Genomic DNA, 53,575 nt, shown 5'->3' with positions numbered 1-53,575 from the left:
CAGAATAATGACCGGCCTCACCCATATCGGCGCTTCCGGCGAGGCGCATATGGTCGATGTCGGCGACAAGGCCGAGACCAGCCGCTCGGCGACCGCCGAGGGTTATGTCCGGATGCTGCCGGAAACGCTGGCAACGATCCGCGAGGGCAATGCCAAGAAGGGTGACGTGATCGGCACGGCGCGGCTCGCCGGCATCATGGCCGCCAAGAAGACCTCGGATCTCATCCCGCTCTGCCACCCGTTGATGCTGACCAAGGTGGTCGTGGATATCATCGAGGACGAGCAGCTTCCGGGCCTTCGGGTGACCGCAACCGTCAAACTCACCGGCAAGACCGGCGTCGAGATGGAAGCGCTGACGGCCGCCTCGGTCGCCTGCCTGACGATCTACGACATGGCCAAGGCCGCCGACCGGGCCATGGAGATCGGCGGCATCCGCCTTCTCGAAAAGACCGGCGGCAAGTCCGGAACCTATCGCGCAGAGGACTGAGAAATGGCGTTGCTGCCTGTTTCCGAAGCGAAGAACCGCCTGCTCGGCAAGGCCAATCCGATCGGCACGATGGAGACGGTCGCTCTTGGCGACGCAAACGGCCGCGTCCTTGCGACGGACCTCGTTGCCCGCCTCACCCAGCCTCCCTTCGACGCGTCTGCCATGGATGGCTATGCGCTCAAGGCTTCCAACGTACCGGCGATCGGGACCGAACTGACCGTGATCGGTACCGCCGCCGCCGGCCACGCCTTCGAAGGCACGGTCGGCAAGGGTGAGACTGTGCGCATCTTCACCGGTGCACCCCTGCCGGAAGGTGCCGATTCCATTCTCATCCAGGAGGATGCCGAAAAGCTCGAAGGCAACCGCATCCGCACCAGGTTCGAAGTCATCAAAGGCCGGCACGTGCGCCCTCGCGGCCAGGATTTCGCCGAGGGCGAAACCGTGCTCCCGGCCGGCACGCTCATCGACTTCTCGCATCTGACGGTCGCTGCGGCCATGAACCACCCGGAGCTTTCCGTCCATCGCCGTCCGCGCGTCGCAGTCCTTGCGACCGGAGATGAGCTTATCCCGCCCGGCGCCACGCTCGGGAGCGCGCAGATCATAGCCTCCAACACCTTCGGCGTTTCCGCCCTGGTGCGCGACAATGGCGGCGAGGTCCTCGATCTCGGAATCGTCCGCGACCGGCCTGAGGATATCACCGCGGCTATCGACAAGGCCCGTGCGGCCAAGGCCGACGTGCTGGTGACCCTCGGCGGCGCCTCGGTCGGTGATCATGACCTCGTGCAATCGACGCTGAAAGCGGCCGGCATGGAGCTGGATTTCTGGCGCATCGCCATGCGGCCGGGCAAGCCGCTGATGGTCGGCGCGCTGGGCGAAATGCAGGTTCTCGGCCTGCCCGGCAATCCGGTGGCGAGCCTGGTCACTAGCCTGCTCTTCCTCGAGCCGCTGATCCGCAAGCTCGCGCACCTGCCGGAAAAGCGCAGGGAGGTGCAGGGCGTCGCGGCAAGCAAACTGGCCGCCAACGACCAGCGCCAGGATTATCTGCGCGCCAGGCTGACGAGGGACCGCGACGGCAATCTCGTCGCGGAGGCCTTCGCGAAGCAGGATTCATCGATGATGAAGATCTTTGCCCATTCCGACGGCCTCATCATCCGCCCGGCGCACGCGCCGGAGCTGCCGGCCGGCGCCCCCTGCCCGATCCTGCTGATCCGCCCTTGAGCTGACCCGATCCGTCCGGCGGCCCGGTCACTATCCGCGACCCGAACGGCCGCGACGAGACTATTCCTCGTCCTGCTCCCGCTCGCGCTCGGTCAGCACCCAGACATGACCGGCCGGATCGAAGATCGACGCCACCTGGCGACCGTTCATGTCCGTCTGGATCCTGTCACGCGTCATGCCGCCGAATTGGAACGCCGCCTCGACGACGCTTTCGACGTCCGGCACCGTCAGCTGGAAGATCGTGCTGACGGCGCCGTCGTTTTTCGGATGGTAAGGCCCCTGATAGGAAGGTGCTGACTCCCTTTCCGGATCCGATCCGCAGACGACGATGCCGATCGGTCCGAGCTGCAGCTCGATCATCATCAGGCGCAGCATTTCATAGGAATTCGTTTCCGTGGCGCCGAAGACGTTCTTGTAGAACTCGGCCGTGTCGCGTTCGCGTCCCTGTGCCACGAACAGGCTCAAACTCAAGCTGAAATTACTACCCAACATCGTCCATGCTCACCCGTGATTCCCCGGCAGGATAAAGGAGTTATTGTGGTGGTGTCATGTCAGCCGTGGAAGCCTCCGGCCTTTAACGGACGCTATGCACCGGATTCGCCGCCGGGGCCGGTATAACGCGCCCGTGGACGGATCAGATGTCCGCTCTCGACCTGCTCCATGGCATGCGCCAGCCAGCCGGTAGTGCGTGAAAGCGCAAAGATGACGAGAGGTGCGTCTTCCGGGAGCGAAAAAGTTGCGGCAAGCGATGCCAGTGCAAAATCGATGTTGATCGGTTCGCCGAGCAGTTCCTCCCCCGCTTCGGCAAGCGAGGCGTAGAGTGGCGGCGTTTCGAAGCTCGCCATCAGCGCCCGTGCCCGTGGATCGCCGTGCGGATAGAGCCGGTGACCGAAGGGCCTGACGACGCCTTCAGAGGACAGCATGCTACGGATCGCCTCGCGCACGCCGAACGACGCCGCCTTTTCCGCAAGCACCGTGACGCTGGTCCAGGCGCCGCCATGCCGCGGACCTGTGAGCGTCGCAAGGCCGGAAAGCGTCGCAGCGGAAAGTGCGGCGCCCGACGACGCCGTCACGCGCGCCGCAAAGGCGGAAACGTTGAGTTCGTGTTCGGCCGCCAGCACCAGCGCCCTGCGGATCGGTTCGGCCGCATCGGGACGCTGCCAGCCGAGCGCCAGCCGCTCATGCAGGGGCAGCGGTTCCGGCCACGGTGCAAGCGCCATGGCGACGGTGGATAGCACGTCGGCTGCTTCCGTGCGCAGGATGGAGGGTTTTCGCCGCAGCGCCGGCAGGTCGCTCATCACCCGAGCGGCAAGCCCGGCAAAGGCCGCAGCCATGCGGGTGGGGCCGCTCTGCCCTGCCCTGCCTGCGGCGACGGGCACGCTTTCCGTATCCCAGAGAAGTGCTGCGACCTCTTCCAGCGTGGCATGTTCGCACAGTTCGGCTGCATCGCGGCCGCGATAGAAAAGCCGCTCGTTGGAAATCGTCGAGATTGTCGTCGGCAGGACCGGGTCGCCCCAGCGGATCGCGTCCGCTGCCACCGCCGCCGATTGTCGCCGCCCGGCATGTCGTTCCGAGAGGCGCTTGACGTCGTCTGCCTGATACAGGCTGCGGCGCGGATCGGCAGGGTCCGGCTTGGCGCGGATGCGGCCGCGGCTGACATTGGCATAAAGCGTCTGCGGTTTGGTCCCGAGGCGGGAGAGCGCCTCTTCGGCGGTGATCCAGAGCATGTTCATGTTGATCGATTGCATCAAGATTGACGTCAATAAGACTAGGTCGGATCATCAAGCTCGTAAAGGAGAAACACCCATGAAAAACAACGGACTTGAAGATGTCATTGCCGCCGAGACCCGGCTTTCGGACGTGGACGGAGAAGCGGGCCGCCTCGTCATTCGCGGCGTATCTCTCGACCTGCTTGTCGAGCGCGCGACCTATGAAGATGCTGCAGCGCTGCTCCTCGATGGCTTCCTGGAACGTGCCGTCACCGCGGCCGATCTCAAGGTCCGCCTCGGCCAGGCCCGCGCCGAAGTTTTTGCGCATGTACGGGCGGCAGATGCCGCGCTTCTGAGCCTGCCGCCTGTCGATGCCATGCGCGCCCTGATCGCACGATTGCCGGACGGCGAAGATTTCGAAACCACGCTTCGGCTGCTGGCCGCCCCCGCCGTCTTCCTGCCGGCCGTGCTGAGGCTCCAGAAGGGAGAGACGCCGGTGGCGCCCACTCCGTCGCTTTCCCAGTCCGCCGATATCCTCGCCATGCTGAACGCCAGCCTGCCGACGCGCGAACAGGTCGCAGCGCTGGACGCCTATCTGGTGATGATCGCGGATCACGGTCTCAACGCCTCGACCTTCGCCTCGCGCGTCGTCGCCTCGACCGGTGCAGGCCTCACGTCATCGGTGCTGGCTGCCATCAGCGCGCTCAAGGGACCGTTGCATGGCGGTGCGCCGGGACCGGTGCTCGACATGCTGGATGCGATCGGCAGCGAGGACAACGCCAAGGCCTGGCTCGGCCAGGCGCTCGATCGCGGCGAACGGCTGATGGGGTTCGGGCACCGCATCTACCGCGTCCGCGATCCCCGCGCCGACGCGCTGAAAGGCGCATTGCGGCCCTTGGTCATGACCGGACAGGTGGACCCGGACCGCATCCGGCTCGCCGAAGCCGTCGAGCAGGCGGCACTCGCCATCCTCAGGGAGCGCAAGCCGGACCGGCCGCTCGACGTCAATGTCGAGTTCTATACAGCCCTGCTGCTCGATGCGCTGAAATTTCCGCGAGCTGCCTTCACCGGCGTCTTTGCGATCGGCCGCACGGTCGGCTGGGTGGCCCATGCCCGTGAACAAGCGCTGGAAGGCCGGCTGATCCGGCCCCGCTCGGTCTATGTCGGCCCCCTGCCCCAGGCGGCATGACTGGCGATCACATCTGGATAGACATGCCGCCGTCGACGGTCAGCACATGGCCGTTGACGAAGGAGCCGGCGTCGCTTGCCAGGAACAGCGCGGCGCCGGCGATCTCGTCGGGCCGGCCCCAGCGCTGCAGCGGCACGCGCTGGCGCATGAAAGCGATCATGTCGGGTTCCGCGGAAATCGCCGCATTGGTCTCGGTGGCGAACATGCCGGGCGCAATCGCATTACTGGTGACACCGAAGGGACCGTATTCGACTGCCAGGCTTCGCACCAGACCGGTCAGGCCCTGTTTGGCGACGGGATAGATGGCATCGCCCGAACGGGCCATGTTGCCGATGATCGACGTGACCGAGATGAGACGGCCATGGCCCTGAGCCTTCATGATATCCGCGGCTTTGCGGGACAAGGCGATTGCCGAGAGCAGGTCGGTCTGGATCAGGTTGAGGATTTCGGCATCGCTGAACGCTGCAAACGGGCGCCGGTCGCGGGCACCGACATTGTTGATCAGGATATCCAGCCGGCCATGATCTGCATGGAGCTTTGCGATCGCCTCGCGTCCGGCATCGAGATCTGCGACGTCGAAGGCGGCAGCGCTCGCCTTGCCGCCCGCATCGGCGATGGAAGCCACGGCCTCGTCGAGCATGTCGCCGGAGCGGCCGCTAAGTACGACATGCGCGCCGGCCCCCGCCAGAGCCTTCGCCATCTGCAGGCCGAGCCCTCGGCCGCTGCCGGTCACCAGCGCCACGCGCCCAATGAGGGAAAATCTGTCGAAAATGGCCATATCGCACCGCTGAAATGAAAAGAGCAATTCGGCGAAGCATAAGGGATGTTGAAGTAATCCCGCCAGTGCGAAAACAGAAGGTCTCCGCCTGACGGCAAAAAGGCAGGATGCGAAACCCTGCCTTTTTGAATTTGCTCAGACGAGGCGGCTCTGTTCCAGGGCCGCTTCGATGAAGCTCGCAAACAGCGGATGCGGATCGAGCGGCCGGCTCTTCAGTTCCGGATGGTACTGGACGCCGATGAACCAGGGATGGTCCGGATATTCGATCGTCTCCGGCAGCACGCCGTCCGGCGACATGCCCGAGAAGACCAGGCCGCAGTTTTCCAGCCGGTCCTTGTAGTCGACATTCACCTCGTAACGGTGGCGGTGACGCTCGGAAATATCGGTCGAGCCGTAGATCTCCGCGATCTTGGTTTCCTTCTTGAGCGCCGCCTTGTAGGCGCCGAGTCGCATCGTGCCTCCGAGGTCACCCGCGGCCGAGCGGATTTCGAGCTCGTTGCCCTTCACCCATTCGGTCATCAGGCCGACCACCGGCTCCTTGGAAGGGCCGAATTCCGTCGACGATGCCTTGTCGATGCCGGCGAGGTTGCGGGCAGCCTCGATGACGGCCATCTGCATGCCGAAGCAGATGCCGAAATACGGCACCTTGCGTTCGCGCGCGAAACGGGCCGCATTGATCTTGCCCTGCGAGCCGCGCTCGCCGAATCCGCCCGGTACCAAGATACCGTGAACTTTTTCGAGCCAAGGTGCCGGATCTTCCTTCTCGAAAATCTCCGACTCGATCCATTCGAGGTTGACCTTGACGTGGTTGGCGATGCCACCGTGATGCAGCGCCTCGATCAGCGACTTGTAGGCGTCCTTGAGGCCTGTGTACTTGCCGACGATCGCGATCGTCACTTCGCCTTCCGGGGTGCGGATGCGGTTGCAGACCTCTTCCCAGGCGTCGAGACGCGGCTTGGGGGCCGGTTCGATGCCGAAGGCGGCGAGCACCTCACTGTCGAGGCCTTCCTTGTGATAGGCCATCGGCACGTCGTAGATATTGGCGACGTCGAGCGCCTGGATGACCGCGGACGGGCGGACGTTGCAGAACAGCGACAGCTTGCGGCGTTCGGCCTCCGGGATTTCCCGGTCGGCGCGCACCAGCAGGATGTCGGGGGCGATCCCCATCGCCTGCAGCTCCTTGACGGAATGCTGGGTCGGCTTGGTCTTCAATTCGCCGGCCGCCGGAATGAACGGCATCAGGGTCAGGTGAAGATAGATCGCGGTGCCGCGCGGCAGGTCGTTGCCGAGCTGGCGGATCGCTTCCATGAACGGCATCGCCTCGATGTCGCCGACCGTGCCGCCGATCTCGCAGATGACGAAATCATAGTCGTCATTGCCTTCGGTAACGAAATCCTTGATCTCGTTGGTAACGTGTGGGATCACCTGGACGGTCGCGCCGAGATAGTCGCCACGGCGTTCCTTGTCGATGATGTTCTTGTAGATGCGACCCGTGGTGATGTTGTCGGTCTTCGTCGCCGAACGCCCCGTGAAGCGTTCGTAGTGACCGAGATCGAGGTCGGTTTCCGCCCCGTCGTCGGTGACAAAAACCTCGCCGTGCTGCGTCGGGCTCATCGTGCCCGGGTCGACGTTGAGATAAGGATCGAGCTTCCTCAGCCGAACCCGGTAACCTCGTGCTTGTAACAAAGCTCCGAGTGCCGCGGCCGCAATTCCTTTTCCGAGGGAAGAAACCACGCCGCCAGTTATGAATACATATCGCGCCATGGGATTCACCGGATACCTTTTCATTGGTGATTCCGCCAGCCCAAATCGTCTGCTTTATAAAAACGGCTGTGGAATCTTCACAAAATAAAACCGGCAGGCTTTTGGCCTGCCGGATCTTGAAACGTTGACCGAGCCTTATTGGCCGGTCGGAACACCCGTCGGTGCAGCCGGAGCGGCAGGCGCCGAACCGGTGGCGGGGGCCGCAGGAGCCGGCGTTGCAGGGGCAGCACCAGTCGCCGGGGCTGCCGGAGCGGATGCGCCGGAACCGGACGGAACGCCGTTGCCTGCCGGAGCGGGTGCGGGTGCCGGGCCGAGCTGGTCGAGAATGCCGCCGCCGGTGCCCTGCTGGCTCTGCGGGATGCGGTTCAGGATGTCGCTCGGACGGGATTCGTACCGCGCGAGGATGCCGAGCGCCAGCGAGGTGATGAAGAACAGCGTCGCGAGGATGGCGGTCGTGCGGGTCAGCGCATTGGCGGTGCCGCGTGCCGACATGAAGCCGGAGCCGCCGCCGATGCCAAGCCCGCCGCCTTCGGAGCGCTGGATCAGCACGACGCCGACAAGCGCCAGCACGATCATGAGATGAATAACGATCAGAACGGTCTGCATGAATTAAAGATCCCTGCCCCTCGACGAGGCAATAGAAGAAGATTGGCGGCTCTTTACATGAGGCTCGCGTGCATTCCAAGCCCTTATCAAAAAGCTTTAGGCCGTCAGTCCCTCATAGACCCGATAGATGGCGAGAAAGTCCTCGGCTTTCAAGCTCGCGCCGCCGATCAGTGCGCCGTCGACATTCTCGACGCCCATCAACTCCCGGGCATTGCCGGGCTTGACCGAACCGCCATAGAGGATGCGCATCTGTCTGCCTTCATCGCCGAACCGCTGAACGAGTTCTGCCCGCATGAATGCATGGGCGATTTCGATATCCTTGACGGTCGGCGTCAATCCGGTGCCGATCGCCCAGATCGGTTCATAGGCGACGACAGTGTTGGCAGCGTTTGCCGAGAGGGGCAGCGAGCCGAAAATCTGGCGTTTCAGGATGTCGAGGGTCTGGTAGGCGTCGCGTTCGTCGCCGGTTTCGCCGATGCAGACGATCGCCGTCAGGTCGGCGGCATAGGCCGCCTCCGCCTTGGCGCGGACCAGATGATCGGTCTCCGCATGGTCGGCTCGGCGTTCGGAATGGCCGACGATCACGTAAGTGCCGAAGCAGTCGGCGATCATCTCCGCAGAAATATCGCCCGTATGGGCGCCGCACATGTTCTGGTGGCAATCCTGGCCGCCGATTTCGAGCGGGCTGTCGGTCGCCAGGGCGGTTGCGACATAGAGCAGCGTCGCCGGCGGGCAGATCAGCACATCGACCTTTTCCGACAACGGTCCGATCACGCCATCGGCAATCGTCTTGATTTCGGTCAGGAACTCGCGGGTGCCGTTCATCTTCCAGTTTCCGGCAACGAGCGGGCGCACATCAGGCGTCATAGGCAAATATTTCCTCTCCGTTCGGTTCCGACCAGCAAAACCGAGGCCTCCGTCTATTCGGGAAACTGTTTTTAGACATATCCTGCGTGAATTGGTATGCAAAAGACAGGTTTTGGTTCAGGACCTTGGTTAACAACCGGCATTTCAGTGGCCGGTCAGCAGAAAATTCAGGACGTTCCGCCAATCGACCATCCGGATCGGCGTGCCGTGGCTGCCCGTCGCAAACAGCGTGAACCGGGTCGGGTAGCGCGCGGCCTTCAGCTTGCGATGGACCGCTTCCTGATCCTCGAACTTGTAGACGCTGTCGCTGCCGCCATGCGCGAAATAAATGGGCAGCTTGCGCTTTGCCAGAAGCGATTTCGGCAATTCCGGGTCCGGCGGGCCGCCGAGCAGCGCCATGCCCTTCAGATACCGGACGGCCTGCTCGTCGCGGCTGATGCCCTGGCATATGAAGCCGCCCATCGAGGCGCAGGCGAGGATGACCGGCCGCCCGGGCGACTGGTCGAACGCATAGCGGATCAGCGCCGCGATATCGGCGACACCATTGCCGTCGAACGAGGTGACGCTCGGTGAATAATAGGTGCCGCCATTGCCGGTAGCGAGGTTCTTCAGGCGGTTGAAATTGCCGCCGAACGTATAGTCGTTGGCGCCGAGCCGGCGGTCGCCACCGCGCCCATGGATGAAGATCACCGTGAAGGCGGCGCCGTCCGCCTGTCCCACCCTGGTGACATCGATCCGGCGCCCGGCCAGGTTCAGCGTCTCGTTCTGCTGATAGCGCCTGACGCCCAGGGAAACATATTCGTCCTTGACGCGCCGTTCCGGCTCGCGGTCGCGGCCGTTGATGTCGCGCATTTCCTGGTAGTCGATCACCTCGTAGGCGCCGCCGTCCAAGGATTTCAGCACCGTCATCTGGGAAAAAAGTTCATCCTTGAAAGGCTTTATCGGCCCCTCCTGTGCTCCTGCCGGCGCTGCAGCAAGAGTTGCCAGCACAGCAAGAAACGTGCCGAAAACGAAATGAACTGTGGACATGCTTTGTTTCATCCGGTTCCTTCAGCCTCGCAAGCTTGCCATGGCCCGATCGGCGCAGCATTGGTGAAAAACGACCGTTTCCATGCGGCATCGCGAAAAAGCCGGGTTTCTGGCAGAATCGCGAGTGATTCGAAACAGCACGAGATGGGTATGGCTTCCTCTTCCGCACCCCGACAGGTAGTACCGACGCAGCCAATGGATGACAATAACGACCTTTTTGCCGATTTGCCGGTGACAGCCAAGGCGGTCGCCGCCGAACCCGCGCCCGCCCTCAAGGCAGAGCCCTCCACACCGCGCCCGGCGCCGACGACCCTGTCCGGCGACGACTACGGCGCCTCCTCGATCCGCGTGCTCGAGGGCCTGGAACCGGTCCGCATGCGCCCCGGCATGTATATCGGCGGCACCGACGAAAAGGCGATGCATCACCTCTTCGCCGAGGTCATCGACAATTCGATGGACGAAGCGGTTGCAGGCCATGCGGACTTCATCGACGTGCATCTCGATGCCGAGGGTTTCCTGACGGTCACCGACAACGGCCGCGGCATCCCTGTCGAGAATCACCCCCAGGTTCCGGGCAAATCGACGCTCGAAGTGATCATGACCAAGCTGCATGCGGGCGGTAAGTTCGACGGCAAGGCCTATGAGACATCCGGCGGTCTGCACGGCGTCGGCGTTTCCGTCGTCAATGCGCTGTCCGACCTTCTCGAAGTCGAAGTCGCCCGCAATCGCAAACTCTACCGCCAGCGTTTTTCGCGCGGCATGCCGCAGGGCGGCCTGGAGGAACTCGGCGACGTCCATAACCGGCGCGGCACCCGGGTGCGCTTCCATCCCGACCCGCAGATCTTCGGCGACCACGCGAAATTCGATGCCGGTCGCATTTTTCGCATGGCGCGCTCCAAGGCCTATCTGTTCGGCGGCGTCGAGATCCGCTGGAGCTGCGATCCGGGCATGGTTCCCGCCGGCGGTGACATTCCGGAAAAGGCGGTCTTCCACTTCCCCGGCGGCCTGAAGGACTATCTTTCCGCCACGCTTGGCAAGGACTTCACGGTAACGCGCGAAATCTTCGCCGGCCGCACTGAGAAGACCGGCGGCCATGGCGCGATGGAATGGGCGATCACCTGGTATGGCGGCGATCCGGAGCTGCATTCCTATTGCAACACCATCCCGACCCCCGAAGGCGGCACCCATGAGGCGGGTCTGCGCATCGCGCTCACCAAGGGCCTCAAGAACTATGCGGACCTGACCCAGAACAAGCGTGCGAAGGACATCACCACCGACGACGTGATGATCTCGGCGGTCGGCATGCTCTCGGTCTTCATCCGCGAGCCGGAATTCGTCGGCCAGACCAAGGACAAGCTGGCGACCGTCGAAGCCCAGCGCATCGTCGAAAACATCCTGCGCGATCCCTTCGACCACTATCTTGCTGGCAATCCGGCGGAGGCCGCGAAACTCCTCGAATGGGTGATCGAGCGCGCCGAAGAGCGCCTGCGCCGCCGCAAGGAAAAGGAAGTCAACCGCAAGACGGCGGTGCGCAAGCTGCGCCTGCCCGGCAAGCTCGCCGACTGCTCGCAGAACACCGCCGAAGGTGCGGAACTCTTCATCGTCGAAGGTGACTCGGCCGGTGGCTCCGCCAAGCAGGGCCGCAACCGCGCCAACCAGGCCATCCTGCCCTTGCGCGGAAAGATCCTCAACGTCGGCAGCGCCAGCCGCGAAAAGCTGTCCGCCAACCAGCAGATCGCCGATCTCATCCAGGCGCTTGGCTGCGGCACGCGGACGAAATACCGCGAGGAAGACCTGCGTTACGAGCGCATCATCATCATGACCGATGCGGACGTCGACGGCGCCCATATCGCCTCGCTGCTGATCACCTTCTTCTACCAGGAAATGCCCGAGTTGATCCGCGGCAACCACCTCTATCTGGCAGTGCCGCCGCTCTACGTGCTGCGCCAGGGCGGCAAGACCGTCTATGCCCGTGACGATGCCCACCGGGCGGAGCTGATGGAAACGGTGTTCAAGGGCAAGAAGGTCGAGATCGGCCGCTTCAAAGGCCTTGGCGAGATGATGGCGGCGCAGCTGAAGGAAACGACGATGGATCCTGCCCATCGCACGCTGCTGCGCATCGCCATCGACGACGTGGATTTCGAAGGCACCCGCGAGGCCGTCGACAACCTGATGGGCACCAAGGCGGATGCCCGCTTCCGCTTCATTCAGGAGCGCGCCGCGTTTGCTGAAAACCTCGATATCTGAGCCGGATTCCCGGCTCGGATATTTTCAGAGGCCCATATTTTCAAAGATCTTGGGCGGCTACGATCAGCAGGCCGCCGATCACGCCGATATTGGCGGTCCAGCCATTGATCGCGCCGTCGCGCGGAAAGCCGTCCTTGTTCCAGAAGTCGAGCATTATCCACGAGGCGATGAGCGTGAAGGCGACAAGCCCAAGTGCCGCCCAGCCGGCGTAAAAACCGAAGATCACCATCAAGCCGGCAAACGCCTCGAAGATACTGCCGGTGATCAGAACTAGCCCCGGATGAGGTATGCCCCGCGCCGCCATCGGCGCGGTCACCGCGGGAAGGATGAAGAAATGCCGGACGCCGGCCACCACGAAAAGGCCCCCGATGAGCACGCGTCCGAAGACCATCAGGAATTCCGGTGTGGTCATGGAAGTCAACTCCGTTCGCCGAGCACCTTGGTAACCGCGCCGATCAACGCTGCCGCCTCATAGGGCTTGAGGACGACAGGCGCCGAAAAACTTGCCGGGATGATCGACTTGTCGCTGTAGCCGGTCGCGAAAATGAACGGAATGTCCCGGCGGATCAGTTCCTCGGCGATCGGCAGCGATGTGCCGGAGCCGAGATTGACGTCGAGGATCGCGACGTCGAACCTGATTTCCTTGAGCTTGCGGAACGCGTCGGCGACAGAGGGCGTCGTCGTCACCTTGTCGATGCCATGCTCGGCAAGCATCGCTTCCACGTCCGCGGCGATCAGCATCTGGTCCTCGACAAGCAGGAATTCGAGATCCTGAAGCCGCGGCGTAGCCGTGTCATCGCTGACGGCGCTGCTGCTTTCCTCGGTTTCGACTTCCGCCAGCTCATCATCGCCGTGGATGTGTTTCGACGGCACCACGAAGCGCGCCCTCACCCCTTCGGGCGGATATTCGATCTTCGCCTCGCCCTCCAGTTCGTAAGGCACGCTGCGGGTGATCAGGACGCTGCCAAAGCCGGCGCGTGACGGGAGGCTTACCGGTGGCCCGCCGTTCTCGGTCCAGACGAGTTCGCAGTCGTGGTTGGCAAGCCGTCGCCACTCGACATCCAACCGTCCGCCATTGACGGAGAGCGAGCCGTATTTTGCCGCATTGGTCGACATCTCGTGCAAGACCAGCGCCATCACCGAAAAGGCGCGGCTGTCGAGCCATATGCGCGGACCCTTGAGTGTGACGTTGCGCGTTCCCTCCCTGTAGGGCTTCAGCTCCGCTTCCAGAAGATCGGACAGCACGCCGCCGTCGCCGCCGCGCACCACCTGGTCATGGGCGAAGGCAAGTGCCTGGATGCGCCCCTTGAGCGAGCCGACATAATCCTTGAGGCTGACGTCGGCGTCGACCGAGTGCCCGACCAGCGCCTTGATCACCGCAAGGATGTTCTTGACCCGATGGTTGAGCTCCTCGTTCAGCATCCGCTGGCGCACGTCCGCCTTGCCGCGTTCGTCGGCCAGCAGTTCGTTGTGATGCAGAACCACCTCGACCAGCACGGCGCGGATCGCGTCGGCGATCTCGCGGTCGGCATCGGTCCAGGGCTGTGCCTGCTGATGCACCATCTCCTTCCATATGGCGAAACTCTTGCGGGGCGTCAGTCGATCGCCGAGCGGTCCCGTCTCGTAGGATTTTTCAGGATTGCCCGCCCAGTCGAGCGTCTGCACCTTTTCGCGGCGGAAGAAGAACAGGTAGTCGCGCGGCCTCTGCGAAAGCGGGATGGCCAGCAGGCCGCAGATCGTGTCCGGAGAAATGGGCAGCCCCGGCAGATCCAACGAGAGCTGGAAGCTGGACCAGATCCTGCCGCCCGAGGCACCGCCGACAAGTTCGGCGAGCTCTGCTATCAGGTTTTGCGGCGGCACGGCCCCATCGCCGGTCCAAACGCCGTCGAGCAACAGGCCGACGCCGTCACAGGTCAGCATCCGGCTGAATTCCCCAAGCGAGCTGCGCAGCAGGCCGGTGATGTCCGCATGGTGGGAGGCGGCCTGCAGGAAGCGGTCGAGCGAACGTCGCGCCTGGCCCGCGGTCTCCATGAGCTGCCGCTGTTTCAATGCGCTCAGATGCAGCGAGAAAAATTCGCCAAAGGTTTCCGCCGCCACCCGCTGCGGCATCGAGAGCACTTTCGGAGAATAGTGGTGGCAGGCGATCAGGCCCCAGAGTTCATTGTCCACCACGACCGAAATCGACATCGAAGCGGCGACGCCCATGTTGCGCAGATATTCGCAATGGACGGGCGAAACGCTGCGCAGGTGCGCGAAGGACAGATCGAGCGCCTCGCCGGTCTCGTCGGTTTCTGGCACGATCGGGATGCGCGGGTTGCTGGCGTCGGAAATCACCCGCACCGTGTTCTTGACGTAAAGCGCGCGGGCCTGTTTCGGGATGTCGCCTGCCGGGAAATACTGGCCCTTGAAGCTTTCGAGGTCGCGCCTCTTGTATTCGCTGACGACTTTTCCGGCGCCGTCCTCCTCGAAGCGATAGATCATCACCCGGTCGTAGCCGAGCATGGCATAGATCAGCCGCACCGAGCTTTCGATCAGCCGGTCGAGGCTGGCGACGTTGCGGATGCGGCTGATCAGCATGCGCGCCACTTCGAGCGGCTGGTCGGAATCGGTCGATGCCGGCTCGAACTCCAGGATCACCTTCGATTCGAAACGATGGATCGCGACGTCGAAAGCGGCTCCCGAGGCAAACCTGAGGCCATGCCGAAGCGCCGGCCTCGCAGGGTTGTCGGAGGTGGCGAGCGCATTGCGCAATGTGTGAGCCGCCTCCCCGCCGACGATCTCCTCCAGCCGCCGGCCGTTGATGTCTCCCGTGATCGAAAGCATGTCCGCCACATTGGCGGAGTGTTGCACGATCTCCGCGCCAGCGGCGTCGCAGGCGATAAGGCATCCATGGGGTTGAATGCTGCCGGGGATATGGATCGGCTCTCGGTCGCAATTGCTAAGGTCGACCGCATCCCTGTGAGGCATGTTACAAGTCCCTGAAGACAGTCCGGCCAATACAATGGGGACAGCAGACGCTTCGGCATCCTTAAGGTTAGGAAAACGTCATCAAGAAGGTTTGCATCGTATTTCCGGCTCTGCCGGAAGGTGATTTCATATTTCTATCGTATCTGCCGTCTAGGGCAAGGAGTAAGCTTCATTTTAATGGATGACGCATTAGTCTTGTACCAGCGGACCTCATAAGCCATATGATGGTGAAAACGAAAAAAGGAAATTCGGTGAGCGGAAATAACGATCGCAGAGGCCCGAAAGAGCCGCGCTGGCTTGGGCCGGTCGCACCGAGCAGGGTCGCGCTGATCCCGCCGATCTCCGCGGCTCGCTGGCTTCTCGTGCTCGTCGCCGCTGCCGGCATCTATTTCTTCCACGGATTCCTGGTTCCGGTTCTCGCCGCGCTGGTGATCGGCTTTGCCAGCTGGCCGCTTTATCGCGAGCTGCTGCGCCGGACCGGCGGCAACACCACCATCGGCGCCTCGCTCGCCATCATCTTCATCCTGACCTTCCTGATCGTGCCGATCGGCATCGCGATCTCCTATACGATCGGCGAAGTGCGCCAGTGGATCATCTGGGCGGCTGAAGTGAACCGTTTCGGCGCCCCGCCGCCCGCCTGGATCACCGGCCTTCCCTGGGTCGGCGAATGGCTGGGCATCCAGTGGGTCCAGCATGTCGGCTCGCCCGGTGCGGTCGGCGAACTCATCCAGATCGTCTCGGGCGCCAATATCGGCAATATCTACCGCGCCATCGTGGCGGCAGGCGACGGCGCCTTCCATCTGGTGCTGACGCTGCTCTTCATGCTGATCGCTCTGTTCTTCGTCTATCGCGACGGCGGCTCCTTCAGCGAGCAGATCGACCTTCTCGGCGAGCGCATCCTGCCGACCCGCTGGGAACGCATCTCGCGCATCGTTCCAAGAACGATCAGCTCCACCGTCACCGGACAGACGCTGATTGCGATCGGCGAAGGCATCGTACTCGGCATCGCCTACTGGATCGCCGGCGTCCCCTCACCCGTCACGCTCGGCGTATTGACCGGCCTGATGGCGCTCATCCCCGGCGGCGCGCCGCTGTCTTTCACGCTGATCTCGTTTTATCTGGTCGCCAACGGCGCCTATGTCGCCGGCGGTGCGCTTTTCCTCTGGGGCACGGTCGAACTCTTCATCGTCGACAAGACGCTGCGGCCGCGCCTGGTCGGCGGTCCGATCAAGCTTCCCTTCCTGCCGACATTCTTCGGGCTCGTCGGCGGTGTCAGCACCATGGGTTTCCTCGGCCTGTTCATCGGCCCGGTCCTGATGGCGCTGCTCGTCTCGATCTGGCGCGAATGGATCCGGGAAGTGAAAATGGCCGATGTGACCGAGGTCGAATCGGCCGATCTGGCCAAAGGGCCGGCGACGTCCCCGGACCTTCCGCCCGATCTTCCCGTGGTCAGGAAAGTCTCTTCTCCATGAAGATGCTGAGCGGATCGGGCCGGTAGCTCGAGAACGGCCCGATCTCCGAAAAGCCGTAGGCGTGATAAAGTCCGATCGCCTGCGGTTGATGGATGCCCGTCTCCAGCCGGATCGCCGACAGGTGAAGCTCGCCGCCGCGTTCCAGGATCGCATCCATCAGCCGCCTGCCGAGTTTCAGCCCCCGTGCCGCCTCGTCGACGAACATCCGTTTGATCTCCCCGGTGCCGTCGCCCGCCTCGACCAGCGCGCCGCAGCCCAAGATCGTGCCTCCATCGCGCGCCACGAAGAAAGAGACGCCGGGACCTTCGAGTGTCGCGACATCCACCATATGATTGCTCTCGGTGGGATAGAGCGAGGCCGCATAGGCGTCGGAGAGTTCAAGAAGCTTCAGCACGCTCGCCTGGCGTGGCGGTTCGATCGCGATCGTGACGGTCATTCTGCCTCCTGGAGCTTTGGTAAGAGAATGCCTTACCGGATGCGGCATGCCTGTGAAACCTGCCTTGGTCGAGCCAAGATTGTTCGATCTAAGTCATCCACCACATTTTAGGGGACGACATGAACTCCGCACTGATTGTCATGACCATTCTCGGCTGCAACGACGCCGGAACGGACTGCCACTATATTGCCACTGCTGAAAATCGCTGGCCGAGCATCGAATTGTGCAATTCCGTGTCGGAGCAGCAGCTGTCCGGTTATGCCAACCAACCCTATCCGATGCTTATCGCCGTTTGCCAGAAGCCGGAAGCCGCAGAGATTGCCAATGCGCCGGTGCCGCGGGCTCGACCCGAGACGGCGCCGCCAGCACCAGCCGGACAGCCGGCCGCGACGCCTGCTCAGGAACCGGTGACGCAGCAGGAGAAGGAAACACTGGCGGGCCGCGCCATCCAGCGGGTCAAGACCGTGCTTCCGACCACCGAAGGGGTAAAAACGCTGATGACCAGTCCGGTGCGGCTGGTCGAGAACGGCTATTCCTGGGTCGCCAAGAGATTCGAGCGCTAAGCCGGCGGTTACGCCGCCAGCGACACTCCGGTTGCGTAGGACCGTGCGCTCAGCCGGACGTCCAGCCGATGCAGCTTCTCGACCATGTCGAGAAGGTCGGAGACCGGCGAAAGCTGCATGTCCGACCGCTGGAACTTTTCGAGCAGCAGGCCGGCGATATTGTCGAGCGCGCCGGTTGCCGCCGCCTTGCGCCAGAGGAAGACCGCTTCGACGAAGACGGCAGCGATATCCCGTCCGAGGCCCGAGGCTTCGAAGAGCGCCCGCACCGCATGCATACGGCCGGTCGCAAGGATTGCCCGCACGCGGCGGTCGTCGAGGCCGGAAAGCGATACCATCGCGCCTGCGAAGAAATCGACCTTGCCGCTGCAGAGCGCATGGATGAGAAAGGCGGGCGTCAGCCGTCCGGCCGTGCGCAAATGTTCGACCAGGCCGGGAATTTCTGCCTGCAGCACGGTGCCGGCAATGGCGACGGCCGCAGCCTCGCCTGCCTCGCGGGTCATGTGCTCTATCCGCGCCGGCGCCATACTGGTCCGCACCAGTCCCGAGCCGGCAAGTGCTGCGGTAATGTGGTTGACGAGCATGTGGCGGGCGTCCGCAGGCAGCGCGTCGCGCTCCAGCAACAGGTTGCGGATTTCACAGCAATGCCCGAACCGCTCGGCGATCCGCCGGAGCGAAACCCGGGTGATCGAGGCGGTCTCGTTTTCCAGCAGGATGGTGACTTCGCATTCGTCGCCGATCTCGGCGATCGCGGCTGCAACCCCGCGAGAAAGGTTCGGCCTTGCGGCGATCATTCCGCGGGTCAGGCTGTCGCTGCGTCCGGCAAGATCGACAAGGTCGTTTTCGGTCAGTACGGGCGAACAGGCGATGACCGTGCAGGCGATCTCCGGCTGGTCTTCGGCAAGGCACACGATGACGGCCCGCGGCGCATCGGGAGAGTCCGCCAGAGCCTCCGCGAGCGCCAGGCGCACATGCGGCGATGGATCGTCGAGGAGATAGGTCATGGCAAGGCCCGCGGCGCGATGCTGCTCACCGCCCATGGGCGAGTGGAGATAGGCCCGGCCGAGAGCATTGGCCGCCTTCGCCTTCTCGCCTGTTCTTGCCGTTTCTGCCCAACGAAGAAATGCCTGTACGATCACACTCGGCCTCGACTACACATGCCAGTTCGGATCTGGCTGGCTTGATCCGTCACGCTAATGCCAAAAAGTTTAAGATTGGTTCACCACGTTCCTTAACCATGGCGAAGTCCTTGAAAATACGGTCCTGGTTTATCGTCGCCCCGTCTGCTGAGGCCTCAACGGTCCATTCGGCGGACGCGGATGTGGTCGTGCTCGATCTCACGGGCCTTCCTGAGTCGCGGAATGCGGTTGGGGATTTCTGCCGGGCATGGGCCGACTTGGCGCCGGTCGCCGGCCTCTCGTTTCTCCTGCCCGCTTTCTCTTCGGCACGGACGGAGGCCGCCATCGATCTCGCCATCCAATATGGGGCCGCCTCGGTCGTGCTCTCGGGCGTCCGCAACGGGGCCGAAGTCCAGAGGCTCGACATGGCTTTGCGCGTGGCGGAAATCCGCGCGGGGCTGGCGCCAGGCAAGACACGGATCGTCGCGCTTGCCAATGCCTCCGGCATCCTCGCCGCTTCCAGCTTCGAACGCTGCAGCAATCGTCTGGCGGCCCTCGGCTGGGAAGGCGGCTATGGCCCCTCCTCCGATACCGCGCGTGTTGCGGCTGGAACCATCGCGCTCACCGCCGCCGCCGCCGCAGGCATAGCGGCCGTCGATGTCGTCTCGCCCGCGGGGGACGCGGCTGCCTTCCTGTCTGACTGCGAAAGAGCAAGAGCGAACGGCTTCTCCGGCAAGCTCTGCCGCAGCTCCGATCAAATTCCGATCGTCAATCGGATTTTCAGCGTTTAGGCTCGGCGCCGGCCGGCCGGGTCATTTCGAACACGTCCGCGCCGCCGTCGGCGTAATCGCGATAACCCATGCGCGCAATCGGCCGGGCAAGCCCCATGTCGATCCGCCCGCCCCGCAGGATCTCCTCGCTGATATGGATGCCGACCACCTGGCCGAACACCATGTAGGCCTCCGCCGGCTCGCCGTCCAATCCGACCGGCTGGATCACCTGCGTGACGCGGCATTCCAGCACCGTATAGGCTTCGCCGACGTAAGGCGCATCGATGAGTTCTGCCATCTTGGCGGTCAGCCCCGCCACCTCGAACTCGCTGACGCCATAGGGCACCGGCGCCGACGAGGCGTTCATCTGCTCGGCCAGGTGACGGCTTGCGAGGCTTGCGGTGAAGACGCCGGTTTCCTTGGCGTTCTTCAGGCTGTGCTTCCGGCCACTGGAGGAAAACATCACCAGTTTCGGGCTGTCGGAAATGGCGTTGAAGAAGGAATAGGGCGACAGGTTCATGGACCCGTCCCTGCCCTTCGTGCCGATCCAGCCGATCGGGCGGGGCGCGACGATCGCCTTGAAGGGATCGTGCTTCAGTCCATGCTGGTTGGTGTCGGTCGTGTAGAACATCGAAAACCCTATTCGCCGGCGTAGGTGACGATCTGCGACAATTCCGGCCGCGGGCGGTCCGGCGTCGCGAAATCGCTTGAGCCGATATGGATGAAACCGGCGATCTTTTCGCCCGGCTTCACGCCGAGGAGGGCCAGCGCCTCGTCGTCATAGGCGACCCATTCCGTACGCCAGTTGGCGACATAGCCATGCGCGTTTGCCGCCATCAGCATGTTGAAGCAGACGGCGCCGGCCGAAAGCACCTGTTCCCATTCAGGGATTTTCGGATGCGGTGCCGCGGTGCTGACGACGGCGACGACCAGCGGCGCACGGGTGAAGCGCGTCAGCTCCGCCTGCCGGGTAGCCTCGGCCATGTCGGGCGTCTTCTGGAGGGACAGGGCCAGAAACTGTTCGCCGAGCGTCCTGCGCACGTCGCCGCGATAGACGATGACGCGCCAGGGGGCCAGCTTGCCGTGATCCGGAATGCGGGTTGCGAAGGTGAGAATCGCCTCTAGTTCTTCCTGCGACGGGGCCGGCTCCTTCATCTGGGCTACCGGCGTGGAATGCCTGTCGCGCAGAAAATCGATGAGTTTAACGTCATTTTGCATGGTCAAAGCTTTCATTTGGAGCTGGCGGTCGGGAAGGTCTTGAAATTGCCTTGTCATTGGTCTTCAAGTGACGTCTCGGAAAACAAGAGTCAACCGGTACAACAGATGGCAGGCACTTCCCTTGCGGCACGCTGGTTTCTCGCCGGAGCGATGGTTCTCGGCTCAGCTTTCAGCGCATTCGCCCAGGAAGAAGCCTTCAAGAATTTTCGCGCGCTGGACAGCACGGCGAAGATGCCCAAGCTCAATGCCTTCTCGGCTCTGCCCGGCGGCCCGCCCGGCTCACTCTCAAGGGACGTGCAGTTCGACGCCAAGCTGACGTCCGACGGACAGCCCATGCAGGAAGGCCTCACCTGGCGCGTCTTCAGCCCGATCGCCGGCGAAGACGGAAAATTGCCGCTGGTGGCTAGTTCCGAAGGTGGCTCGGCGTCGTTCCAGCTCCCCCCCGGCGACTATTTCGTCAATTGCGCCTTCGGCCGCGCCGGCGTCACCAAGAAACTGAAAGTCCCCGAAAGCGGAAACGTGCCGAAACAGACGCTGGTGCTCGATGCCGGCGGTTTCGTGCTGAACGCGGTTGCCGGTACTGACCAGCGCATTCCGCCCAAGGAACTGAGCTTTTCGGTCTATTCGGCCGATGTGCGCGACAACGGCGACCGGGCGCTTGTGATGTCGGACGTGAAGCCGAATACGGTCGTGCGGCTGAATGCCGGCACCTATCATGTCGTCTCGGAATATGGCGGCGTCAACGCGGTGGTGCGGGCCGATATCCAGGTGGAGGCCGGCAAGCTCACCCAGGCAGTGCTGCAGCATCGTGCAGCGCAGATCACCCTCAAGCTGGTCTCCCAGCCGGGCGGCGAAGCGATTGCCGATACGGCATGGTCCGTCCTGACCGCCGCCGGGGACATCGTCAACGAAAGCGTCAGCGCTTTCTCCACCATGGTGCTGTCAGAGGGCGAATATCTTGCTGTCGCCCGCAACAAGACCAAGATCTATCAGCGCTCGTTCACCGTCAAAGCCGGCCGCAATACCGAGGTCGAAGTGCTGATGCGTGAAACGCCTCAGGTCGCCGGCGCCGTCGCCAATGACAGGAACTAGCCGGGTTTCCGCAGCGATTGCCGAACCTCAGCCAGCCCGACGAAGCCATCTCATCTTATCGTTGCCCTATCGCATTTGACGGCGCCTGCATTCACAGGCGCCGTCATGAGTTGAGTCAGGCTGCTGCCTTTGCCGCCTTCCTGGCTTCGAGGCGACGCAGCACGTCCGGCGGGGTTGCCTCGAGGCTGAGCGAGGCGATCGCCTCCTCCAGCGTCATCGAGGTCTGGGCCTGCGAGCCGAGGCGGCGGATGTTGACCGAACGCTCCTCGGCTTCCTTTTTGCCGCAGACGATGATCACCGGCACCTTGGTGACCGAGTGCTCGCGGATCTTGTAGTTGATCTTCTCGTTGCGGAAATCGGTCTCGACGACCATGCCCGCATCGCGAAGCGCTTCTGCGACCTCGCGGCCGTAATCGTCCGCATCCGAAGTGATCGTCGCGACCACCACCTGCATCGGCGCGAACCACAGCGGCATGTGGCCCGCAAAATTTTCGATCAGGATGCCGAGGAAACGTTCCATCGAACCGCAGATGGCGCGATGGATCATCACGGGCTGGGTCTTTTCCGAGTTCTGGTCGATGTAGAACGCGCCGAACCGTTCCGGCAGGTTGAAGTCGACCTGGGTCGTGCCGCACTGCCATTCGCGGCCGATCGCGTCCTTCAGCGTATATTCGAACTTCGGACCATAGAACGCGCCCTCGCCCGGCAGGATGCCGGTCTTGATGCGGCCTTCCGACTGCGCCTCGATCGTCTTCAGGACATCGAGCATGACGGATTCGGCACGATCCCAAAGCGCGTCGGTGCCGACACGCTTGTCCGGCCGGGTCGACAGCTTGACCACGACTTCCTTGAAGCCGAAATCCTCGTAGACCGACAGGATCAGGTCGTTGATCCGCAGGCATTCGGCGGCCATCTGCTCGTCGGTGCAGAAGACGTGCGCGTCGTCCTGGGTGAAACCGCGAACACGCATCAGCCCGTGCAGCGCGCCGGATGCTTCATAGCGATGCACGAGGCCGAATTCCGCAAGCCGGATAGGTAGTTCGCGATAAGACTTCAGGCCATGCTTGAAGATCTGCACGTGGCCCGGGCAGTTCATCGGCTTCAGCGCAAAGACGCGGTTGTCCGCTTCCTTGTCTTCCGGATGCGTGAAGGCATAGGCAGACTTCACCGCGAACATGTTCTCCTGGTACCAGCCCCAGTGACCAGACGTCTCCCAGAGCGAGGCATCGAGAACCTGCGGCGCGTTGACCTCCTCATAGGTACCGGCGAGCCGGCGGCGCATATAGGCGGTCAGCGTCTGGAACATGCGCCAGCCCTTGCCATGCCAGAACACGACGCCCGGACCTTCTTCCTGAAAATGGAAGAGGTCCATTTCCCGGCCGAGTTTGCGATGGTCGCGTTTTTCAGCTTCGGCCAGCACATGCAGGTACTGGTCGAGTTCTTCCTGCGTCGCCCAAGCGGTGCCGTAGATGCGGGTCAGCATGGCGTTGTTCGAGTCGCCGCGCCAATAGGCGCCGGCAACCTTCATCAGCTTGAAGGCCGTACCGATCTGGCCGGTCGAGGCCATATGCGGACCGCGGCAGAGGTCGAACCAGTCGCCTTGATAATAAATCTTGAGGTCCTGGTCTTCCGGGATCGCATCGATCAGCTCGACCTTGTAGCCCTCGCCCTTGGCTGCGAAGACTTCGCGGGCCTTCTCGCGAGACCAGACCTGCTTGGTGAACGGTTTGTTGCGGCCGATGATTTCCTTCATCTTCGCCTCGATCTTCGGCAGATCGTCGGGCGTGAAGGGCGCGTTGCGGGCAAAATCGTAATAGAATCCGTTCTCGATCACCGGGCCGATGGTGACTTGCGTGCCGGGCCAGAGTTCCTGCACCGCCTCCGCCATCACATGGGCGGCGTCGTGGCGGATAAGTTCCAGCGCTCGGGCGTCTGTGCGGGTGACGATCTCGATCTTTCCGTCGGTCACCGGCTCGGCGAGATCCTGCACGGTGCCATTGATGGTGACGGCGATAGCCTTCTTGACGAGCGACTTGGAAATGCTCTCGGCAACGTCACGGCCGGTCGTGCCGGCGTCGAAAACGCGGACGGAGCCATCGGGAAATGTAAGGGAAACGGATTGGGACATGTCTTTCTCCTGTCCAGTCCCGCCAACGAATGCGGGTGGTGTTGGAATAAATGGCGGTTCGCCCTTAGGGCGCAGCCGGCGTGGCTGATAAATGCTTTTGGCGTTTTAGTAAAGGCGAGCAGCCGCTCAGCCGATCATTTCGGCAAGCCCGGCGACTGTGTTGGCATTGCGGATCGTGCCGATGCCGAGCTTCTTGGTGGTCATCGCCGACAGCAGCCGCGTCTCGCTCGCCTTGCCGCCGAAGTCCACCCAGAGATCGCCGTCGACGATGGAAATCTTCTCCTCGCCGCGGTGGCGCTCGAGCAGGTTGAGGATACTTTCGTCGAGCGGTTGTCGCATCACCCGCACGCCGACCTCGGAACCTTCCCCCAACGGAAAAGGATTGCCGGCCGCGAGCTTCAGCCAGTCGGCACCTGTCCTAGCGATGATATCGACATGCTTGCCGAACTGCTTCTCGAAGGCGGTCTCCAGTCGCTGCTCGAGATCGCCGATCGATGACCTGCCGGTTTCGAAGACGAGATTGCCGGTCGAAACCAGGGTCCGGCAATTCCGATAGCCGAGATCCTCAGCCATGGCGCGCAGGTCGGCCATCACGACCCGCTTGCCGCCGCCGAGAACGATGCTGTGAAGCAGCGCGACATAGGTGATCATCGGTTCCTCATGGAGGCGATGCCGGTTTGACATGACGGCGCCAGTATCTCCATGGCGTCCACCAATGCTGCCGCCCTTCGAGCGCTTCCGGTACCGGGTCGAGACCGCTTGTACCACCAGGCCCGCAGCGCCCCACCCGAAACAGCGTCATCCATCCGCCCGGCCACAGCCCATGCCGCGCCACCGCCTCATATCCATATTCCGAGCAGGTCGGAATATGCCGGCAGGAATTGCCGATGAAGCCTGACAGGGTCAGCTGGTAGAGGCGGATCAGCCCCATGCCGAATAGCCGGCCGGGCGTCTTGGCAAACGGGCCGGTCCAGTTGCGTGAGCGGCCTGCCTTCGGTTCGGATCTGGAATGCCGGCAATCGGGGGCATTGCACATCGGATCAGACGGTGGCCGCTTCGGACCGTTCCCTCGCCTCGATCTGGTCGATCGCATCGACGACCGCTTCGAAGGTCAGCATGGTGGAGGGATGGCGGGCTCGGTAGTCCTTGACCGGCTTCAGGTAACGCATCTCCTCGAACCGGCCGTCCGGCCCCTCGCCGTCTTCCTTCAGCATGGCGAGCATGTCCTGGCGCGCCTTGCGGATTTCTGCTGTCGTTGCGCCGATCACATGCCGCGCCATGATCGAGGACGAGGCCTGGCCGAGTGCGCAGGCGCGGACCTCATGGGCGAAATCCGTAACCCGGTCGCCGTCCATCTTCAGATGCACGCGTACCTTCGAGCCGCACAGTTTCGAATGTTTTTCGGAACTCGCATCCGCATCGGGCAACACGCCCGCATGAGTGATATTGCCGGCGAATTCGAGGATTTTGCTGTTATAGATGTCGTCCATCAAGGCTCGCTTTTGAAACCGCCGTCGCTCGTTGAACACTGCGTCACGTCCGGCGGGCTACCATAAAAGGCTTCCTGCCATTATATGTGATGTCCGGGCGAGATCATCAAGAAAGGATGTTTTCACGAAATCCTACCGAAAACGGAATAGGATATCTTGTAAAAATGTTCGCCGAAGGTCAGATAACCCCAGATTGCCCAAAAATCAGCCGCAGGTGCCCAGCGGCTGGTCAGTCCGTGAGTAACGCCAGTCGGATGCGGCCTTGAACCGCATCAGGAGACGATAGATGGATGCCATAGTGAAGAATTTCCCGGCTTCGAAAGAGAAGCAGGTCCGGCCCTCGCAGCAGGAAGCCGAAGAAGCGGTGCGTGTTCTGCTGCGCTGGGCAGGTGACGATCCGGCTCGCGAAGGCCTGCTCGACACCCCGAAGCGCGTTGCTACCGCCTACCGCGAACTGTTTGCCGGTTACGAACAGTCGCCGGAGGATGTGCTCGGCCGCACTTTCGAGGAAGTCTCGGGTTATGACGATATCGTGCTGGTGCGCGACATCCCATTTTTCTCCCATTGCGAACACCACATGCTGCCGATCATCGGCAAGGCGCATGTCGCCTACCTGCCGAACGGCCGCGTCCTCGGGCTCTCGAAGATCGCCCGCGTCGTCGAGATCTTCGGCCGCCGCCTGCAGACCCAGGAAAACCTGACAGCGCAGATCGCCAATGCGATCCAGGAAACGTTAAAGCCGCGCGGCGTCGCCATAATGATCGAGGCCGAGCACCTGTGCATGGAAATGCGCGGCGTGCAGAAGCAGGGCTCGCATACGATGACGACGACGTTTACCGGCGAGTTCAAGGCGAACGCCGCCGAACAGGCCCGTTTCTTCACGTTGGCCCGCAACCGCTGATACGCGGTTGCCCGGGCGGAGTTTCACCATGCCGCTTTCTTTCGACCCGCCTTCCGCCGACAAGACGGAACTCGAAGGCGCTGGCGCCTTCACGCCCCGCTTCGATCAGAACGGTCTCGTCACCGCCGTCGTCACCGATATCCGCGACGGCGAACTGCTGATGGTCGCGCATATGGATGCCGAGGCGCTGGCGCTGACGGTTGAGACCGGCATCGCCCACTATTACAGCCGCTCGCGTGCCAAGATCTGGAAGAAGGGCGAATCCTCCGGCAATCTCCAGACCGTTCATGAACTGCGCACCGATTGCGACCAGGACGCTGTCTGGCTCAAGGTCTCGGTCGCCGGGCACGACGCCACATGCCATACGGGACGCCGCTCCTGTTTCTATCGGACTGTTACCCAAAGTGATGGCCGGGCGGTTCTTGAAATCACCGACGATCAGCGTCATTTTGACCCGGGTGTGGTCTATTCGGATCAAGGAACCATTTAGGGATCTGCCTCGTTTTTCGGCATGTCTCGACTGAATAAACGATTTCGAAATCTGTTGGTGCGCTAATCGGCAGACCGGGGTTGTTCAGCTGTGGAGGGCGTTTATCGATGCTGAACTGGAGTTGGAACCGTCACGATCCGCAAGCGGCACCTGCCGACGGCGGCGAAACGAACATCCTCGAACCTACCCCTCCTCCCATCATCGAATCCCCCAAAAAAGCAAAGCTTGCCCTCGCCCTCGGCGGCGGTGCCGCCCGCGGCTGGGCGCATATCGGCGTGCTCAGGGCGCTTGACGAAGCCGGGATCGAGGTTGGCATGATTGCCGGCACTTCGATCGGCGCTCTGGTTGGCGGATGTTATCTTGCCGGCAAGCTCGACGAACTCGAGACCTTCGCCCGGTCGCTTACCATGCGCCGCATCGCCGGCCTGCTCGATCTGACGATCGGCGGCGGCGGCCTTCTCGGCGGCATGCGGTTGACCAAGCGGATGCAGGAACATCTCGAAGGCCTGTCGATCGAGGAGCTCGACCGCCCCTTCGTTTCGGTTGCGACCGAACTTCACACCGGCCATGAAGTGTGGATCTCCAGCGGCTCGCTGATCACCGGGCTTCGCGCCTCCTACGCCCTGCCGGGCATTTTCGAACCGGTGAAATGCAACAACCGCACGCTCGTCGATGGCGCGCTCGTCAATCCGGTGCCGACCTCGGTATGCCGCGCCTATGAGCAGCCGCTCGTGGTCGCCGTCAACCTGAACTATGAGATTTTCGGACGGTCGGCTGTCGTCAAGCACAATGCCAGCGTCCAGCCGATCGATGACGGCCGCAAGAAACCCGAGGATGTCCGCGTCGGTCTGACCGGCACCATGGTGCAAGCTTTCAACATCATCCAGGAACGCATCTCGCGGGCGCGGCTTGCGGGCGATCCGCCGGACCTGGCGCTGCATCCGCGGCTTGCCGATATCGGACTGTCGGAATTCCACCGCGCCGGCGAAGCGATCGACCGCGGCTATACGGAGACGATGGCGCAAATCTCGGCGCTGAAGCGCATGCAGGAAGTTTTCGCTCGTTGAGCGGGCATCTCGCCTCGCCACATATGTAAAGAGCCTCGCCCTTCGGCGAGGCTCGGCCAAAAATCAGCCGGCGATATAGGCCTTGATCTGTTCGGCCTCCAGTTCGATCTCGCGGATGCGCGATTTTACCACGTCGCCGATCGAGATGATGCCGGCAAGCTTGCCGTCCTGCTCGACGGGCACGTGGCGGAAACGGCCCGAACTCATCATTCCCATCAGTTCGTCGACGGTCGTTTCGTCCTTGCAGCGCTGCACCGAAGTGGTCATTGCCGACTTGACCGGCTGATCGAGCACGGCGGCGCCCTTGCCGGCAACGGCACGCACCAGATCGCGTTCCGTGAAGATGCCGGCGATGCGGCCTTCCATGCCGATCACCACCACGGCACCGATCTTCTTGTCGTTGAGGATACCGGCGACTTCGAGCAGCGTTTTGTCGGGACCGACGGTCACCACGTCACGCCCCTTTGCATCCAGCATGTTCTTGACGACTATTGCCATGGCTCTCTCCTCGCAACCAGTTCGGCTTGGACATTGTCCGTTCCCGAAAGCAAAGCGCCTGGGTGGAGGAACCGTCCCTGCACGTATGCGGAAGTGTAGAGCGAGGCGGGAAAGAGATCAAGAAAGAGATCAAGGACGCGCGAGCGGCATGACGCGGCGTGGCAAGGGATCGAAAAGACCGAACAGCAGGAAGCCGAACAGGAAGCCACCGATATGCGCGTCCCAGGCGATCGGTCCCATATCCGCGCCGAACAGTGTCACCCCGAAGGCGATCAGCAGGTTACCGGCGAACCACATGGCCGTGAAGATCACCACGGTGCGGTTGCGGAAGGAGCCGAGGATCGACTGACGCGGATAAAGATGGCCGTGGGTTCGGTCATAGCCCCGACGTTCCGGGAAGGCGAAACGGCAGGCGGCCCCCATCAGCGCCGAGACGACCCCCGACGCGCCGATCAGCAGCGTCTCGTTGCCCCAGTTGAGCGCGGCGTGGAAGAAGGCTGCGGCCACCGCCGAGAGAATCCAGAAGATCACGTAGCGCAGGGTGCCAATCCGTCGCACAACCGGCGCCCCGAAGGCCATCAGCCAAAGCGCGTTGAAGAGGATGTGTTCGATGCCGCCGTGCAGAAGCGAGTAGGTGACCGGCGTCCACGCCCATGCAAAACCCTGCTCGCCGAGCGGATAGACGTAACGCAACGGCGTGAACGCCAGATTGACGACCATATAGGCGCGCGTATCCTCGTCCAGCACATAGTCCTGCACGATGTAGATGACCGCAAGCAGAGCCAGCGTCACGACAAGGCTCCGCGGAAGATTGAAAATCGGCTGCGAGCGCTCGGCGTCGTCATCCGCCTCGGGCTGCTCGTTTGCCATATCCGGCCCGTCGTTCATGCCAGTCCCTTCCGTCTTCTCATTCCCCGGCGGAATGGCCGACAGCCATATAGGAGCGGCCGTTCAAATGAAAGCATACCGGGATCACAGTAACGCCAGCGCATCGGCAGATCATGGATCGTTAACCATGACCCCTTTGCCGTGGCACGGATTTCGCTGCTGAAGAAGGACCAGCCGCGCATGAAGCGCGATCTGTCTCGAAATGCAACAGGTAAGATGAATGCGCAACCAGGCCAGCCGGGCGATCTTCGACTACTGGATCAATCTCAAGCACGACGGGGCAGTTCCCCTCAAGACCGAGATCGATCCAGCCGCCTTGCGTCATCTTCTTCCGCATCTTTTCATGGCTGCCATGGACCCTGCCGGCACGCTGGTATTCCGCCTGGCCGGTACCCGCATCTGCGAACTATTCGATCGTGAATTCCGAGGCCAGGCTTTTGCGGATGTCTGGCCGGAAACCGACCACCGGCAGCCGGTGGAAATCGCCCATAGCGTCATTCATTCGCAACAGCCGGCGCTTCTGGACGTTCTCGCCTCGAATGGCCACATCCGCCATGCCTATGAGATGTTGCTTCTGCCAATCCGATCGGCGGAGACGGTAGCGAGCGACCGCATTTTCGGCGCCCTCTTGCCCCGGCTCTCTCCCTATCCCGTAACGGCGACGCCGGCCACGTTCCTGACGCTCGAGAACTGGACGTTCCTGACCGGCAGCGGTTCGCATTTCGGCGTACCGGTCACGGGCGATCGCGGGATTTTCCGCAACACGTCAGGTCGGCTTCCGTCCGACCGCCCTCCCTCATGAGAGCGAATGCCGGTCGCGGCAGATAGCAGCGGCGGCGCCTTCCAAAACCTTCTGTTAACCGAGGCGCGCTAATACTCTTAACGATAGACTTAGAAGAGAAAAGCTCTCTCAAATGTATTCATTTCAGCCGGCTCATACTCCATCTACACCCAGCGTTCCCGCACAGCGTTCCTTCCAGCGCGTGTCCGTCAATATTCCAGGACGGCTGATGCTGGCGACGCATGAGGAATTTCCCTGCAATGTCGTGGACATGTCGCCGGGCGACGTCAGCTTTGCCTGCGTCGGTCGTCCTCTCGTCGGCGAGCGCGTGATTGCCTATCTAGAGCATATCGGCCGACTGGAAGGCATGGTCGTCAGCGTGTCGGATACCGGCTTCGTGATGTCGATCAACGCGACGGACCGCAAGCGCGAGAAACTGGCCGCCCAGCTGACCTGGATCGCCAACAAGCATGAACTCGGCCTGCCGGAAGATCGCCGCCATGATCGCCTGGCGCCGCGCATTACCCGCACGGAGATCACGCTCGACGACGGCCGGCGTTATGCCTGCCGCATCGTGGACCTTTCGCTATCCGGCGCGGCCGTCGATATCGATATCCGCCCGGCTCTCGGCACACCCGTCCGGCTCGGCAACATGCGCGGCCGCGTTGTGCGCCACTTCATGGAAGGCGTGGCGATCGAGTTCAATTCGATCCAGTCGCGCGAAACGCTGACCGAATTCCTCTAAAAGCATTTTTACCATCGCCATCCGGAAGCGTCCCGTTCGGGGCGCTTTTTTGTTGTCCGCCTCCGCCAGCCGTCCCGTTTCGTTGCTGGACAGGCCGGGAAAAACCGGCGGCTTGTGCCGAAACGGGCTTTCTTTCAAAAAAATGTCCCCTTTCGGCACTTTTTTTGAGGCCGTGAATCGACCTTGGTAGGCCCGATTTGGCTGTGGTGCACCCTCACCCTGCCCTTTCCTCTCCTGCTTGAACACAACCAACCGCCGCCATTTCCGGGTTCTCGACGCTCCGGCGACTGCTCCAGCCGTTCGCAAGAAGTGCTTGAATTACAGTTGGATAGCGGGAAAACGGCCATGCCGGCCGTCGCCGATAAAGCGCATTTTATGAAAACCAATGGCAAATTTGCCTTGAATTTTATGAAAGTTCGAGATGCATTTGAGCCATGTTTTAGGCGAATTGAATTCAAATAAGATATTGATTTTACTGCGAGATTTTCCAGTCGATCAAACCCTGTCTGGCAGTGTTCTTCCCACAACGGGGAGACATAAAAATGAAGTACAGCAAGGGACTGGGCCTCGCCGCCATCACCGCCGCCGTGGCGATCTTTACCGCCGGAAGTTCGTTCGGCATGCCGACCGGCTCCGTGCGTGTTCTCGGCCAGGCCAATCCGCCGCTCGGCCACTATGAGTTTTGCAAGACCTATGTCAGCGAATGCGCCGCGACCTACAAGGACGCCGGCCCGTTGGCGCTGACCGAAGACAAGTGGCGCACGCTTCTGGACATCAACTACACGGTCAATTCCTCGATCACGCCGATGACCGATCAGGACATCTACGGTGTCGAAGAGCGCTGGGCCTATCCCCGCACCGTCGGCGATTGCGAAGACTTCGTGCTTCTGAAGCGGAAGATGCTGATCTCGAAGGGCTTTTCGCCGTCCGACCTGCTGATTACCGTCGTCCTGCAGCCGAATGGCGAAGGTCACGCGGTCCTGACGGTCCGCACCGATCGCGGCGACTTCGTGCTCGACAACATGCGCAACAAGGTCATGGTCTGGTCGGATACCGAATACACCTTCCTGAAGCGCCAGGCGAACGACGATCCCGCCCGCTGGGTCAAGCTGCAGGACGGTCGCGCCACCGCCGTCGGCTCGGTCGGCCAGTAATCCCACCTCTCCTATCGGCAGGAGACCGCGGCGACCCGAGCCGCGGTCAATGGGCACGACCGCACATCTGCAGGCGATCGCCCGAACTGTCCCGGACTTGATCTGCTTTACGAAGCGTTAATCATAACGATCCAGACTGCGGCCAAATCGCCTGGCCTCTTCCCGTGTTCCTGTCCCATTCCGGCGCTGGCGAATCCCCTCTCGAACGAGAACATGGAGCGCACGTCATGGCAGGTCCGGCCCGGAACCTCTCGGCTGCAGAAGACGCACCGCTCCTCTCCAATCGCTTCGTCTATCGGCTGACTGTCGTCATTGCCGTCCTTGCTCTGTTGACGGCGGCGATCAGCATCAGTGGCCATTGGTTCGGCCAGCGTATCGCGCTTGCCGGCCATACCGACAGTACCGAAGAATTCCTGATCCGGATCGGCCAGGACAAGCTCAAGCTTCCGGCCAACACGATCCGCTTCCGCGACCAGCGCCGGGCCGGCATCACCGAGCGCGTCGATCTCTATCTCACATGGCCGGAGCTCGAAGGTTACAGTGCCGGCCTGCGGTCTCGTTTCGATGATGTCGGCCAGTCTTCCTCATTGATTTTCCTGCAATTATCCCAGAGCACCATGTCTCGCGACATGTCGGGGCGGCTGGAGCCGATATACTCCAAACTGTTCGAGGGAGCGCCGCAGCAGGCGGCCTTCGGATTGACGCTTCACCGGCTGCGCGCCGATTCGGGCTACGGCAGCGAAATCGTCCTGACGGGGCGGGTCGCCGACGCGCCCGATTACGTCGTGCGCTGCGTGCTGCCGGTTGCCGGCGAGAGGGCGACCAGCGGCGACTGCCAGCGGGATATCCACATCGGGCAGGACCTGACGATACTTTATCGCTTCTCCAGTGCGCTTTTGAGGGATTGGCAACATATTGATGCCGCAGTTCGCCTCTTTGTCGAAAACCGGCTGGCGAAATAAGCCGCCGCGGACGCGTCGGGTCCAAGCCCCAAGTTGATGTCTAAAATGCAGTATATCGAAGCAAGCTGCTGTTCATCATAAACCTCTTGGTAACGCTAATCCCCTAGATTGATGGGTAACGGTCGTGGCGGGGGCGCGTCCGGATATGACTGATGTGATGCAAGCGATGAGTGCGGCAGTGTCGAAAAAAATGTTCTCTGCATTCCCTTCGAAGGGTGATGCGACGGTTCCGGGACGGTTCCTCGGGTTTCTCTTCACATTGGCTGTGGCGATTTCGATGTTTTCGACGCCGGCTGCCGCCGGTCCGAAATATGCCGGTATCGTCGTCGACGCCAAGACCGGCAAGGTTCTCTATTCCGAGGATCCGGATGGTCTGCGTTACCCCGCGTCGCTCACCAAGATGATGACGCTCTACCTGACTTTCGAAGCGCTTGAAGCCGGCCGGATCAGCCTCGACACGCAAGTCCCGGTCTCCGCTCATGCTGCATCCGAGCCGCCTTCCAAGCTCGGCGTTCGCGCCGGCGGCTCGGTCTCGGTCGATCAGGCCATCCGCGCACTCGTCACCCGCTCCGCCAACGACATTGCCACCGCTCTCGGTGAATTCATCGGCGGTTCCGAGGATCGCTTTGCATCGCTGATGACCGGCAAGGCGCGTGCGCTCGGCATGACCCGCACCACCTATCGCAACGCCAACGGCCTGCCGAACACCGCGCAGATGACGACGGCGCGCGATCAGGCGCGTCTCGGCATGGCCCTGCGCCAGCATTTCCCGCAATATTACGGCTACTTCGCCATCCGCAGCTTCAATTTCGGCAAGCAGACGATCGGCAATCACAATCGCCTGGTTGGCAACGTCAAGGGCGTCGACGGCATCAAGACCGGCTACACCCGCGCCGCCGGCAGCAATCTTGCGACTTCGGCCCAGCTCGATGGACGTTCGATCGTCGCCGTCGTGCTCGGTGGCCGCTCCAGTGCCGCCCGTGACGCAACGATGCGCAAGCTGGTCGCGGAATATCTTCCGGAGGCATCTCGCGGCGGCAACAACAACCTGATCGCTCAGGTGGCTCCGGCTGCCCCGGCTGCGCCCGCTCCTTCTCTGCCGGTCCGGTCCGCTTCGCCGGTTGCCGCGTCCCAGTCCGACGCGCGCCAGATGGCTGCGCTCGACCTGCCGCCGAGCGGTCCGCTGCCGGGCGCCCGTTATGCCGAGCAGCAGGCTGCAGCCATGGCTCCCGCCGCATCGGCCTATGCCGCGGAACCGGAACAGAAGAAAGTCATCACCCAGGCGATGAACTCGGCAATGGCCGGTGCCTCCGCCGTCCCGACGCCGGCTCCAGAATATATGCCGGCCAAGACCGAAGTGGCCGTGGCGCACCGGACGAGCCGCTCTGCCGTCGATGAAGTGACGACCGCTTCCACCAAGGCCTCTGCCTCTGCGGCAGCTGCAAAGCCCTCCTCCGAGGCCGCGATAGCAGCGAACGGCTGGGTCATTCAGATCGGCGCGTCGCCGAACCAGAAACAAGCACAGGATCTCCTGCAGAATGCGCAGGATAAAGGCGGCAAGGTATTGCGTTCCGCCAAACCCTTCACTGTCGCCTTCAGCAACAATGGCGAACAGATCTACCGTGCCCGCTTCGGCGGCTTCGACGACCAGAAGACGGCCATCGATGCCTGCAACCTGTTGAAGAAGAAGGGCATCAGCTGCTGGGCGTCGCTTCAGTGAGCGTCGCCGCCGGCGATCAAGGAAATACCCGCGCCGGGTTTTCGGCGCGGAGGGATCTCGAGAGTAACGAGTAGACGGGGTTTCCGATGGCAATGAATGAAAACAGCGCAGAACTGGCCTTCAAGCCGGCGCAGAAGTCTAGGGCGAAGAGCGTCGCCCTCAACCCGCTTCACGAGGCGGCCATGCGGCTTGCCGGTCTCGGCTTGAACCGTTCCAAGGAAAAGACCCGCGATCTGGTCGCCATGCTGCTCAGCCACGGTGCCCGCGCCTGGCGGCATTCCCAGCCGGAGGCCAATGTCCACCTGCATATCGGCATTCGCGCCGGCCGTGCGCCAGTCCGTATCAGGCTTCGCTGATCGAAAGATCAGCCGCTACAGAAGTCCGAGTTCGGCGAGTTCCCGCCGCAGATCTTCCGGAAGCGCCGCCACGTCCTCGCCCAGTTTGCCGAGGTCGCGCGGCGCTTCTTCGCTTTTCAGATACCGCCATCCCTGGAAAGGCCGTTTCGGCTGCGGCGCGGTCTCGATGACCTCGGGCCCGAGCACCAGCTGGCAGCGCTGGATTCCGTCGCCGCCGGTAACCGCGCGGATGTCGAGCAGTTTCTGCCGCGCCATCACCTGCCCCTTGATCACCCAGTAGAGCGATCCGTCGTCAAGCAGTTCCTCCATGCGCTTCGGCGCCATGCGGGTCGTATGGATGCTGTGCGGCTCGAGGCCGGCAGTCATCGCATTGAGCGACCGCTCGGCGACCCAGTCCTGGAGATCCTGGATCGAATCGGCGCCGACGCAGAGTTTGATGAGATGTAGAGCCATGGTTTGGTTGAAGACCCATCCGCACGTGAGGTCAAGCGTTTGCTCGGTTCACTCCACAGCGCGGACGGTTCAGCACTCGACGACGTTGACCGCAAGGCCGCCTGTGGACGTCTCCTTGTATTTCTCGCTCATGTCGTTGCCGGTCTGGCGCATCGTCTCGATACAAGCGTCAAGCGGCACGAAATGCGTCCCGTCGCCCTTGATGGCGAGCGAGGCGGCCGTGACCGCCTTGACGGCCCCGAGCGCATTGCGCTCGATGCAGGGCACCTGCACGAGACCGGCGATCGGATCGCAGGTCATGCCAAGATGGTGTTCAAGCGCGATCTCGGCGGCGTTCTCGATCTGCTCCGGCGAGCCGCCCATGACGGCTGCAAGCCCTGCCGCGGCCATGGCGGCGGCCGAGCCCACTTCGCCCTGACAGCCGACTTCGGCGCCCGAGATCGAGGCATTGTGCTTGATGATGCCGCCGATTGCGGCCGCCGTCAGCAGGAAGTTGTGAACGTCGGCCTGGGTCGCGTCGTCATGGAAATGCAGGTAATAGCGTACCGTCGCCGGGATGACGCCCGCCGCGCCGTTGGTCGGTGCCGTGACCACCCGCCCGCCGCCGGCATTCTCCTCGTTGACGGCCATCGCATAGACGCTCAGCCAGTCGTTGGCGAGCAACGGGTTCAGCCGGTTGCTGCGCCATTCCTCATTCAGCTTGTCGTGGATCACCTTCGCCCGACGCTTCACCTTCAGCCCGCCGGGCATGATCCCGTCGACCTTGAGGCCGCGGTCGATACAGCTCGACATCGCCTCCCAGATGCGGTCGAGGCCGGCATCGAGTTCGGCGGAGTTCATTCTGGTTTCTTCGTTGGCGCGCTTCATCTGGGCGATCGTCAGCCCCGAACCGCGCGCCATGTCGAGCATCTGCCTGGCGGAGGCGAAAGGATAGGGAATGCGCGCATCGCCTGCCGATTTCTTAGGCGTACGCATGGCCTCCAGCTCGGTGTCCGTCACCACGAAACCGCCGCCGATCGAATAGTAGATACGTTTCAGCAGAAGCCGGCCGTCGCGGTCAAAGGCGGAAAAACTCATGCCGTTGGCATGGCCCGGCAAGGGCTGCTTCTTGTCGAAGATCAGGTCGGCCTTCGGCTGGAATTCGTAAGCCGGATGGCCGGGCGGCATGACGCGGCCGCTGCGCTCCACTTCGCCGATGATCTCGTCCATCCTGTCCGGATCGACGGCGTGCGGCTCCTCGCCGACCAGACCCAGTATCACCGCCCTGCCCGTCCCGTGACCGATCCCGGTGAACGCCAGAGACCCGTGCAGGCTTACCTTCAGCGCCGCGACATGTGCCCCGGTTGGCCGCGGCCAGTCGTTGGACAGGATAAGCTCCAGGAATCGGTTGGCGGCGGACATCGGTCCCATCGTATGGGAGCTCGATGGGCCGATGCCAATCTTGAAAACGTCGAAAACGGACAGGAACATGAGAATCCGTGCGGTGATACGAGGATGGGCAAGCTTATGTCAGCCAAACCTATGTCAGAGTGCCGCCATGCCTTGGCGATTGCCCGACATCCGGTGAGCCGGCCGCGACATGGTCTTAAAATAGAAACGGCGCGGTACGAATACCACGCCGAGAACCGAAATTCCGGAATTTCACTGAGACGGTCAGATAGCGCCGAAAAGATATGCGAGGGCCAAGGCACCTGCAAATCCTACCAGCGCCTTGAAGGTCACGCCCCAGCAGGACTTCTGAACGGTATCTTCCATGTCGTCTCCAGGTTCTTGCCGCATTGATAAACGTCCACTTCGGGTCGTCATGGCTAATGGTCTATTAAAATCCCGCCGCCAGCGCAATCCAAAAATGGCGGAAACATGGCGGAACTCCAGGCTGGTCATGTTCGCAACGCCTGCCCGCCCCAAATAGTTCCCTTGCCGATGCAGGAGGCTTGCCGCCGAAACCGAAACAAAGCATGACGGGACGGATCAAGTCCGATTCCGACGGTGAGGCCTATGACGAACGCTGATTATGTTGCGCTTGCCCTCTTTGCCGTGCTTTGGGCCCTTTATTCCTGGATAACCGCCGGCGCCGGCTCGCGGCTGTTTCCGCGCGCCAGCCTCAACCGGGCGATGGCCGAACGGCGGAAGGACTGGATCTACAACTCGCTCCGACGCGACCTGAAGATGATCGACACTCAGATCTTGGCGGGTCTGCAGAACGGCACCGCCTTCTTCGCCTCGACGTCTATCTTTGCGATCGGCGGCTGTTTCGCGTTGCTGGGCGCCACCGAACAGGTGGAAGCGGTCTTCCGCGACCTGCCCTTCGTCGCTTACGGCGGCCGCACCGCCTTTGAACTCAAGGTGGCCGGCCTCACCTTCCTGTTCGGCTATTCCTTCTTCAAATTCGGCTGGTCCTACCGGCTGTTCAACTACTGCACCATTCTCTTCGGCGCCCTGCCGATGCTGCACGATACCCATGCCGACCGGGCGGCGGCCGAGCGGGCGGCCGATCAGGTGGTGCGGATGAACACGATCGCGGCCGGCCACTTCAATTCCGGCCTGCGCGCGCTGTTTTTGTCGATCGGCTATCTCGGTTGGTTCATCGGGCCCTATATGTTCATCGCGATGACCGTCGTCGTGATTGTCGTGCTCACCCGCCGCCAGTATTTTTCCGAGGCCCGGCTGGCGATCATGGACCGTGGGACGCCCTGAGATCTGATCCGGAAAGACAAGCAGTGACCGTTGCCGAAACCGAAAATCCCGCCCTGCGCAGACCCCGCATCACGCTGATCGATACGCTGCGCGGCGTCGCCCTCATAGCCATGGCGACCTACCACTTCACCTGGGATCTCGAGTTTTTCGGCTATGTCGATCCCGGCACGGCGACTCAAGGGTTCTTCAAGGTCTATGCCCGCTCGATCGCCAGCTCGTTCCTGTTCCTGGCGGGCGTCAGCCTCGTCCTCGCACATTTCCCGAAGATCCGCTGGGAGCCCTTCTGGAAGCGTTTTGCGATGGTCGCAGGTGCCGCACTCGCGATCAGTATCGCGACGTTGGTCGCCTTTCCGAGCGAATGGATCTATTTCGGCATCCTGCACAATATCGCGCTGTCGAGCCTGATCGGTCTCGCCTTCCTGCGTCTGCCCCCGTTGCTGACGGGTGCCGTCGTCGTCCTCGTCGCGGCAGCTATGATCGTCGACTACAGTCTTTTCCCCGGCGCGTTTGACTGGGCTTTATTCAACGCCCGTTACCTGAGCTGGCTCGGTTTTGCGGAAATCCCGCCGCGTTCGAACGATTATGTGCCGCTGTTTCCCTGGATCGCGGCACTTCTGGCCGGGGTGGCGGTCGGGCGGCTGGCGCTATCGAAAAACTGGCTTCCGAAGCTCGCAGCGGTCCAGACGCGGCAGAACCTTCTCTCGAAGGCCGGTCGCCACAGCCTGATCGTCTATCTCGTCCACCAGCCGGTACTGATCGCGCTGGTCTATCTCTTCTCGCTGGTGCATCCGGCCCCGCCGCCCGATCCGCGGATCGGCTATGTCAGAAGCTGCGAGGCGGGCTGCACGGGCCAGGGCAACGACGCCGGCCTCTGCCAGAAGTTCTGCGGCTGCACGGCGGACAAGCTGATCGCGCAGTCTCTGATGACGCCGCTGCAGTCCGGCGCCATCGCCGCGCAGGACGAAAGGGTGCAATCGCTCGCCGAACAGTGCTCGATCGAGGCGCAATAGCGGTCGCTTTGAAGATCAGGTGCCGACGCCGATTTCGGCGAGCCGGGTCAGGCAGGCTTCCTCGACATTGTCGAGTTCGCTCAGCGTGTCGTCGATATCCTTGCGCTTCTGGCGCAGGTCGTTGCGCTTCTCGTCGAGGCGCGTCATCAAGAGCTTGAGCTGCCCCAGCTCTCCCGGCGGCTCCTTGTAAACCTGGATGATTTCGCGGATCTCGGCGATCGTGAAGCCGATCCGGCGGCCGCGCAGGATTTCCTGGATCAGCCGGCGATCCGTTGCGCGGAAAAGCCGCGTGCGACCCCGGCGTTCGGGGTGGATAAGACCCTCATCTTCGTAGAAGCGCAGCGTGCGGGTCGACACCCCGAATTCACGCGTCAGCTCCGTAATGCTATAATACTTGTTCACGATCATGTCCTGCTACTCGTCAGCCAAACTAATTGACTTTTACGTAACAGTCAATTTTTTGGGCTCAGGGGAGCATGAACCACCAGGTCGCGAGGCCGAGGAACGAGAAGAAGCCGGTCGTGTCGGTAATCGCGGTCACGAACACCGCCGACGATACCGCCGGGTCAGCCCCGGCCCGGTCGAGAAGCAGCGGGATCGTGATGCCGGCCATGGCCGCCGCAAACATGTTGATCAGCATGGCGGTGGCGATCAGCCCACCGATATGGGCGTCGTGGAACCACAGGCCGGCCACCATGCCGACGAGACAGCCGATCACCACGCCGTTGATCAGGCCGACGCCCGCCTCGCGTCGTGCGACGCGCCAGGCATTGTGGATGTCGAGATTGCGGGTCGCAAGCGCCCTCACCGTCACCGTCATCGTCTGCGAGCCGGCGTTGCCGCCCATGCCGGCAACGATCGGCATCAGGATTGCCAGCGCCACCACCTGCTCGATCGTCGCTTCGAACAGCGAGATCACGGACGCCGAAATGAAGGCGGTGAACAGATTGACCAGCAACCACGGCACCCGCGACCGCGAGGTTTCCCGGACCGAGTCGGACAGTTCTTCGTCGCCGACGCCGGAGAGGCGCATGATGTCCTCTTCCGCCTCCTCTTGGATGACGTCGACCACGTCGTCGATGGTGAGCACGCCGACGAGGCGGCCGTTGTCGTCGACGACGGCAGCCGAGAGCAGGTCGTATTGCTCGAAAAGCTGGGCTGCCTCTTCCTGGTCCATGTCGGCGGGGATCGGATAGTTCGTCTCCCGCATGATCGTCTCGATCTTCACCTGCCGCTTGGCGCGCAGGATGCGGTCGAGGTCGAGCACGCCGAGCAGCTTGAAGGTCGGGTCGATGACGAAGATCTGGGTAAAGCTCTCCGGCAGGTCCTCCTCGTCGCGCATGTAGTCGATCGTCTGGCCGACGGTCCAGAACGGCGGCACGGCGACGAATTCCGTCTGCATGCGGCGGCCGGCCGACTGTTCGGGATAATCGAGCGCGCGACGCAGCCGCACCCGCTCGGTGAACGGCAGCTGCGCCAGAATCTCTTCCCGGTCCTCGTGGTCGAGGTCTTCGAGAATGTAGACCGCATCGTCCGAATCGAGTTCGCCGATCGCCGCCGCGATCTGCGCGTTCGGCATCTGGTCGACGATCTCCATGCGGATATTCTCGTCGACCTCGGTGAGTGCAGTGAGGTCGAAATCGTCGCCGAGCAGTCGCACAAGCGCATGGCGCTGGTCTGGCAGGATCGCCTCGAGCAGATCGCCGAGTTCCGATTCGTGCAGCCGCGCCACATGGCTGCGCAGGAAAAGCGTGTCGCGGTCGGCGATTGCGGCGCCGACCATCGCAAGGAAGTCGGCGCGGATCGCGCCGTCCTCGGAATAGATGTCGTCCCCGGCATCGTCGGTTTTTGTGCGCAGGCGGTGGTCTTCGCCGATATCGCTCATCTGCCGCCCTCGCTGCTGGTCTTTGACAAAAGGAGAATGGCGGCAAAAAACATATTGTCAACAACTGGATAGCTACATCCGGCGCTATTGCTTATGCCACCGGTTTTCCTGCTAGAACAATTGCCGTTCCGGGTCCAGAGCGCATGACGAAACGATGCGGAAAAACCGGGAAGTCAGCCCGAAAGGCAGAAAGAGGAGTTCGAAAATGGCCATCCGAACCATCCTGAAATTTCCCGATCCGGGTCTCTCCAGGCCGTGCGAACCGGTCACCGTTTTTGATGCTGCCCTGACAGCGCTGGCCCATGACCTCCTCGATACGATGCGGGCGGCACCCGGCGTCGGCATCACCGCCGCGCATGTCGGCGTCTTCACGCGGCTCGTGGTGCTCGAACTGTCGAGGGAAAGCGGCCCGCGCTTCTACGCCAATCCGGAAATCCTGGTCTCCTCGGACGAGTTGATGCGTCATGCGGAAGGCAGCGTCTCCATGCCCGGCGCCAATGACGAGGTCGAGCGGCCGAAAAGGATCCGGTTCCGCTACCAGGACCTCGACGGTACCGTCCGTGAGGAAGACGCCGAAGGCTTCTATTCCATCTGCATGCAGCACGAGATCGACCAGCTCGACGGCATCTTCTGGCTGAAACGGCTGTCCCGCCTGAAGCGCGACCGGCTGCTGCGCAAATGGGACAAGGGAAAATGAAAACGCGGCCGAACCAAATTCGCGTTCGCCCGTTGTGAGGTCGCAAGTCCAGCGAGGATCTACGACCATGAATGCGACAGCAGACAAGACCGCAGCCGAGCTCGAGCGAAAAGTATCCGAGCGTCTGGCTGCACTGCCGGACGTCGATTCGTCGATGATCGAACCACATGCCGAGGGAACCAAGGTTGTCCTCGAGGGTTCTGTCGATACCGTGTTCTCCGCCCGCAAGGCGGTGTTGAGCGCGGAAACCGTGGATGGCGTACATGATGTCGAAAGCCACCTGACCCTGACGGGTCCAAGGAATGGCGCATCCACGAGCCACTGAGCCGAAATACCCGGCGCACCGGCCTTTCAGGAGGGGGTGCGCCGGGTCCCATGTGGGCATGATAGGAGACTGCGGTGCCGGGCAAGAAAAAAGCTGACGACATTTCCCGCGAGGAAGATTTCCGCGACTACGACGACCGCAATATCGACGAAGGCTGGCCCTACGACGATGCAGCTGGCGCTCGCCCCGTCGACAACGCCGCCTATGGCGATCCCAAAGCCAATTTCGACACCGACCGCAACCGAGGCTATCAGGTGGACAGTGTGGAGCGCGACGGCTCGGAAGAGCGCCTGGCAGACAGCATCCGCCCCGGCACCAAGGGGATCGAGGAGGCCGACGATCTCGAAGAGCGGATCACCGACGCGATCGAGGAGCTGGGCATGATCGACATGGCGTCGATCGACGTGCATGTCGAGGATGGCACCGTCACGCTCGAAGGAGCCGTCGACGATGCGGCGACCTCGCGCAAGATCGTCCGCAGGATACAGCGTGTCGCCGGTGTCCGCCAGCTGGTCAACAACCTTCGCCTCGAAGGCGTCGACAGCCACATTCCCGACGACGACTAATCGATTGTCAGGGAAATCTCCGGAGAACTTTTCAGCGTATTGCTGACGGTGCAGATTTCCTCGGCTATATGGGCGATCTGCTTCTTCTGCTCGTCGTCGAAATCCCCTTCAATACGGAAATCCACGATGAACCGGGTGATCCGGGACGGGCCTTCATGGGCCTTTTCGCCGGTCACATGCACCCTCACCTCGCTCAGCCTGTCGAGAATACCGAGCTTGCTTGCGGCGATTCGACCGCTAAGCACGAGGCAGGCGGCAAGCGATGAAAACATCAGGTCGAGCGGGTTGAACCCCGGCTCGGAAGCGCCCGTCACCACGTCCACCTGACCACCGGTCTCACTCGTCACCTGAGGGTGACCGAGCCGCCCGAGCACGGCGGTCGCTCCGATCGGCCGCGTCTTGATTTTCAGTCCGACCATGGGCCTATCCTTCCCTTGCACCTACGAGCTTGGAGCCAACCCATAGATAGACCAGGAATTTCATGATCGCATCCGCAATTCTAGCTCGATGTCTTGCCATCAGAGCGGCAGATAGACCCAATTTCCCGGATGCGCTTTCATCAGGACAACAAAAAACCCGCCGAAGCGGGTTTTTATTTTGGTGCGGTCGAGAAGACTCGAACTTCCACGTCTTGCGACACAGCGACCTCAACGCTGCGCGTCTACCAATTCCGCCACGACCGCATCGTGGTAGATGCCGACTTGCGCCGGCGGGGCTGCATGTAGCAAAAGCATTTGGGGTGCACAAGTGCGCCGTGACAGATTTTTGAAGGATAAAAATTCCAGGTGTGAATGCCTATATAAACGGGGCCGAAACCAGGCCCTTGCCGCACCCTTTTGTTTTTGCCAGAAGATTTTCCATGCTCACACGCACCGACCTCAATCTGTCCATGCTGCCGCAAACAGGCTCGCCGCCGGTGCGCTGGCGAATCTCCGACGGGCTTGTCCCCTACGAGGAGGCCGTGGCCGAGATGGAGCGCGAGGTGGCGGCGATCGCCGATGGCCATGCCGACGAGCTCGTCTGGCTGCTCGAACACCCGCCGCTCTATACCGCCGGCACCAGCGCCGACGCCGCCGATCTGATCGAACCGGACCGGTTTCCGGTGTTTTCCACAGGCCGCGGCGGCGAGTACACCTATCATGGTCCCGGCCAGCGCGTCGCTTACGTGATGCTCGATCTCAAGCGCCGTCGCCAGGACGTCCGCGCCTATGTTGCGGCGCTTGAGGAACTGATAATCCGCACCCTCGACATGATGAACGTGCGCGGCGAGCGGCGCGAGGACCGCGTCGGCGTCTGGGTGCGCCGGCCGGAAAAACCGCTTCTGCCGGACGGTTCGATGGCGGAGGACAAGATTGCCGCTCTCGGCATCCGGCTGCGCCGCTGGGTCAGCTTCCACGGCCTCTCCCTCAATGTCGAGCCGGACCTCTCGCATTTTACCGGCATCGTGCCCTGCGGCATCAGCGCTTACGGCGTGACGAGCCTCGTCGATCTCGGCCTTCCGGTGATGATGGCGGATGTGGATATGCGCCTGCGTGAAGCCTTCGAGGAAATCTTCGGCGCCACCGTTTCCGAAACCGCCGTCGCCTGATCCCGGCTTGAACATTGCCGCCCGCCGTGGTTGAAGAACCCGGTTCCTCGAAAGTGCCGGGCATGCCCTCTTCCACACCTGAAAATCCGCTGAAGGGCATGGCCATCATGGCCACCTGCATGGCCATCCTGCCGCTGATGGATGCCATCGCCAAATACATGGCGACCACCGAGGCGATGTCGCCCGCTCAGGTGACGTTCTACCGGTTCTTCTTTCAGCTGGTCTGCATCCTGCCGCTCGCCGTATTCACCGGGGCTGCCATCTTCCGGCCGAAACGCCCGTGGATGAACCTGCTGCGCGGCGTACTGCATGCGGCGGCCAGCCTGATGTTCTTCGCGGCGGTCAAATACATGCCGCTCGCTGACGTCTTCGCCATATATTTCGTCGAACCCTTCATGCTCACCATGATGTCGGCGATCTTCTTGCGGGAAAAGGTCGGCTGGCGGCGGTGGCTGGCGATCGTCGTCGGGTTCAGTGGCGCCATGATCGTCATCCAGCCGAGCTATGCGATCTTCGGCTGGACGGCGCTGTTGCCGGTCGCCTGCGCCTTCCTCTTCACGCTCTACCTCTTCCTCAACCGGGCGATCGGGGAAGCCGATTCGCCGCTCGTCATGCAGACCATGGCCGGCGTCGGAGGAACGCTGTTCATGGCCGCGGCCCTGGTCATCGGAGATAGCACAGGGGCTGCGGATTTTACTCCATCGCTTCCAGCCTCCTGGCTCGGTCTCATCCTCCTGATGCTGCTCGGCTCGATCTCGGGCTACATGCATCTGCTCGTGGTGCGCGCCTTCCGGCTGGCGCCGCTTTCGCTGCTTGCGCCCTTCCAGTATTTCGAGATCATCTCGGCCACCGTGCTCGGTTACGCCTTGTTCGGCGATTTCCCGACCGCCTCCAAATGGCTCGGCATCGCCGTCATCGTCGCCTCCGGCCTGTTCATCATCTGGCGGGAGCGTTCCAAATCGAAGCAGTTCGAAGCCGTTTGACGGCCCTGTTTGCCCCCGATTAACCGCGCTTGTTGGCCACCCCTCAACTTCTCTCAATTATCACCCACATTGGTTTCATGATGAAACGGAGAAATAAAGATGAGCGGGTTCCGCTTTTCTTTTCCGGCATGTGTCATCGCCGGGAAGGGTCGGATTGTGGCCGACGATATTCTGATGCTGCGCAAATACGCGTTCCCGGATGGCATATGCTCTTCCGAAGACGCGCTCGCCCTTTTTGCGCTGAATGATTCCTGTCCCGAACAGAGCCCCGAATGGTCGACCTATTTCGTCGAAAGCCTAGCGGCATATCTCGTGCGCGGCACGGAGCCGCTGGGACGCATCGACGACGCGAAAGCCGGCTGGCTGATGCGCACGATCGCCGACGACGGGGCCGTGCGTTCCGCCCTGGATCTCGAACTGCTGCTGCATGCGATGGAAGTGGCGTCCGAGGTGCCGGAGAGCCTCTCGGCCTTTGCGCTCGACCAGATCCGCCTGGCGCTCGAGCCCGGCGCGCGCGGCGCCTATCGTGCCATCCGCCCGGCCTCTGCCGGCATCACCGCCTTTGACCTCACCTATATCTGGCGGGTTCTGCGGGGAGCGACAGAACGTGGCCGGCTGATGCTGTCGCCGGTCGAAGCGCGGGTCCTGCGCGAGATCGACGAACTGGCCGATGCTAAGACCCATCATCCCGCCTGGCGGGAGATCATCGCGGCGGTGACGACATATGAAAGGCCGAAGGAAGTGCTGCGGTCAGGTCCCTGGCTGGTGACCGATGCCGGGCATCGCCTGACGCAAGAGGTGGCGGCCTGACGAACCGCCGGCCGCGCCGCGTTGCACGGCTGCTCGTTCGCATTTTATCGGTTGGCTAAACCGCCTGGAAAATCAATCGGCCTAATGGTGTCCTTGATGATCGGCCGATGGCGAGCCGACAGGCTTCCGAGGTCGATATGACGCCTACCGTTTCCGCCGTGCTGTTGCTGACGATCAATCTCGGTCTGTTGTGGCTGCTGATGGCTGCGCCCGTCGGCCGCCGCACGATCGCGCTGCGCCGGACACTCGAAATCGCTCCGGAGCGTCTGTGGCACGCCTTTCACCCCGGCGGCGAGGAAGCGGACTGGAACCCTTCGATCCTCTCCTCAGGGACGGAAAAGAACCAAGGCGGAATCGAGATCGCCTACAGCCATCCGGATCGCCACGGTGCGCCGATCCGGCGGGTCTTCAAGGTCGAGGAAACTGTCGATAGTGCCGAGTTCTGCTACGAGAGCCGTGCACGCGTCGTCGACGACACCGCGCTCGACATTTCCTTCTGGCGCAATTTCGAGGAATACCGTGCCGTGTCGCCTTCACCCGGCGGCTCCACGGTCACCCTCGCCCAGACCGACGACTATCGCGGCTTCGCCGTCTACCTGTTTCGCTATTTCATGATCCGCCGCGAGCTTTCGTCGCTGACAGCCTGGATGAAAAACGGCCGACCGAAAACAGGCGGCATGATCGAACATCCGGTCGTCCAGATCGTCCTGGCGCTCCTCTCGACGCTGCTGCTCTGGCCCTTTTTCGGGCTCACCGCGGCGGGCCTGACGATCTCCATAATCCTGACCCTGGTCATCGTGCTGCACGAACTGGGGCACATGGCGGCCTATCGCGCCTTCGGGCATGAACGGGTGAGGATGATCTTCGTGCCGTTTCTCGGAGGCATTGCCATCGGCGGACGGCCCTATAACAGCCGCTTCGAAGTCGCCACATGCGCGCTCATGGGCGCAGGCATGTCCGCCTTCCTTGTACCGGTGGTGATTTCCATCCACGACCTCTCAAACGCCCGCCTATTGTCCTCGTCCCTGCGTGAGCCGGCTCTGGTCTTCCTGCTGATATTAGGGGCCTTCAACCTCCTCAACCTTCTGCCGATGTCCCAGTTCGACGGCGGCCGGGTGCTGAGGCAGATCTTTCCGACCCGCAGCCTGCTCGTCGCCGGCAGTTTCGGGATCACGCTTCTGATGCTCTGGGTCGGTTACCGGATCGGCCTGTCATCGACCGCTCTGATCGCGGCACTTGCCGTCTTCACGCTGATGAGCCTGATGGGCATTTCGTCCGCCAAGCCGCGCGAAAGTCTCGACCCCATGCATTCGGGTGAGCGGCTGATGGCGGGGCTCGGCCTCTATGCGGCGGTCGCCATCCATTCGCACGGTATCGTCTACGCCTGCGACCGCCTTTTCGGTTGATCACCCACGTTCGATATCACCTGCAATCGAGGTCTCCGCCCATTGACATCAACCCGCCAAGCGGCTCAAAAGGTTACATGAAAAGCGAAAACCCCACATTGCCGTCCGGCTATTCCGCGGTCCCTCCGGGCAAGATTGCCACCGTCGTGACCTGCCTCGAAATGTTCGAGAAGCCGCGCAGGAAAACCGCGACGGCGCCGGACACGCTTACCCTGGAACGCTGGCAGTCTCCTGCTCCCGACGAATACCGCGCGCTGTTCCGCGCGGTCGGCGAGAACTGGATGTGGGTCTCGCGGCTGGTCATGAGCGACGACGAACTTGCCTCGGTCCTCGGCGATCCGCAGGTCGAGATTTACGTCCTTCTCGACGGCGGCCGCCGGATCGGCCTCCTGGAGCTCGATTTCCGGGAACAGGGCGAATGCGAGCTCGTCTATTTCGGCCTCGTTACCGGTGCGATCGGCAAGGGCGCCGGGCGTTTCATGATGAACTGGGCGATCGAGAGGGCCTGGGCGCATCCGATCCGCCGTTTCTGGGTGCATACCTGCCACTTCGACCACCCGGCCGCCATGCAGTTCTACCAGCGGTCGGGGTTCACACCCTACGCGTTGATGATCGAAGTGCTCGACGATCCGCGGCTGACCGGCCTGGCGCCGCGCACGACATCGCCGCACGTGCCCCTGATCAGTCCTTGATCCGCTCACCGAAATGCGACCGCGAACGGCTCGTTCCGGCTTGAGCCGGCCCCCTCGCCTGTGCCAAGGTCGCGCCGAATCTAAAAGCCTCAAGGGAGAACATCATGGATGTCCGCGCCGCCGTCGCCGTTCAGGCTGGCAAACCGCTCGAAGTCATGACCGTGCAGCTCGAGGGGCCCCGCGCCGGCGAAGTGCTGATCGAGGTGAAGGCGACCGGCATCTGCCATACGGATGATTTCACCCTGTCCGGCGCCGATCCGGAAGGCCTCTTTCCGGCGATCCTCGGCCACGAGGGTGCCGGCATCGTCGTCGACGTCGGGCCAGGCGTCACGTCGGTCAAGAAGGGCGATCACGTCATCCCGCTCTATACGCCGGAATGCCGCGAATGCCCGTCGTGCCTGTCGCGCAAGACCAATCTCTGCACCGCCATCCGCTCGACCCAGGGCCAGGGCCTGATGCCCGACGGCACATCGCGCTTCTCGATCGGCAAGGACAAGATCCATCACTATATGGGCTGCTCGACCTTTGCGAATTACACGGTCCTTCCGGAAATCGCGGTCGCCAAGATCAACCCGGACGCCCCCTTCGACAAGGTCTGCTATATCGGCTGCGGCGTGACGACGGGCATCGGCGCCGTCATCAACACAGCCAAGGTGGAGATCGGCGCCACCGCCATCGTCTTCGGGCTCGGCGGCATCGGTTTAAACGTCATCCAGGGCCTGCGCCTGGCTGGTGCGGACATGATCATCGGCGTTGACCTCAACAACGACAAGAAGGCCTGGGGCGAGCGCTTCGGCATGACCCATTTCGTCAATCCGAAGGAAGTCGACGGCGACATCGTCCCCTATCTCGTCAATCTGACGAAGCGCGGCGCCGACCAGATCGGCGGGGCCGACTATACGTTCGACTGCACCGGCAATACCAGGGTCATGCGCCAGGCGCTCGAAGCTTCGCATCGCGGCTGGGGCAAGTCGGTGGTAATCGGCGTTGCCGGCGCCGGTCAGGAAATTTCCACCCGTCCCTTCCAGCTCGTCACCGGCCGCACCTGGATGGGTACGGCCTTCGGCGGCGCCCGCGGCCGCACCGACGTGCCGAAGATCGTCGACTGGTACATGGAGGGCAAGATCGAGATCGACCCGATGATCACCCACACGATGCCGCTCGAAGACATCAACAAGGGTTTTGAGCTGATGCATGGCGGCGAATCGATTCGCAGCGTAGTGATTTACTGAGCGAAGTTCTGCGATGTTCCGGAACACGCTCCGATACTGCGAATAGAGCTAGGATTTAACTCCGTTTAATGTGAGGAACGCAGAAGATGTACAAATTTGAAATCTACCAGGACAAGGCTGGGGAATACCGTTTTCGCTTCAAGGCTTCGAACGGCCAGTCCATGTTCTCTTCCGAAGGTTATTCGGCCAAGGCTTCCGCCGTTTCGGCCATAGAATCGATCAAGAAAAACGTACCCGGCGCAGCAGTCGACGACCTGACCACTGCCGTCGCCTGAAGCATATCCTGCGCGTAGCCCGCTGGGGCGGGCTACGCTGCCTCCTATTGTGCGGGAGGTCGCCGGATTGGGCCTGAGTATCCATCCATGATCTATGTCGACGCCGATGCCTGTCCGGTCAAGCCGGAGGTCCTGAAAGTCGCTGAGCGCCACGGCATCGAAGTGACCTTCGTCGCCAATTCCGGCCTGCGCCCCACTCGTGATCCGATGGTCCACAACGTCATCGTTTCTGCCGGTTTCGATGCCGCCGACAACTGGATTGCCGAGCGCGCCGGACCCGCCGATATCGTCATTACAGCCGACGTACCGCTCGCGGTACGCTGTGTAACATCGGGCGCGCTGGTGACCGGTCCGACCGGCCGCGTCTTCGACGAGACCAATATCGGCATGGCGAGCGCCATGCGCGACCTTGGGGCGCATCTGCGCGAGACCGGCGAAAGCAAGGGCTATAACGCCGCCTTTTCCCCACGCGACCGTTCGAAATTCCTGGAAACGCTGGACAGGCTCTGCCGCCGGTCCAAATCGGCCACGTGAGCGATCGGAAAACCCGGATGCCGAGCCCCTGGCGCAGACTGACCTATCACCGGCACGGACCGTTCTTCGCCGGCACCATCGCCTCGCTGGTCTGTCTGCCGTTCCTGCTCTTCTACACGCCTGAACTCGCACCGGGCATCGCAGTCATCGTCTTCTTCCTGATCTATCTTGTCATGATGGCCTTTCGCATTCCAAAGCTCGACGGCGCCACCTTGAGAGACAAGGGGCAGAACGACGACGAACCGGCGCCCGTCATCCTCGCCGTGACCTTGCTCGCGGTCACCGCCGCCATTGTTTCGCTGTTCGAGGCCTTGAACCGCTCGCAGCCCGCGGGCGCTGCCTCCGTGTCGCTTGCCTTCGCATCCGTCGTGCTCGGCTGGCTGACGATCCACACGATGTTCGCCATGCACTATGCCCATCGCTTCTGGCGGCCGGAGGAACAGGCGGAGGAGAACGAAGCGAAGCGCGGCGGCCTCGATTTTCCCGAAACCGACGAGCCCGGCGCCTATGATTTCCTCTATTTCTCGTTCGTCATCGGCATGACCGCCCAGACTTCGGACGTCCAGATCACCACGACCGGCATGCGCCGCATCAACCTCCTGCATGCGGTCGTGTCCTTCTTTTTCAACACCGTCCTTGTCGCCGCGGCCGTCAACGCCGTCGTGTCGATGGGCAACTGATATTTTTAGAGGAGCACCGATGAAGGTCCTTTCCCAGAATACTGCCTTCGGCGGCATGCAGGGCGTGTTCATGCACGATTCCGAAGCCTGCAAATGCGAGATGACTTTCGCCGTCTTCGTGCCGCCCCAGGCGATCAAGGAGCCCTGCCCTGTTGTCTGGTATCTCTCAGGCCTCACCTGCACCCATGCCAACGTCATGGAAAAGGGCGAATACAGGCGGATGGCCGCGGAACTCGGCCTCATCATCATCTGCCCGGATACCAGCCCGCGCGGCAATGACGTACCGGACGAGCTCACCAACTGGCAGATGGGCAAGGGCGCCGGCTTCTATCTCGATGCGACGGAAAAGCCGTGGGCCGAAAACTATCAGATGTACACCTACATCACCGAGGAACTGCCGAACTTCGTCAGCCAGCATTTCCGCATGGACATGGGCCGCCAGGGGATTTTCGGCCATTCCATGGGCGGTCACGGTGCGATGACGATCGCGCTTCGGAACCCCGACCGCTTCAAGAGCTGCTCCGCCTTCGCGCCGATCGTCGAGCCCTCGACCGCCGACTGGTCGGCGCCGGCCTTCGAGAAATATCTGGGCGCGGATCGCTCGACCTGGCGGCAATACGATGCCTGCGCACTGGTCGAAGACGGCGCGCGCTTTCCGGAATTCCTGATCGACCAGGGCAAGGCCGACGGCTTTCTCGAAAACGGCCTGCGTCCCTGGCTGTTCGAGGAAGTGGCCAAGGGAACGGATATCGACGTGACGCTGCGGATGCACGAGCGCTACGACCACTCGTATTATTTCATCTCGACCTTCATGGACGACCATCTCCGCTGGCACGCGGAACGGCTTGTTGCACCCTGAAGAAAACTACTTATAGTTGATTTCCATCGGCTTGGATGTGGATGATGGCGATTTCGACACGACGTTTTTCGAGAGAACAGCAAGAGCGCTGGCGGGATTTTCTGGCTTGGACAAGCCATCACGCAGACTCTCGCTGGGTCTACCGAGGGATACCTGACAACACCTTCAAGCTCATTCCCAGCATTGGACGCAAGAAGGAATACAAGCTGACGACGAGCTTGTGCTCCTGGAAATTTTTAGGCGACGTGCCGCTGAATTTCTCGGCTATCAAACACTTTCAGACTGGGATCTGCTCGCGTTGGCGCAGCACCATGGCATGCCTACTCGTCTTTTGGATTGGACATCAAATCCTCTCGTCGCAGCATTCTTTGCCGTGAGCTCCTCACCCTCGGAAACAGATGCAAAGATTGTTGGCTATCGGGTTCGCTCCTCTGATATCATCGATGTGGCGACCAGTTTGCAGGATTTGGCGCATACCGGCTTTCTGATGCCTCGTTCGATTACGGTACGAATTGTCAGTCAAAGCGGTGTATTTAGCTGCCATCATCAGCCAGACGTCCCGTGGCAACCATCCGATGATACCTACCACACTTTCGATATCCCAAGGGAAATGCGCGAGTTATTTCAGCGCCGATTGTTCTATCTGGGTATTGACGGGCAGAGGATTATGGGTGGGCTTGACGGATTGTGTGCTAGATTGAAATGGCAATATGAAGCAGGAATAGGTCTAGGAGCAGTGAGATAATGGCAACGGCGGCGACCAGGGATGGCCACATTCTACGCCCTCTCACCAACAGCAGCCAGCGCGCAGCGGTCATCGATGCCGTAGGTGGATACGATATTTCTAGCGATCCAGCGTGGTCAGAACTCGATGTTTTGTCCACGCATACGCAGTTTGACAGCATCGAGGTCGTACCCGAAGGTATATTCGATGCAGGCAACGACAGATTCGAGGCAGTCGCTACAGTTTATGTCGTGTTAAACTACGGTAGCGGTGACGACGTGCTTCAGACGACTGAAACATTCCCCGCACATATATCCGGCCATTTCGAAGGATCCCGCGCATCGGTTGATAGCGCAGATGTCGATACATCCTCCTTTACTAACTAAGGAACTGGGCTGAGCCCTCACGGAAACAGGGCGGTCGCCATGGTTGGGCGGCGCTGGCCGTCGAGGCGGAATTCGCTGGAGATGCGGTCGGCGATCTTTTCGGCGAGGTCACGGTCAGCAGTGTCCCCGTCCAGCAGATAGATCGACGTCTTGAACGTCCCCCTGGCGATCGGTTCGCCGCTGTTGACCGAAATCGCCTGAACCGTCACCTTCGCCTCGTGCCGGCTGCCGATCAGCATGGGCATGTGCGACATCTCATCGATGCGTACCGAGATGATCGTCCGCGGCAGGGCGATCGACCTGACGGTTGCGCGGATCGCCTCGTCGACCAGCATGTCGGTGGCGATCACCAATCCCTTCGGTACATCCGGCCGCGCGGTCACGAAGGCGCCGCGCACGTCATAGAGGAGTTTCTCCTGCACCGTGTTTGCCTGTTCCAGACGGAACGACATCAGCGGCAGGGCCGTCAAAGCAATGAGACAGAAACGTAAGAGACGACGAAACATGAAGGGACCCGCAAGACGGCACCTTCAGATGTTCCAACGAACACGGTTAGAGAACGATTAAGCCGAGGGCTTCAAGGCGAGAAAAGTTTCGGTCGCCGCCCGCATTTCCTCGAGCCGCTTGGCGCGGCGATGTTCGGCTTCCACGTCCGTGCCCCAATGTTCGTTCGTCCAGTCCTCGTCGAGATGGGCGAACGTCCAGGCCTCGTCGGCGGTGAGCCGGCCCTCCGCGAAGGCAAGCGCCAGGATCGCCGAGCCGGTCAGCGTCGTCACCGTGTGCAGCACGGCAAGTTCGATCGGCGTATCGTATTTCTTCAGCGTCACCGCAAAGGCGGCGGTCGCTTCCTTCGGCTGCTCCTGGGGCATTACGCCCTCGACCAGAATGAAGCGGGCGCCGAGTTCGTTCGCCGCCCAGTCGACGATCGGATCCCATTGTTCGCTCTGGCGGGTGACCAGGTTTTCCGGTGTTTCGGCGCGGTAGCAGAGCAGGTCGCTCGAAGAGAAACGCAGGATATCCTCGAACACCGCCTGGGGGTCGGTGGCGATGCCGTCGATCGCGGTGT

Annotated in this window: 62 protein-coding genes and 1 tRNA gene (2 of these 63 cut by a window edge); 35 read left to right on the top strand and 28 right to left on the bottom strand. The window is 62.1% G+C overall.

The annotated features are described in order from the left end of the window. The 3 genes in view from trpC to ACSQ3G_RS09740 are tightly spaced (at most 3 nt apart) and all read left to right on the top strand, a layout consistent with a single transcriptional unit that may run on beyond the window. Positions 1-8, top strand: partial view of an indole-3-glycerol phosphate synthase TrpC gene (gene trpC / locus ACSQ3G_RS09750; protein WP_436109878.1) — the 3' portion only. The gene continues 808 nt to the left of window position 1, outside the view; only the last 8 of its 816 coding nucleotides appear in the window; the start codon falls outside the window, past its left edge; the stop codon is at positions 6-8. Next, positions 8-487, top strand: a complete 480-nt coding sequence (gene moaC, locus ACSQ3G_RS09745; RefSeq protein WP_436109877.1) for a cyclic pyranopterin monophosphate synthase MoaC — start codon at positions 8-10, stop codon at positions 485-487. The genes trpC and moaC overlap by 1 nt, the downstream gene beginning before the upstream one ends. 3 nt (positions 488-490) lie before the next feature. After that, complete coding sequence (locus tag ACSQ3G_RS09740; protein WP_436109876.1) at positions 491-1,705, top strand: molybdopterin molybdotransferase MoeA; 1,215 nt, start codon at positions 491-493, stop codon at positions 1,703-1,705. A 60-nt stretch (positions 1,706-1,765) separates the two neighbouring features. Here the strand turns inward: ACSQ3G_RS09740 and ACSQ3G_RS09735 are convergent, their stop codons facing one another. Both ACSQ3G_RS09735 and ACSQ3G_RS09730 read right to left on the bottom strand, forming a co-directional pair. Continuing rightward, entirely contained in the window at positions 1,766-2,158 is a 393-nt protein-coding gene (locus ACSQ3G_RS09735) for a VOC family protein (RefSeq protein ID WP_436109875.1), read from the bottom strand. A 131-nt stretch (positions 2,159-2,289) separates the two neighbouring features. Further along, positions 2,290-3,432 carry a citrate synthase gene (locus tag ACSQ3G_RS09730; protein ID WP_436111696.1) on the bottom strand — a complete coding sequence of 381 codons (1,143 nt, stop codon included), beginning with the start codon at positions 3,430-3,432 and terminating at the stop codon, positions 2,290-2,292. A 79-nt stretch (positions 3,433-3,511) separates the two neighbouring features. Here ACSQ3G_RS09730 and ACSQ3G_RS09725 point away from each other — a divergent pair, with 79 nt between their 5' ends. Continuing rightward, positions 3,512-4,603, top strand: a complete 1,092-nt coding sequence (locus ACSQ3G_RS09725) for a citrate synthase/methylcitrate synthase (RefSeq protein ID WP_436109874.1) — start codon at positions 3,512-3,514, stop codon at positions 4,601-4,603. Positions 4,604-4,610: 7 nt separating this feature from the next. Here ACSQ3G_RS09725 and ACSQ3G_RS09720 read toward each other — a convergent pair whose 3' ends face one another. The 5 genes from ACSQ3G_RS09720 to ACSQ3G_RS09700 form a co-directional block, all read right to left on the bottom strand. Continuing rightward, a complete protein-coding gene (locus ACSQ3G_RS09720; protein ID WP_436109873.1) occupies positions 4,611-5,381 on the bottom strand; it encodes an SDR family oxidoreductase in 771 nt (256 codons plus the stop codon). Between the two features lie 135 nt (positions 5,382-5,516). Beyond that, positions 5,517-7,145 (bottom strand): CTP synthase, encoded by a 1,629-nt coding sequence (pyrG, locus tag ACSQ3G_RS09715; protein ID WP_436109872.1) that lies wholly within the window; start codon positions 7,143-7,145, stop codon positions 5,517-5,519. 135 nt (positions 7,146-7,280) lie between these two features. Continuing rightward, positions 7,281-7,751, bottom strand: a complete 471-nt coding sequence (secG, locus tag ACSQ3G_RS09710; protein ID WP_038543050.1) for a preprotein translocase subunit SecG — start codon at positions 7,749-7,751, stop codon at positions 7,281-7,283. Positions 7,752-7,847: 96 nt separating this feature from the next. Beyond that, on the bottom strand, positions 7,848-8,618 hold the full coding sequence (tpiA, locus tag ACSQ3G_RS09705) for a triose-phosphate isomerase (protein ID WP_436109871.1): 771 nt from the start codon (positions 8,616-8,618) through the stop codon (positions 7,848-7,850). Between the two features lie 144 nt (positions 8,619-8,762). Next, positions 8,763-9,647, bottom strand: a complete 885-nt coding sequence (locus tag ACSQ3G_RS09700) for an alpha/beta hydrolase (RefSeq protein ID WP_436109870.1) — start codon at positions 9,645-9,647, stop codon at positions 8,763-8,765. Between the two features lie 195 nt (positions 9,648-9,842). Between ACSQ3G_RS09700 and parE the strand changes: the two genes are divergently transcribed. Continuing rightward, positions 9,843-11,894, top strand: coding sequence for a DNA topoisomerase IV subunit B (parE, locus tag ACSQ3G_RS09695; RefSeq protein WP_436109869.1), 2,052 nt, complete (start codon positions 9,843-9,845; stop codon positions 11,892-11,894). A 40-nt stretch (positions 11,895-11,934) separates the two neighbouring features. Here parE and ACSQ3G_RS09690 read toward each other — a convergent pair whose 3' ends face one another. After that, entirely contained in the window at positions 11,935-12,306 is a 372-nt protein-coding gene (locus ACSQ3G_RS09690; protein ID WP_436109868.1) for a DoxX family protein, read from the bottom strand. 5 nt (positions 12,307-12,311) lie between these two features. Then, positions 12,312-14,861 (bottom strand): HWE histidine kinase domain-containing protein, encoded by a 2,550-nt coding sequence (locus ACSQ3G_RS09685; RefSeq protein ID WP_105424439.1) that lies wholly within the window; start codon positions 14,859-14,861, stop codon positions 12,312-12,314. 251 nt (positions 14,862-15,112) lie between these two features. Between ACSQ3G_RS09685 and ACSQ3G_RS09680 the strand changes: the two genes are divergently transcribed. Then, positions 15,113-16,333, top strand: coding sequence for an AI-2E family transporter (locus tag ACSQ3G_RS09680; protein ID WP_105404906.1), 1,221 nt, complete (start codon positions 15,113-15,115; stop codon positions 16,331-16,333). Here ACSQ3G_RS09680 and ACSQ3G_RS09675 read toward each other — a convergent pair. Next, positions 16,311-16,769 (bottom strand): GNAT family N-acetyltransferase, encoded by a 459-nt coding sequence (locus ACSQ3G_RS09675; protein ID WP_105424440.1) that lies wholly within the window; start codon positions 16,767-16,769, stop codon positions 16,311-16,313. The genes ACSQ3G_RS09680 and ACSQ3G_RS09675 overlap by 23 nt on opposite strands. A 119-nt stretch (positions 16,770-16,888) precedes the next feature. On the opposite strand from ACSQ3G_RS09675, the gene ACSQ3G_RS09670 reads away from it, so the two are divergent. Next, the gene (locus tag ACSQ3G_RS09670) at positions 16,889-17,332 is read left to right on the top strand and encodes a hypothetical protein (protein WP_105424441.1); all 444 of its coding nucleotides are present in this window, start codon (positions 16,889-16,891) and stop codon (positions 17,330-17,332) included. Positions 17,333-17,340: 8 nt separating this feature from the next. Here ACSQ3G_RS09670 and ACSQ3G_RS09665 read toward each other — a convergent pair whose 3' ends face one another. Next, a complete protein-coding gene (locus ACSQ3G_RS09665; protein ID WP_105424442.1) occupies positions 17,341-18,468 on the bottom strand; it encodes a DUF2336 domain-containing protein in 1,128 nt (375 codons plus the stop codon). Here ACSQ3G_RS09665 and ACSQ3G_RS09660 point away from each other — a divergent pair. Continuing rightward, a complete protein-coding gene (locus ACSQ3G_RS09660; protein WP_436109867.1) occupies positions 18,453-19,238 on the top strand; it encodes an aldolase/citrate lyase family protein in 786 nt (261 codons plus the stop codon). The two genes, ACSQ3G_RS09665 and ACSQ3G_RS09660, sit on opposite strands and share 16 nt — an antisense overlap. On the opposite strand, the gene ACSQ3G_RS09655 is transcribed toward ACSQ3G_RS09660, so the two are convergent. Both ACSQ3G_RS09655 and ACSQ3G_RS09650 read right to left on the bottom strand, forming a co-directional pair. Next, a complete protein-coding gene (locus tag ACSQ3G_RS09655) occupies positions 19,228-19,848 on the bottom strand; it encodes a flavin reductase family protein (RefSeq protein ID WP_436109866.1) in 621 nt (206 codons plus the stop codon). The two genes, ACSQ3G_RS09660 and ACSQ3G_RS09655, sit on opposite strands and share 11 nt — an antisense overlap. Before the next feature lie 8 nt (positions 19,849-19,856). After that, positions 19,857-20,435 carry a nitroreductase family protein gene (locus ACSQ3G_RS09650; protein WP_105416642.1) on the bottom strand — a complete coding sequence of 193 codons (579 nt, stop codon included), beginning with the start codon at positions 20,433-20,435 and terminating at the stop codon, positions 19,857-19,859. A gap of 105 nt (positions 20,436-20,540) precedes the next feature. On the opposite strand from ACSQ3G_RS09650, the gene ACSQ3G_RS09645 reads away from it, so the two are divergent. Further along, complete coding sequence (locus ACSQ3G_RS09645; RefSeq protein ID WP_105415852.1) at positions 20,541-21,527, top strand: RgsD C-terminal domain-containing protein; 987 nt, start codon at positions 20,541-20,543, stop codon at positions 21,525-21,527. A gap of 115 nt (positions 21,528-21,642) precedes the next feature. On the opposite strand, the gene thrS is transcribed toward ACSQ3G_RS09645, so the two are convergent. From thrS to ACSQ3G_RS09625, 4 genes are all read right to left on the bottom strand, one after another. After that, positions 21,643-23,655, bottom strand: a complete 2,013-nt coding sequence (thrS, locus tag ACSQ3G_RS09640) for a threonine--tRNA ligase (RefSeq protein ID WP_436109865.1) — start codon at positions 23,653-23,655, stop codon at positions 21,643-21,645. Positions 23,656-23,781: 126 nt separating this feature from the next. After that, a complete protein-coding gene (locus tag ACSQ3G_RS09635; protein ID WP_436109864.1) occupies positions 23,782-24,306 on the bottom strand; it encodes a DUF1697 domain-containing protein in 525 nt (174 codons plus the stop codon). Between the two features lie 7 nt (positions 24,307-24,313). Beyond that, positions 24,314-24,691, bottom strand: a complete 378-nt coding sequence (gene yidD, locus ACSQ3G_RS09630) for a membrane protein insertion efficiency factor YidD (protein ID WP_436109863.1) — start codon at positions 24,689-24,691, stop codon at positions 24,314-24,316. Between the two features lie 4 nt (positions 24,692-24,695). Next, complete coding sequence (locus ACSQ3G_RS09625; RefSeq protein ID WP_046666915.1) at positions 24,696-25,145, bottom strand: iron-sulfur cluster assembly scaffold protein; 450 nt, start codon at positions 25,143-25,145, stop codon at positions 24,696-24,698. A gap of 286 nt (positions 25,146-25,431) precedes the next feature. Here ACSQ3G_RS09625 and folE point away from each other — a divergent pair, with 286 nt between their 5' ends. The 3 genes from folE to ACSQ3G_RS09610 all read left to right on the top strand — a co-directional run bounded on the left by folE (position 25,432) and on the right by ACSQ3G_RS09610 (position 27,603). Further along, positions 25,432-26,046, top strand: a complete 615-nt coding sequence (gene folE / locus ACSQ3G_RS09620) for a GTP cyclohydrolase I FolE (RefSeq protein ID WP_436109862.1) — start codon at positions 25,432-25,434, stop codon at positions 26,044-26,046. 28 nt (positions 26,047-26,074) lie between these two features. Continuing rightward, complete coding sequence (hisI, locus tag ACSQ3G_RS09615) at positions 26,075-26,536, top strand: phosphoribosyl-AMP cyclohydrolase (protein ID WP_436109861.1); 462 nt, start codon at positions 26,075-26,077, stop codon at positions 26,534-26,536. A gap of 107 nt (positions 26,537-26,643) precedes the next feature. Next, on the top strand, positions 26,644-27,603 hold the full coding sequence (locus ACSQ3G_RS09610) for a patatin-like phospholipase family protein (protein ID WP_105404866.1): 960 nt from the start codon (positions 26,644-26,646) through the stop codon (positions 27,601-27,603). A 63-nt stretch (positions 27,604-27,666) separates the two neighbouring features. Here the strand turns inward: ACSQ3G_RS09610 and ACSQ3G_RS09605 are convergent, their stop codons facing one another. Next, on the bottom strand, positions 27,667-28,101 hold the full coding sequence (locus tag ACSQ3G_RS09605; protein ID WP_105424449.1) for a CBS domain-containing protein: 435 nt from the start codon (positions 28,099-28,101) through the stop codon (positions 27,667-27,669). A gap of 129 nt (positions 28,102-28,230) precedes the next feature. Next, the gene (locus tag ACSQ3G_RS09600) at positions 28,231-28,989 is read right to left on the bottom strand and encodes a rhomboid family intramembrane serine protease (protein ID WP_436109860.1); all 759 of its coding nucleotides are present in this window, start codon (positions 28,987-28,989) and stop codon (positions 28,231-28,233) included. Positions 28,990-29,209: 220 nt separating this feature from the next. Here ACSQ3G_RS09600 and ACSQ3G_RS09595 point away from each other — a divergent pair, with 220 nt between their 5' ends. The 6 genes from ACSQ3G_RS09595 (at position 29,210) to ACSQ3G_RS09570 (ending at position 34,707) form a co-directional block, all read left to right on the top strand. Beyond that, positions 29,210-29,791, top strand: coding sequence for a PAS domain-containing protein (locus ACSQ3G_RS09595; RefSeq protein WP_436109859.1), 582 nt, complete (start codon positions 29,210-29,212; stop codon positions 29,789-29,791). A 112-nt stretch (positions 29,792-29,903) separates the two neighbouring features. After that, a complete protein-coding gene (locus ACSQ3G_RS09590; RefSeq protein ID WP_046666919.1) occupies positions 29,904-30,515 on the top strand; it encodes a PilZ domain-containing protein in 612 nt (203 codons plus the stop codon). A gap of 542 nt (positions 30,516-31,057) precedes the next feature. Beyond that, complete coding sequence (locus tag ACSQ3G_RS09585; protein WP_436109858.1) at positions 31,058-31,669, top strand: transglutaminase-like cysteine peptidase; 612 nt, start codon at positions 31,058-31,060, stop codon at positions 31,667-31,669. Positions 31,670-31,896: 227 nt separating this feature from the next. After that, positions 31,897-32,631, top strand: a complete 735-nt coding sequence (locus ACSQ3G_RS09580) for a hypothetical protein (RefSeq protein ID WP_436109857.1) — start codon at positions 31,897-31,899, stop codon at positions 32,629-32,631. Between the two features lie 277 nt (positions 32,632-32,908). Further along, positions 32,909-34,351, top strand: coding sequence for an SPOR domain-containing protein (locus ACSQ3G_RS09575; RefSeq protein ID WP_436111695.1), 1,443 nt, complete (start codon positions 32,909-32,911; stop codon positions 34,349-34,351). 86 nt (positions 34,352-34,437) lie between these two features. Further along, positions 34,438-34,707: a hypothetical protein gene (locus tag ACSQ3G_RS09570; protein WP_436109856.1), complete on the top strand. Its 270-nt coding sequence runs from the start codon at positions 34,438-34,440 to the stop codon at positions 34,705-34,707. Positions 34,708-34,722: 15 nt separating this feature from the next. Here the strand turns inward: ACSQ3G_RS09570 and ACSQ3G_RS09565 are convergent, their stop codons facing one another. From ACSQ3G_RS09565 to ACSQ3G_RS09555, 3 genes are all read right to left on the bottom strand, one after another. Continuing rightward, positions 34,723-35,160: a DUF1489 family protein gene (locus ACSQ3G_RS09565; RefSeq protein ID WP_436109855.1), complete on the bottom strand. Its 438-nt coding sequence runs from the start codon at positions 35,158-35,160 to the stop codon at positions 34,723-34,725. Positions 35,161-35,229: 69 nt separating this feature from the next. Then, positions 35,230-36,630, bottom strand: coding sequence for an L-serine ammonia-lyase (locus ACSQ3G_RS09560; protein WP_436109854.1), 1,401 nt, complete (start codon positions 36,628-36,630; stop codon positions 35,230-35,232). A 183-nt stretch (positions 36,631-36,813) separates the two neighbouring features. After that, positions 36,814-37,044: a hypothetical protein gene (locus ACSQ3G_RS09555; RefSeq protein ID WP_436111767.1), complete on the bottom strand. Its 231-nt coding sequence runs from the start codon at positions 37,042-37,044 to the stop codon at positions 36,814-36,816. Between the two features lie 114 nt (positions 37,045-37,158). Here ACSQ3G_RS09555 and ACSQ3G_RS09550 point away from each other — a divergent pair, with 114 nt between their 5' ends. After that, positions 37,159-37,857: a DUF599 domain-containing protein gene (locus ACSQ3G_RS09550; protein ID WP_105404875.1), complete on the top strand. Its 699-nt coding sequence runs from the start codon at positions 37,159-37,161 to the stop codon at positions 37,855-37,857. 23 nt (positions 37,858-37,880) lie between these two features. Then, the gene (locus ACSQ3G_RS09545; protein ID WP_436109853.1) at positions 37,881-38,867 is read left to right on the top strand and encodes an acetyltransferase domain-containing protein; all 987 of its coding nucleotides are present in this window, start codon (positions 37,881-37,883) and stop codon (positions 38,865-38,867) included. A gap of 15 nt (positions 38,868-38,882) precedes the next feature. On the opposite strand, the gene ACSQ3G_RS09540 is transcribed toward ACSQ3G_RS09545, so the two are convergent. After that, complete coding sequence (locus tag ACSQ3G_RS09540; protein WP_037082306.1) at positions 38,883-39,275, bottom strand: MerR family transcriptional regulator; 393 nt, start codon at positions 39,273-39,275, stop codon at positions 38,883-38,885. 58 nt (positions 39,276-39,333) lie between these two features. After that, complete coding sequence (gene mgtE / locus ACSQ3G_RS09535) at positions 39,334-40,752, bottom strand: magnesium transporter (protein ID WP_436109852.1); 1,419 nt, start codon at positions 40,750-40,752, stop codon at positions 39,334-39,336. 205 nt (positions 40,753-40,957) lie between these two features. On the opposite strand from mgtE, the gene ACSQ3G_RS09530 reads away from it, so the two are divergent. The 3 genes from ACSQ3G_RS09530 to ACSQ3G_RS09520 all read left to right on the top strand — a co-directional run bounded on the left by ACSQ3G_RS09530 (position 40,958) and on the right by ACSQ3G_RS09520 (position 42,340). Further along, positions 40,958-41,449, top strand: coding sequence for a peptide deformylase (locus ACSQ3G_RS09530; protein ID WP_436109851.1), 492 nt, complete (start codon positions 40,958-40,960; stop codon positions 41,447-41,449). A gap of 67 nt (positions 41,450-41,516) precedes the next feature. Beyond that, positions 41,517-41,774, top strand: coding sequence for a BON domain-containing protein (locus ACSQ3G_RS09525; RefSeq protein ID WP_105424462.1), 258 nt, complete (start codon positions 41,517-41,519; stop codon positions 41,772-41,774). Positions 41,775-41,848: 74 nt separating this feature from the next. Then, on the top strand, positions 41,849-42,340 hold the full coding sequence (locus ACSQ3G_RS09520) for a BON domain-containing protein (protein ID WP_105424463.1): 492 nt from the start codon (positions 41,849-41,851) through the stop codon (positions 42,338-42,340). Here the strand turns inward: ACSQ3G_RS09520 and ACSQ3G_RS09515 are convergent. Both ACSQ3G_RS09515 and ACSQ3G_RS09510 read right to left on the bottom strand, forming a co-directional pair. After that, entirely contained in the window at positions 42,337-42,759 is a 423-nt protein-coding gene (locus ACSQ3G_RS09515; protein WP_436109850.1) for an OsmC family protein, read from the bottom strand. The two genes, ACSQ3G_RS09520 and ACSQ3G_RS09515, sit on opposite strands and share 4 nt — an antisense overlap. Before the next feature lie 179 nt (positions 42,760-42,938). Further along, a tRNA-Leu gene (locus ACSQ3G_RS09510) sits at positions 42,939-43,023 on the bottom strand. A gap of 176 nt (positions 43,024-43,199) precedes the next feature. On the opposite strand from ACSQ3G_RS09510, the gene lipB reads away from it, so the two are divergent. From lipB to ACSQ3G_RS09450, 12 genes are all read left to right on the top strand, one after another. Next, a complete protein-coding gene (gene lipB / locus ACSQ3G_RS09505; RefSeq protein ID WP_436109849.1) occupies positions 43,200-43,928 on the top strand; it encodes a lipoyl(octanoyl) transferase LipB in 729 nt (242 codons plus the stop codon). A gap of 62 nt (positions 43,929-43,990) precedes the next feature. Continuing rightward, positions 43,991-44,911: a DMT family transporter gene (locus ACSQ3G_RS09500; RefSeq protein WP_436109848.1), complete on the top strand. Its 921-nt coding sequence runs from the start codon at positions 43,991-43,993 to the stop codon at positions 44,909-44,911. Positions 44,912-45,067: 156 nt separating this feature from the next. After that, positions 45,068-45,721, top strand: a complete 654-nt coding sequence (locus ACSQ3G_RS09495) for a hypothetical protein (protein ID WP_436109847.1) — start codon at positions 45,068-45,070, stop codon at positions 45,719-45,721. A gap of 137 nt (positions 45,722-45,858) precedes the next feature. Beyond that, positions 45,859-47,127 carry a zinc metalloprotease gene (locus ACSQ3G_RS09490; RefSeq protein WP_436109846.1) on the top strand — a complete coding sequence of 423 codons (1,269 nt, stop codon included), beginning with the start codon at positions 45,859-45,861 and terminating at the stop codon, positions 47,125-47,127. 77 nt (positions 47,128-47,204) lie between these two features. Continuing rightward, positions 47,205-47,819 carry a GNAT family N-acetyltransferase gene (locus tag ACSQ3G_RS09485; protein ID WP_436109845.1) on the top strand — a complete coding sequence of 205 codons (615 nt, stop codon included), beginning with the start codon at positions 47,205-47,207 and terminating at the stop codon, positions 47,817-47,819. Between the two features lie 104 nt (positions 47,820-47,923). Then, positions 47,924-49,051, top strand: coding sequence for an S-(hydroxymethyl)glutathione dehydrogenase/class III alcohol dehydrogenase (locus ACSQ3G_RS09480; protein ID WP_046636211.1), 1,128 nt, complete (start codon positions 47,924-47,926; stop codon positions 49,049-49,051). An 86-nt stretch (positions 49,052-49,137) separates the two neighbouring features. Next, positions 49,138-49,326 (top strand): YegP family protein, encoded by a 189-nt coding sequence (locus ACSQ3G_RS09475; protein ID WP_436109844.1) that lies wholly within the window; start codon positions 49,138-49,140, stop codon positions 49,324-49,326. Between the two features lie 87 nt (positions 49,327-49,413). Beyond that, positions 49,414-49,860 carry a YaiI/YqxD family protein gene (locus ACSQ3G_RS09470; protein WP_436109843.1) on the top strand — a complete coding sequence of 149 codons (447 nt, stop codon included), beginning with the start codon at positions 49,414-49,416 and terminating at the stop codon, positions 49,858-49,860. A 17-nt stretch (positions 49,861-49,877) separates the two neighbouring features. Beyond that, positions 49,878-50,540 carry a DUF1345 domain-containing protein gene (locus tag ACSQ3G_RS09465; protein ID WP_436109842.1) on the top strand — a complete coding sequence of 221 codons (663 nt, stop codon included), beginning with the start codon at positions 49,878-49,880 and terminating at the stop codon, positions 50,538-50,540. Between the two features lie 19 nt (positions 50,541-50,559). Then, positions 50,560-51,399 (top strand): S-formylglutathione hydrolase, encoded by an 840-nt coding sequence (gene fghA, locus ACSQ3G_RS09460; protein WP_436109841.1) that lies wholly within the window; start codon positions 50,560-50,562, stop codon positions 51,397-51,399. 220 nt (positions 51,400-51,619) lie between these two features. Next, positions 51,620-52,144: an FRG domain-containing protein gene (locus ACSQ3G_RS09455; RefSeq protein ID WP_436109840.1), complete on the top strand. Its 525-nt coding sequence runs from the start codon at positions 51,620-51,622 to the stop codon at positions 52,142-52,144. Then, positions 52,144-52,509, top strand: a complete 366-nt coding sequence (locus ACSQ3G_RS09450; protein ID WP_436109839.1) for a pPIWI-associating nuclease domain-containing protein — start codon at positions 52,144-52,146, stop codon at positions 52,507-52,509. Before ACSQ3G_RS09455 ends, ACSQ3G_RS09450 begins: the two co-directional genes overlap by 1 nt. 17 nt (positions 52,510-52,526) lie before the next feature. Here ACSQ3G_RS09450 and ACSQ3G_RS09445 read toward each other — a convergent pair whose 3' ends face one another. Both ACSQ3G_RS09445 and ACSQ3G_RS09440 read right to left on the bottom strand, forming a co-directional pair. Beyond that, positions 52,527-53,015 (bottom strand): hypothetical protein, encoded by a 489-nt coding sequence (locus tag ACSQ3G_RS09445; RefSeq protein ID WP_436109838.1) that lies wholly within the window; start codon positions 53,013-53,015, stop codon positions 52,527-52,529. A 57-nt stretch (positions 53,016-53,072) separates the two neighbouring features. Continuing rightward, on the bottom strand, positions 53,073-53,575 hold the 3' portion of the coding sequence (locus ACSQ3G_RS09440) for an ATP12 family chaperone protein (protein ID WP_436109837.1). It continues 289 nt past the right edge of the window; the window shows 503 of its 792 coding nt (coding positions 290-792); the start codon falls outside the window, past its right edge; the stop codon is at positions 53,073-53,075.

Origin of the sequence: Neorhizobium tomejilense (assembly GCF_964254135.1) — a bacterium.
GTDB lineage: Bacteria > Pseudomonadota > Alphaproteobacteria > Rhizobiales > Rhizobiaceae > Neorhizobium > Neorhizobium tomejilense.
The sequence above is the reverse complement of the archived record's forward strand: the minus strand, read 5'-3'. Positions and strand labels throughout refer to the sequence as shown.

Bases quoted from the DNA above. Each gene is read 5' to 3' on its own strand.
- ACSQ3G_RS09450 (WP_436109839.1), top strand. From the start codon at position 52,144: ATGGCAACGGCGGCGACCAGGGATGGCCACATTCTACGCCCTCTCACC.
- ACSQ3G_RS09565 (WP_436109855.1), bottom strand. From the start codon at position 35,160: ATGGCTCTACATCTCATCAAACTCTGCGTCGGCGCCGATTCGATCCAG.
- ACSQ3G_RS09585 (WP_436109858.1), top strand. From the start codon at position 31,058: ATGAAGTACAGCAAGGGACTGGGCCTCGCCGCCATCACCGCCGCCGTG.
- ACSQ3G_RS09515 (WP_436109850.1), bottom strand. From the start codon at position 42,759: ATGGTCGGACTGAAAATCAAGACGCGGCCGATCGGAGCGACCGCCGTG.
- mgtE (WP_436109852.1), bottom strand. From the start codon at position 40,752: ATGAGCGATATCGGCGAAGACCACCGCCTGCGCACAAAAACCGACGAT.
- ACSQ3G_RS09625 (WP_046666915.1), bottom strand. From the start codon at position 25,145: ATGGACGACATCTATAACAGCAAAATCCTCGAATTCGCCGGCAATATC.
- ACSQ3G_RS09725 (WP_436109874.1), top strand. From the start codon at position 3,512: ATGAAAAACAACGGACTTGAAGATGTCATTGCCGCCGAGACCCGGCTT.
- ACSQ3G_RS09700 (WP_436109870.1), bottom strand. From the start codon at position 9,647: ATGTCCACAGTTCATTTCGTTTTCGGCACGTTTCTTGCTGTGCTGGCA.
- moaC (WP_436109877.1), top strand. From the start codon at position 8: ATGACCGGCCTCACCCATATCGGCGCTTCCGGCGAGGCGCATATGGTC.
- parE (WP_436109869.1), top strand. From the start codon at position 9,843: ATGGATGACAATAACGACCTTTTTGCCGATTTGCCGGTGACAGCCAAG.
- ACSQ3G_RS09570 (WP_436109856.1), top strand. From the start codon at position 34,438: ATGGCAATGAATGAAAACAGCGCAGAACTGGCCTTCAAGCCGGCGCAG.
- lipB (WP_436109849.1), top strand. From the start codon at position 43,200: ATGCTCACACGCACCGACCTCAATCTGTCCATGCTGCCGCAAACAGGC.
- ACSQ3G_RS09480 (WP_046636211.1), top strand. From the start codon at position 47,924: ATGGATGTCCGCGCCGCCGTCGCCGTTCAGGCTGGCAAACCGCTCGAA.
- tpiA (WP_436109871.1), bottom strand. From the start codon at position 8,618: ATGACGCCTGATGTGCGCCCGCTCGTTGCCGGAAACTGGAAGATGAAC.
- ACSQ3G_RS09645 (WP_105415852.1), top strand. From the start codon at position 20,541: ATGGCAGGCACTTCCCTTGCGGCACGCTGGTTTCTCGCCGGAGCGATG.
- ACSQ3G_RS09525 (WP_105424462.1), top strand. From the start codon at position 41,517: ATGAATGCGACAGCAGACAAGACCGCAGCCGAGCTCGAGCGAAAAGTA.
- ACSQ3G_RS09500 (WP_436109848.1), top strand. From the start codon at position 43,991: ATGCCCTCTTCCACACCTGAAAATCCGCTGAAGGGCATGGCCATCATG.
- ACSQ3G_RS09465 (WP_436109842.1), top strand. From the start codon at position 49,878: ATGCCGAGCCCCTGGCGCAGACTGACCTATCACCGGCACGGACCGTTC.
- ACSQ3G_RS09590 (WP_046666919.1), top strand. From the start codon at position 29,904: ATGTATTCATTTCAGCCGGCTCATACTCCATCTACACCCAGCGTTCCC.
- ACSQ3G_RS09470 (WP_436109843.1), top strand. From the start codon at position 49,414: ATGATCTATGTCGACGCCGATGCCTGTCCGGTCAAGCCGGAGGTCCTG.
- ACSQ3G_RS09550 (WP_105404875.1), top strand. From the start codon at position 37,159: ATGACGAACGCTGATTATGTTGCGCTTGCCCTCTTTGCCGTGCTTTGG.
- ACSQ3G_RS09685 (WP_105424439.1), bottom strand. From the start codon at position 14,861: ATGCCTCACAGGGATGCGGTCGACCTTAGCAATTGCGACCGAGAGCCG.
- ACSQ3G_RS09655 (WP_436109866.1), bottom strand. From the start codon at position 19,848: ATGTTCTACACGACCGACACCAACCAGCATGGACTGAAGCACGATCCC.
- ACSQ3G_RS09650 (WP_105416642.1), bottom strand. From the start codon at position 20,435: ATGCAAAATGACGTTAAACTCATCGATTTTCTGCGCGACAGGCATTCC.
- pyrG (WP_436109872.1), bottom strand. From the start codon at position 7,145: ATGGCGCGATATGTATTCATAACTGGCGGCGTGGTTTCTTCCCTCGGA.
- ACSQ3G_RS09575 (WP_436111695.1), top strand. From the start codon at position 32,909: ATGTTTTCGACGCCGGCTGCCGCCGGTCCGAAATATGCCGGTATCGTC.
- ACSQ3G_RS09475 (WP_436109844.1), top strand. From the start codon at position 49,138: ATGTACAAATTTGAAATCTACCAGGACAAGGCTGGGGAATACCGTTTT.
- ACSQ3G_RS09580 (WP_436109857.1), top strand. From the start codon at position 31,897: ATGGCAGGTCCGGCCCGGAACCTCTCGGCTGCAGAAGACGCACCGCTC.
- ACSQ3G_RS09610 (WP_105404866.1), top strand. From the start codon at position 26,644: ATGCTGAACTGGAGTTGGAACCGTCACGATCCGCAAGCGGCACCTGCC.
- ACSQ3G_RS09540 (WP_037082306.1), bottom strand. From the start codon at position 39,275: ATGATCGTGAACAAGTATTATAGCATTACGGAGCTGACGCGTGAATTC.
- ACSQ3G_RS09595 (WP_436109859.1), top strand. From the start codon at position 29,210: ATGCGCAACCAGGCCAGCCGGGCGATCTTCGACTACTGGATCAATCTC.
- secG (WP_038543050.1), bottom strand. From the start codon at position 7,751: ATGCAGACCGTTCTGATCGTTATTCATCTCATGATCGTGCTGGCGCTT.
- ACSQ3G_RS09675 (WP_105424440.1), bottom strand. From the start codon at position 16,769: ATGACCGTCACGATCGCGATCGAACCGCCACGCCAGGCGAGCGTGCTG.
- ACSQ3G_RS09690 (WP_436109868.1), bottom strand. From the start codon at position 12,306: ATGACCACACCGGAATTCCTGATGGTCTTCGGACGCGTGCTCATCGGG.
- hisI (WP_436109861.1), top strand. From the start codon at position 26,075: ATGCCGCTTTCTTTCGACCCGCCTTCCGCCGACAAGACGGAACTCGAA.
- ACSQ3G_RS09670 (WP_105424441.1), top strand. From the start codon at position 16,889: ATGAACTCCGCACTGATTGTCATGACCATTCTCGGCTGCAACGACGCC.
- ACSQ3G_RS09485 (WP_436109845.1), top strand. From the start codon at position 47,205: ATGAAAAGCGAAAACCCCACATTGCCGTCCGGCTATTCCGCGGTCCCT.
- thrS (WP_436109865.1), bottom strand. From the start codon at position 23,655: ATGTCCCAATCCGTTTCCCTTACATTTCCCGATGGCTCCGTCCGCGTT.
- ACSQ3G_RS09730 (WP_436111696.1), bottom strand. From the start codon at position 3,432: ATGCTCTGGATCACCGCCGAAGAGGCGCTCTCCCGCCTCGGGACCAAA.
- folE (WP_436109862.1), top strand. From the start codon at position 25,432: ATGGATGCCATAGTGAAGAATTTCCCGGCTTCGAAAGAGAAGCAGGTC.
- ACSQ3G_RS09660 (WP_436109867.1), top strand. From the start codon at position 18,453: ATGCCTGTACGATCACACTCGGCCTCGACTACACATGCCAGTTCGGAT.
- ACSQ3G_RS09555 (WP_436111767.1), bottom strand. From the start codon at position 37,044: ATGACCAGCCTGGAGTTCCGCCATGTTTCCGCCATTTTTGGATTGCGC.
- ACSQ3G_RS09635 (WP_436109864.1), bottom strand. From the start codon at position 24,306: ATGATCACCTATGTCGCGCTGCTTCACAGCATCGTTCTCGGCGGCGGC.
- ACSQ3G_RS09490 (WP_436109846.1), top strand. From the start codon at position 45,859: ATGACGCCTACCGTTTCCGCCGTGCTGTTGCTGACGATCAATCTCGGT.
- ACSQ3G_RS09605 (WP_105424449.1), bottom strand. From the start codon at position 28,101: ATGGCAATAGTCGTCAAGAACATGCTGGATGCAAAGGGGCGTGACGTG.
- yidD (WP_436109863.1), bottom strand. From the start codon at position 24,691: ATGTGCAATGCCCCCGATTGCCGGCATTCCAGATCCGAACCGAAGGCA.
- ACSQ3G_RS09600 (WP_436109860.1), bottom strand. From the start codon at position 28,989: ATGAACGACGGGCCGGATATGGCAAACGAGCAGCCCGAGGCGGATGAC.
- ACSQ3G_RS09740 (WP_436109876.1), top strand. From the start codon at position 491: ATGGCGTTGCTGCCTGTTTCCGAAGCGAAGAACCGCCTGCTCGGCAAG.
- fghA (WP_436109841.1), top strand. From the start codon at position 50,560: ATGAAGGTCCTTTCCCAGAATACTGCCTTCGGCGGCATGCAGGGCGTG.
- ACSQ3G_RS09445 (WP_436109838.1), bottom strand. From the start codon at position 53,015: ATGTTTCGTCGTCTCTTACGTTTCTGTCTCATTGCTTTGACGGCCCTG.
- ACSQ3G_RS09560 (WP_436109854.1), bottom strand. From the start codon at position 36,630: ATGTTCCTGTCCGTTTTCGACGTTTTCAAGATTGGCATCGGCCCATCG.
- ACSQ3G_RS09530 (WP_436109851.1), top strand. From the start codon at position 40,958: ATGGCCATCCGAACCATCCTGAAATTTCCCGATCCGGGTCTCTCCAGG.
- ACSQ3G_RS09720 (WP_436109873.1), bottom strand. From the start codon at position 5,381: ATGGCCATTTTCGACAGATTTTCCCTCATTGGGCGCGTGGCGCTGGTG.